56 protein-coding genes and 2 pseudogenes (1 of these 58 running past the window's edge) are annotated in these 57,671 nt (G+C 42.9%); 23 read left to right on the top strand and 35 right to left on the bottom strand.

Translation table 11 applies throughout. From position 1 onward, the window contains the following. Positions 1 to 494: 494 nt before the first annotated feature. From mioC to OCV11_RS00045, 9 genes are all read right to left on the bottom strand, one after another. Entirely contained in the window at positions 495 to 929 is a 435-nt protein-coding gene (mioC, locus tag OCV11_RS00005) for an FMN-binding protein MioC (protein WP_261894170.1), read from the bottom strand. Positions 930 to 1,223: 294 nt separating this feature from the next. Beyond that, positions 1,224 to 2,585 carry a tRNA uridine-5-carboxymethylaminomethyl(34) synthesis GTPase MnmE gene (mnmE, locus tag OCV11_RS00010; RefSeq protein WP_261894171.1) on the bottom strand — a complete coding sequence of 454 codons (1,362 nt, stop codon included), beginning with the start codon at positions 2,583 to 2,585 and terminating at the stop codon, positions 1,224 to 1,226. Positions 2,586 to 2,680: 95 nt separating this feature from the next. After that, a complete protein-coding gene (yidC, locus tag OCV11_RS00015) occupies positions 2,681 to 4,321 on the bottom strand; it encodes a membrane protein insertase YidC (protein WP_261894172.1) in 1,641 nt (546 codons plus the stop codon). A gap of 2 nt (positions 4,322 to 4,323) precedes the next feature. Beyond that, positions 4,324 to 4,581: a membrane protein insertion efficiency factor YidD gene (gene yidD, locus OCV11_RS00020; RefSeq protein ID WP_082712189.1), complete on the bottom strand. Its 258-nt coding sequence runs from the start codon at positions 4,579 to 4,581 to the stop codon at positions 4,324 to 4,326. Then, positions 4,548 to 4,871, bottom strand: coding sequence for a ribonuclease P protein component (gene rnpA, locus OCV11_RS00025; RefSeq protein WP_231894410.1), 324 nt, complete (start codon positions 4,869 to 4,871; stop codon positions 4,548 to 4,550). The genes yidD and rnpA overlap by 34 nt, the downstream gene beginning before the upstream one ends. 47 nt (positions 4,872 to 4,918) lie before the next feature. Next, positions 4,919 to 5,053 carry a 50S ribosomal protein L34 gene (gene rpmH, locus OCV11_RS00030; protein ID WP_068711266.1) on the bottom strand — a complete coding sequence of 45 codons (135 nt, stop codon included), beginning with the start codon at positions 5,051 to 5,053 and terminating at the stop codon, positions 4,919 to 4,921. A 248-nt stretch (positions 5,054 to 5,301) separates the two neighbouring features. Beyond that, on the bottom strand, positions 5,302 to 6,039 hold the full coding sequence (locus tag OCV11_RS00035; RefSeq protein ID WP_261894174.1) for an amino acid ABC transporter ATP-binding protein: 738 nt from the start codon (positions 6,037 to 6,039) through the stop codon (positions 5,302 to 5,304). Further along, positions 6,036 to 6,707, bottom strand: a complete 672-nt coding sequence (locus OCV11_RS00040) for an amino acid ABC transporter permease (protein ID WP_261894175.1) — start codon at positions 6,705 to 6,707, stop codon at positions 6,036 to 6,038. Before OCV11_RS00040 ends, OCV11_RS00035 begins: the two co-directional genes overlap by 4 nt. Before the next feature lie 75 nt (positions 6,708 to 6,782). Next, the gene (locus tag OCV11_RS00045) at positions 6,783 to 7,529 is read right to left on the bottom strand and encodes an amino acid ABC transporter substrate-binding protein (protein ID WP_261894177.1); all 747 of its coding nucleotides are present in this window, start codon (positions 7,527 to 7,529) and stop codon (positions 6,783 to 6,785) included. Positions 7,530 to 7,840: 311 nt separating this feature from the next. Between OCV11_RS00045 and dnaA the strand changes: the two genes are divergently transcribed. The 6 genes from dnaA (at position 7,841) to OCV11_RS00075 (ending at position 16,158) form a co-directional block, all read left to right on the top strand. Further along, positions 7,841 to 9,247 (top strand): chromosomal replication initiator protein DnaA, encoded by a 1,407-nt coding sequence (dnaA, locus tag OCV11_RS00050; RefSeq protein WP_261894178.1) that lies wholly within the window; start codon positions 7,841 to 7,843, stop codon positions 9,245 to 9,247. 49 nt (positions 9,248 to 9,296) lie between these two features. Beyond that, complete coding sequence (dnaN, locus tag OCV11_RS00055) at positions 9,297 to 10,397, top strand: DNA polymerase III subunit beta (protein WP_261894179.1); 1,101 nt, start codon at positions 9,297 to 9,299, stop codon at positions 10,395 to 10,397. A gap of 20 nt (positions 10,398 to 10,417) precedes the next feature. Beyond that, positions 10,418 to 11,497: a DNA replication/repair protein RecF gene (gene recF, locus OCV11_RS00060; RefSeq protein ID WP_261894180.1), complete on the top strand. Its 1,080-nt coding sequence runs from the start codon at positions 10,418 to 10,420 to the stop codon at positions 11,495 to 11,497. A gap of 19 nt (positions 11,498 to 11,516) precedes the next feature. Then, complete coding sequence (gyrB, locus tag OCV11_RS00065) at positions 11,517 to 13,934, top strand: DNA topoisomerase (ATP-hydrolyzing) subunit B (RefSeq protein ID WP_261894182.1); 2,418 nt, start codon at positions 11,517 to 11,519, stop codon at positions 13,932 to 13,934. Between the two features lie 225 nt (positions 13,935 to 14,159). Beyond that, a complete protein-coding gene (locus OCV11_RS00070; protein ID WP_261894184.1) occupies positions 14,160 to 14,936 on the top strand; it encodes a transporter substrate-binding domain-containing protein in 777 nt (258 codons plus the stop codon). Positions 14,937 to 15,045: 109 nt separating this feature from the next. Beyond that, on the top strand, positions 15,046 to 16,158 hold the full coding sequence (locus OCV11_RS00075) for a succinylglutamate desuccinylase/aspartoacylase family protein (protein WP_261894185.1): 1,113 nt from the start codon (positions 15,046 to 15,048) through the stop codon (positions 16,156 to 16,158). Here OCV11_RS00075 and OCV11_RS00080 read toward each other — a convergent pair whose 3' ends face one another. After that, entirely contained in the window at positions 16,159 to 17,007 is an 849-nt protein-coding gene (locus tag OCV11_RS00080) for a helix-turn-helix domain-containing protein (protein WP_261894187.1), read from the bottom strand. Positions 17,008 to 17,332: 325 nt separating this feature from the next. On the opposite strand from OCV11_RS00080, the gene OCV11_RS00085 reads away from it, so the two are divergent. Further along, positions 17,333 to 17,785 (top strand): Hsp20 family protein, encoded by a 453-nt coding sequence (locus OCV11_RS00085; RefSeq protein WP_261896328.1) that lies wholly within the window; start codon positions 17,333 to 17,335, stop codon positions 17,783 to 17,785. A 117-nt stretch (positions 17,786 to 17,902) separates the two neighbouring features. Here the strand turns inward: OCV11_RS00085 and OCV11_RS00090 are convergent, their stop codons facing one another. The 3 genes from OCV11_RS00090 to glyQ form a co-directional block, all read right to left on the bottom strand. Continuing rightward, entirely contained in the window at positions 17,903 to 19,150 is a 1,248-nt protein-coding gene (locus tag OCV11_RS00090) for a valine--pyruvate transaminase (RefSeq protein ID WP_261894188.1), read from the bottom strand. A gap of 186 nt (positions 19,151 to 19,336) precedes the next feature. Further along, positions 19,337 to 21,403, bottom strand: a complete 2,067-nt coding sequence (gene glyS, locus OCV11_RS00095) for a glycine--tRNA ligase subunit beta (RefSeq protein WP_261894189.1) — start codon at positions 21,401 to 21,403, stop codon at positions 19,337 to 19,339. Positions 21,404 to 21,414: 11 nt separating this feature from the next. Beyond that, positions 21,415 to 22,335 carry a glycine--tRNA ligase subunit alpha gene (gene glyQ, locus OCV11_RS00100; protein WP_261894190.1) on the bottom strand — a complete coding sequence of 307 codons (921 nt, stop codon included), beginning with the start codon at positions 22,333 to 22,335 and terminating at the stop codon, positions 21,415 to 21,417. A gap of 436 nt (positions 22,336 to 22,771) precedes the next feature. On the opposite strand from glyQ, the gene OCV11_RS00105 reads away from it, so the two are divergent. Beyond that, entirely contained in the window at positions 22,772 to 23,326 is a 555-nt protein-coding gene (locus OCV11_RS00105) for a TMEM165/GDT1 family protein (RefSeq protein WP_261894191.1), read from the top strand. A 122-nt stretch (positions 23,327 to 23,448) separates the two neighbouring features. Further along, complete coding sequence (locus OCV11_RS00110; protein ID WP_261894192.1) at positions 23,449 to 23,709, top strand: hypothetical protein; 261 nt, start codon at positions 23,449 to 23,451, stop codon at positions 23,707 to 23,709. 43 nt (positions 23,710 to 23,752) lie between these two features. Here the strand turns inward: OCV11_RS00110 and tusA are convergent, their stop codons facing one another. From tusA to ilvG, 5 genes are all read right to left on the bottom strand, one after another. Then, the gene (tusA, locus tag OCV11_RS00115; RefSeq protein ID WP_261894193.1) at positions 23,753 to 24,001 is read right to left on the bottom strand and encodes a sulfurtransferase TusA; all 249 of its coding nucleotides are present in this window, start codon (positions 23,999 to 24,001) and stop codon (positions 23,753 to 23,755) included. A gap of 464 nt (positions 24,002 to 24,465) precedes the next feature. Further along, on the bottom strand, positions 24,466 to 25,998 hold the full coding sequence (gene ilvA, locus OCV11_RS00125) for a threonine ammonia-lyase, biosynthetic (RefSeq protein ID WP_261894196.1): 1,533 nt from the start codon (positions 25,996 to 25,998) through the stop codon (positions 24,466 to 24,468). 4 nt (positions 25,999 to 26,002) lie between these two features. Further along, on the bottom strand, positions 26,003 to 27,844 hold the full coding sequence (gene ilvD / locus OCV11_RS00130; RefSeq protein WP_261894197.1) for a dihydroxy-acid dehydratase: 1,842 nt from the start codon (positions 27,842 to 27,844) through the stop codon (positions 26,003 to 26,005). Between the two features lie 224 nt (positions 27,845 to 28,068). Further along, positions 28,069 to 28,353, bottom strand: a complete 285-nt coding sequence (gene ilvM, locus OCV11_RS00135; protein WP_261894198.1) for an acetolactate synthase 2 small subunit — start codon at positions 28,351 to 28,353, stop codon at positions 28,069 to 28,071. A gap of 10 nt (positions 28,354 to 28,363) precedes the next feature. Then, a complete protein-coding gene (gene ilvG / locus OCV11_RS00140; protein WP_261894200.1) occupies positions 28,364 to 30,010 on the bottom strand; it encodes an acetolactate synthase 2 catalytic subunit in 1,647 nt (548 codons plus the stop codon). Positions 30,011 to 30,493: 483 nt separating this feature from the next. Between ilvG and OCV11_RS00145 the strand changes: the two are divergent. Both OCV11_RS00145 and OCV11_RS00150 read left to right on the top strand, forming a co-directional pair. Further along, positions 30,494 to 30,694, top strand: a pseudogene (locus tag OCV11_RS00145) (magnesium chelatase domain-containing protein); the annotation flags it as partial. 169 nt (positions 30,695 to 30,863) lie between these two features. Continuing rightward, the gene (locus OCV11_RS00150; protein WP_261894201.1) at positions 30,864 to 31,745 is read left to right on the top strand and encodes a HaeIII family restriction endonuclease; all 882 of its coding nucleotides are present in this window, start codon (positions 30,864 to 30,866) and stop codon (positions 31,743 to 31,745) included. Positions 31,746 to 31,794: 49 nt separating this feature from the next. Here OCV11_RS00150 and OCV11_RS00155 read toward each other — a convergent pair whose 3' ends face one another. Both OCV11_RS00155 and OCV11_RS00160 read right to left on the bottom strand, forming a co-directional pair. Beyond that, positions 31,795 to 32,799 carry a DNA cytosine methyltransferase gene (locus OCV11_RS00155; RefSeq protein ID WP_252935059.1) on the bottom strand — a complete coding sequence of 335 codons (1,005 nt, stop codon included), beginning with the start codon at positions 32,797 to 32,799 and terminating at the stop codon, positions 31,795 to 31,797. Between the two features lie 125 nt (positions 32,800 to 32,924). Beyond that, complete coding sequence (locus OCV11_RS00160) at positions 32,925 to 33,305, bottom strand: hypothetical protein (RefSeq protein ID WP_261894203.1); 381 nt, start codon at positions 33,303 to 33,305, stop codon at positions 32,925 to 32,927. A 263-nt stretch (positions 33,306 to 33,568) separates the two neighbouring features. On the opposite strand from OCV11_RS00160, the gene OCV11_RS00165 reads away from it, so the two are divergent. After that, complete coding sequence (locus tag OCV11_RS00165; protein ID WP_261894204.1) at positions 33,569 to 35,065, top strand: coiled-coil domain-containing protein; 1,497 nt, start codon at positions 33,569 to 33,571, stop codon at positions 35,063 to 35,065. A gap of 59 nt (positions 35,066 to 35,124) precedes the next feature. Here the strand turns inward: OCV11_RS00165 and OCV11_RS00170 are convergent, their stop codons facing one another. The 3 genes from OCV11_RS00170 to OCV11_RS00180 form a co-directional block, all read right to left on the bottom strand. Continuing rightward, positions 35,125 to 35,274, bottom strand: coding sequence for a hypothetical protein (locus tag OCV11_RS00170; RefSeq protein WP_261894205.1), 150 nt, complete (start codon positions 35,272 to 35,274; stop codon positions 35,125 to 35,127). A gap of 12 nt (positions 35,275 to 35,286) precedes the next feature. After that, positions 35,287 to 35,793, bottom strand: coding sequence for a helix-turn-helix domain-containing protein (locus OCV11_RS00175; protein WP_261894206.1), 507 nt, complete (start codon positions 35,791 to 35,793; stop codon positions 35,287 to 35,289). Positions 35,794 to 36,322: 529 nt separating this feature from the next. Then, complete coding sequence (locus tag OCV11_RS00180) at positions 36,323 to 38,014, bottom strand: recombinase family protein (protein ID WP_261894207.1); 1,692 nt, start codon at positions 38,012 to 38,014, stop codon at positions 36,323 to 36,325. Between the two features lie 65 nt (positions 38,015 to 38,079). Here OCV11_RS00180 and OCV11_RS00185 point away from each other — a divergent pair. After that, a pseudogene (locus OCV11_RS00185) lies at positions 38,080 to 39,408 on the top strand (YifB family Mg chelatase-like AAA ATPase); the annotation flags it as partial. Between the two features lie 89 nt (positions 39,409 to 39,497). Next, the gene (locus OCV11_RS00190; RefSeq protein WP_261894208.1) at positions 39,498 to 40,382 is read left to right on the top strand and encodes an acyltransferase; all 885 of its coding nucleotides are present in this window, start codon (positions 39,498 to 39,500) and stop codon (positions 40,380 to 40,382) included. A 58-nt stretch (positions 40,383 to 40,440) separates the two neighbouring features. On the opposite strand, the gene OCV11_RS00195 is transcribed toward OCV11_RS00190, so the two are convergent. From OCV11_RS00195 to OCV11_RS00210, 4 genes are all read right to left on the bottom strand, one after another. Beyond that, a complete protein-coding gene (locus tag OCV11_RS00195; protein WP_261894209.1) occupies positions 40,441 to 41,040 on the bottom strand; it encodes a thiol:disulfide interchange protein DsbA/DsbL in 600 nt (199 codons plus the stop codon). A 38-nt stretch (positions 41,041 to 41,078) separates the two neighbouring features. Continuing rightward, complete coding sequence (locus tag OCV11_RS00200; protein WP_261894210.1) at positions 41,079 to 42,065, bottom strand: serine/threonine protein kinase; 987 nt, start codon at positions 42,063 to 42,065, stop codon at positions 41,079 to 41,081. Positions 42,066 to 42,197: 132 nt separating this feature from the next. Further along, the gene (locus tag OCV11_RS00205) at positions 42,198 to 42,464 is read right to left on the bottom strand and encodes a YihD family protein (RefSeq protein WP_261894211.1); all 267 of its coding nucleotides are present in this window, start codon (positions 42,462 to 42,464) and stop codon (positions 42,198 to 42,200) included. A gap of 106 nt (positions 42,465 to 42,570) precedes the next feature. Further along, positions 42,571 to 42,738, bottom strand: coding sequence for a hypothetical protein (locus OCV11_RS00210; protein ID WP_261894212.1), 168 nt, complete (start codon positions 42,736 to 42,738; stop codon positions 42,571 to 42,573). 296 nt (positions 42,739 to 43,034) lie between these two features. Between OCV11_RS00210 and OCV11_RS00215 the strand changes: the two genes are divergently transcribed. Then, positions 43,035 to 43,832, top strand: coding sequence for a sporulation protein (locus OCV11_RS00215; protein WP_261894214.1), 798 nt, complete (start codon positions 43,035 to 43,037; stop codon positions 43,830 to 43,832). Between the two features lie 84 nt (positions 43,833 to 43,916). Further along, positions 43,917 to 44,561, top strand: a complete 645-nt coding sequence (gene trhA / locus OCV11_RS00220) for a PAQR family membrane homeostasis protein TrhA (protein ID WP_261894215.1) — start codon at positions 43,917 to 43,919, stop codon at positions 44,559 to 44,561. On the opposite strand, the gene OCV11_RS00225 is transcribed toward trhA, so the two are convergent. The 6 genes from OCV11_RS00225 to def are packed head-to-tail and all read right to left on the bottom strand — an operon-like array spanning position 44,558 to position 50,831. Continuing rightward, positions 44,558 to 45,121 carry a DUF3157 family protein gene (locus OCV11_RS00225; protein ID WP_261894217.1) on the bottom strand — a complete coding sequence of 188 codons (564 nt, stop codon included), beginning with the start codon at positions 45,119 to 45,121 and terminating at the stop codon, positions 44,558 to 44,560. The two genes, trhA and OCV11_RS00225, sit on opposite strands and share 4 nt — an antisense overlap. A gap of 9 nt (positions 45,122 to 45,130) precedes the next feature. Further along, on the bottom strand, positions 45,131 to 46,576 hold the full coding sequence (locus tag OCV11_RS00230) for a TrkH family potassium uptake protein (protein WP_261894218.1): 1,446 nt from the start codon (positions 46,574 to 46,576) through the stop codon (positions 45,131 to 45,133). 12 nt (positions 46,577 to 46,588) lie between these two features. Further along, entirely contained in the window at positions 46,589 to 47,965 is a 1,377-nt protein-coding gene (gene trkA / locus OCV11_RS00235) for a Trk system potassium transporter TrkA (RefSeq protein WP_261894219.1), read from the bottom strand. 58 nt (positions 47,966 to 48,023) lie between these two features. Beyond that, complete coding sequence (rsmB, locus tag OCV11_RS00240; protein ID WP_261894221.1) at positions 48,024 to 49,304, bottom strand: 16S rRNA (cytosine(967)-C(5))-methyltransferase RsmB; 1,281 nt, start codon at positions 49,302 to 49,304, stop codon at positions 48,024 to 48,026. Between the two features lie 51 nt (positions 49,305 to 49,355). Further along, complete coding sequence (gene fmt / locus OCV11_RS00245; protein WP_261894222.1) at positions 49,356 to 50,303, bottom strand: methionyl-tRNA formyltransferase; 948 nt, start codon at positions 50,301 to 50,303, stop codon at positions 49,356 to 49,358. A gap of 18 nt (positions 50,304 to 50,321) precedes the next feature. Continuing rightward, positions 50,322 to 50,831, bottom strand: a complete 510-nt coding sequence (gene def / locus OCV11_RS00250) for a peptide deformylase (protein ID WP_261894224.1) — start codon at positions 50,829 to 50,831, stop codon at positions 50,322 to 50,324. 257 nt (positions 50,832 to 51,088) lie between these two features. On the opposite strand from def, the gene dprA reads away from it, so the two are divergent. From dprA to OCV11_RS00265, 3 genes are read left to right on the top strand one after another with little or no spacing between them, the layout of a single operon-like run. Then, positions 51,089 to 52,204: a DNA-processing protein DprA gene (dprA, locus tag OCV11_RS00255; RefSeq protein WP_261896329.1), complete on the top strand. Its 1,116-nt coding sequence runs from the start codon at positions 51,089 to 51,091 to the stop codon at positions 52,202 to 52,204. 2 nt (positions 52,205 to 52,206) lie between these two features. Further along, the gene (locus OCV11_RS00260) at positions 52,207 to 52,683 is read left to right on the top strand and encodes a DUF494 family protein (protein ID WP_315972740.1); all 477 of its coding nucleotides are present in this window, start codon (positions 52,207 to 52,209) and stop codon (positions 52,681 to 52,683) included. 15 nt (positions 52,684 to 52,698) lie between these two features. Then, a complete protein-coding gene (locus tag OCV11_RS00265; protein WP_261894225.1) occupies positions 52,699 to 53,274 on the top strand; it encodes a DNA topoisomerase family protein in 576 nt (191 codons plus the stop codon). Between the two features lie 108 nt (positions 53,275 to 53,382). Here the strand turns inward: OCV11_RS00265 and OCV11_RS00270 are convergent, their stop codons facing one another. Beyond that, positions 53,383 to 54,516, bottom strand: a complete 1,134-nt coding sequence (locus tag OCV11_RS00270; protein WP_261894227.1) for a 5-(carboxyamino)imidazole ribonucleotide synthase — start codon at positions 54,514 to 54,516, stop codon at positions 53,383 to 53,385. A gap of 3 nt (positions 54,517 to 54,519) precedes the next feature. Next, complete coding sequence (purE, locus tag OCV11_RS00275; RefSeq protein ID WP_261894229.1) at positions 54,520 to 55,005, bottom strand: 5-(carboxyamino)imidazole ribonucleotide mutase; 486 nt, start codon at positions 55,003 to 55,005, stop codon at positions 54,520 to 54,522. 198 nt (positions 55,006 to 55,203) lie between these two features. Here purE and OCV11_RS00280 point away from each other — a divergent pair, with 198 nt between their 5' ends. The 4 genes from OCV11_RS00280 to OCV11_RS00295 form a co-directional block, all read left to right on the top strand. Then, the gene (locus OCV11_RS00280; protein WP_261894230.1) at positions 55,204 to 55,761 is read left to right on the top strand and encodes an L-threonylcarbamoyladenylate synthase; all 558 of its coding nucleotides are present in this window, start codon (positions 55,204 to 55,206) and stop codon (positions 55,759 to 55,761) included. A gap of 57 nt (positions 55,762 to 55,818) precedes the next feature. Beyond that, entirely contained in the window at positions 55,819 to 56,733 is a 915-nt protein-coding gene (hemF, locus tag OCV11_RS00285; protein WP_261894231.1) for an oxygen-dependent coproporphyrinogen oxidase, read from the top strand. A 64-nt stretch (positions 56,734 to 56,797) separates the two neighbouring features. Continuing rightward, a complete protein-coding gene (gene aroE, locus OCV11_RS00290; RefSeq protein ID WP_261894233.1) occupies positions 56,798 to 57,631 on the top strand; it encodes a shikimate dehydrogenase in 834 nt (277 codons plus the stop codon). After that, positions 57,631 to 57,671: the start of a DUF1488 family protein gene (locus OCV11_RS00295; RefSeq protein WP_261894234.1), read on the top strand. 235 nt of this gene lie beyond the right edge of the window; only the first 41 of its 276 coding nucleotides appear in the window; its start codon is at positions 57,631 to 57,633; its stop codon lies off the right edge, out of view. The genes aroE and OCV11_RS00295 overlap by 1 nt, the downstream gene beginning before the upstream one ends.

The raw sequence follows: 57,671 nt of genomic DNA on the forward strand, positions 1-57,671 counted from the left end.
GAACGACCTCAGGTAATCTGTTAAAGCTAAGGAAAATTGGGACGCGTATTCTACCTTCTTTCTGCTGGCTATTAAATCGCTTTTCACATTTTTTCATGGATCAAAAAAGCTCTTTAAGAATATTAGATCTTTATATAGATCTCTTTACTGGATCTATTATTAGGATCAACGATCTCTGTGGATAAGTAAAAAATGATCAACTAGATCATGGATCTTTAACGGATCAGAAGTTGTGATCATCCACTGATCTGATCGAGGATGACCTGGGATCAAAATGGCGAGTTATACACAGATAGGAAAAGTGATCAAAGTTATTATCTGGATAACTATAGGTTGATCACCGGATAAATGCTAACTTATCCACAGATGTTTTGATTAAATAAACACCACTTTTGGTAAAATGGTAATAACAGTTGATAGAATATGACAAAGAGATCTATCACTAGGCGAACGAAAAGCCGCCTAGTAAGTGAAAGATCGCAAAGAGGGAGGGATTAGAATTGCTCACTGATCGTGTTGAACCACTCTTCTGCGGCATCTTCTGGCACTGGATGTTCTTGGATATCGATCGTTAACAGCTCAGTTATTGGTGTTGCACCGATATCTTCAAGTAGAGCATAAGCATGTTTACCAGCGGCACAGAAGGTGTCGTAGCTCGAATCACCAATAGCAACAACAGCGAACTTCAGGTTTTGAGTATTTGGAGGAGTATTCTGAAGATAATTAATAAATGATTGAATATTATCAGGATACTCACCAGCACCATGGGTGGATGTAACGACAAGCCATGTACCTTCAGCAGGAATGTCATCGGGATCCGGTTGATTGTGGATCGTTGTTTCTAATCCTTGCCCTTGTAGCAGATCACTAAGATGATCACCTACGTATTCTGCACTGCCTAAAGTGCTGCCGGTAATTATATGGATCATATGGTTATCCTATTGAATATATCTAAGTACGGTTGTCACTATGGTAATAATGAGCGCTCTATTACTCGGTAAAAAGGTAAGGTAAAGCGCACCATTTCTCATAGTGTTACTGAATGCTATCACTGAATCTTTTGGCTAAGTTTTGTGGCGTTTAACCAGTATGAACACAGAGATAATGACTGACTATGTCTCAGTATCCTATTGTGACAACTAAAGGAATGCTAGTGTTCCATGCTGTTTTTACACAATAAAAAAGGGCTTCAGAGAAGCCCTTTAGATAGGTATGGAAATAAATTATTTACCAATACAGAACGATGAGAAGATACGACCAAGTAGATCATCGGAACTAAATTCACCAGTGATCTCATTGAGATGCTGCTGAGCGAGTCGTAATTCCTCAGCGAGGATTTCACCTGCCATGTAGCCTTCTAACTGTTCTTTACCCGTTAGCAGATGTTCTGCTGCGCGTTCTAGGGCATCTAAATGACGACGGCGAGCCATAAAGCCACCCTCTTGGTTACCGGAGAAGCCCATGCACTGTTTGAGATGTTCACGCAATTCATCAATACCAGCCCCTGTCTTAGCTGATAAGCGAATTAGCATGGCATTCTCGTTTTCGGTGATACCAAGAGTTTCACCGGTTTGATCCACTTTATTGCGGATCACTGTCATTCCGATATGGTTTGGTAGACGATCAACAAAGTCGGGCCAAATTTCTTTAGGATCGGTTGCATCAGTTGTGGTGCCATCAACCATGAACAAAACACGGTCTGCTTGGTTGATTTCATCCCAAGCACGTTCGATACCGATGCGTTCTACTTCATCAGAGGCTTCACGTAGGCCTGCAGTATCGATGATATGCAAAGGCATACCGTCGATATGGATGTGTTCTCTAAGCACGTCACGGGTCGTTCCAGCGATATCGGTGACGATAGCGGACTCTTTGCCTGATAACGCATTAAGCAAGCTTGATTTACCTGCATTAGGGCGACCAGCAATCACCACCTTCATTCCTTCACGCATAATCGCGCCTTGGTTGGCTTCTTTACGAACCGCAGCAAGATTATCGATGATAGCTTCGAGATCGCCTGCAACTTTACCATCAGCAAGAAAATCGATTTCTTCTTCGGGAAAGTCGATTGCAGCTTCGACGTAAATTCGAAGATGAATGACGGATTCCACCAGCGTGTTGATGCGTTTAGAAAATTGACCTTGTAGAGACTTCAGTGCTGATTTTGCTGCTTCTTCAGAGCTCGCATCAATTAAATCGGCAATCGCTTCTGCTTGAGTTAAGTCCATTTTGTCGTTCAAGAAAGCGCGTTCGGAAAACTCGCCTGGACGTGCTGGACGGATACCAGGAATCGTCAGAATACGTTTAATCAACATATCAATGACAACTGGTCCACCGTGTCCCTGAAGTTCGAGTACGTCTTCGCCTGTGAACGAATGTGGATTTGGAAAAAATAGCGCAATACCTTGGTCGAGTTCGATGCCTTCTTGGTTTTTGAATGGCAGGTATTCGGCGTAACGAGGACGCAGTTTTTTACCAGTGACTTCTAAAGCCACTTGTTCCGCTAATGGGCCGGAAACACGGATAATGCCGACACCGCCTCGCCCTGGAGCGGTAGCTTGCGCGACAATGGTATCTGTAGTCATAACTATACCTAAGCAGGTTTTTATTTTGCGTAATTGTAATCAGGCAATAACAAAAAGGCGACCTTTTGGCCGCCTTTCTCATGGATTATCTAAGCTTACGCGTTCTTGCTATGTAAGCCTTTCTTTTCCAGAGACTTGTAGATCATAGTCTGCTGAACAAGAGTTACGATGTTTGACATCAAGTAGTACAGAACCAATCCTGAAGGGAAGAACAGGAAGAATGCAGAGAAGATCACAGGCATAAAGGTCATGATTTTTTGCTGCATTGGATCAGTAACAGTTGATGGACTCATTTTTTGAATCATAAACATACTGATACCCATCAATACTGGCAGGATGAAGTATGGGTCTTGTGCAGACAAGTCCTGGATCCAACCAAAGAATGGTGAGTGACGTAGTTCAACTGATTCCATCAGCGCCCAGTACAATGAAATGAAGATAGGCATTTGTAGGAAGATTGGTAGACAGCCACCAAGTGGGTTTACTTTTTCTTCTTTGTATAGCGCCATCATTTCTTGGCTCATACGTTGACGGTCATCGCCAATACGTTCACGCATTGCTTGCAGTTTTGGTTGCAGCATGCGCATTTTCGCCATTGAAGTGTACTGTGCTTTAGTCAGTGGGTACATTGCACCACGAACAATCAGAGTCAAACAGATAATTGCGACACCCCAGTTGCCAACAAAGCTCTGAATGAATGACAGTAGCATGTGCAGAGGTTTAGCGATAAACCATAACCAGCCGTAGTCCACCACTAGGTCTAGGTTAGGAGCTGTCGCTGCCATTGCATCTTGAAGTTTTGGACCAACCCAAAGTGTTGCTTTGAATTCTCCATTTTGACCGTTCGCAATGGTTTTCTCTTCAGAACGAATACCGATGTCGCCAAAGTTTTTGATAACGCGAGTGTAAAGTTCTGCACCTGCTTTATCACGTGGAATCCACGCTGCTGCAAAGTAGTGCTGAATCATTGCTGCCCAACCTTCACCCTGTGGTAGAGAGATGTTTAGGTTACGCTCTTGCATGTCATCAAAGCTGTATTTTTTGTAACGAGTATCTTGCGTTGAGTATGCGCCACCATGGTAAGTTGGCATCGCTAGGCTACCACCAGAATCTTTTAGATTTTGACGTAGATGAGCATACATACGAACGTCGGCAGGCTTACCTGATTGGTTATTGATGTCGTAAACCATATCAAGTGCGTAGCTGCCGCGTTTTAGAATAAACGTTTTTGTATAAGTGATGCCGTTTGCTTGGTAAGTCAGTGGCACACGTAATTCATCTTGGCCATCAGCCAAGGTGTATTTGTTTTCACTTGTTTCGTAAATTGCGCGGTTATTGCTTTGGTCGATACCTTGTGGACCATATAGGCCACTTTGAGCAATAAATTGATGCGTTGGAGTACGATCAAGCAAAATGAAAGGGTTTGATGAGTGCAGCTCGTCTGAATATTTGTTCAGTTTTGCTTCCACTACGTCACCACCAACGGTATCGATAGACAGAGTCAGTACATCCGTTTTTACGGTAATGATTTTCGCGGTTGCTTGAGTCGTTGCACCTTCAGTTGCGGCTGGTGTATCTGAATTGCCTGCCTGAGACGGCGCAGTTGCATCACTGCTATTTTGAACCTGTTCAATCGCTGCTTGCGTTTGTGCGGTCTTAGATGCATTCCATTGATTGAAAAGCAAAAAAGACACTAACGCTAGAGCAATTAACAGGATATTACGTTGAGAATCCATCGTTATTTATCTCTGTCTTGTTTTTGGACTGGTGGAACGGGGTCAAAGCCCCCTTCGTTCAAAGGGTGGCATTTTAATAGACGTTTGCCTGATAACCAACACCCTTTTACAAAACCGTGAACTCTCAGTGCTTCTAGAGCGTAATTAGAGCAGGTTGGAGTAAACCGACACCGAGGACCGATGAGCGGACTAATTACCCACTGGTAAAGTTTTACTAAACCAATGGCTAACCACGTGAAGGGCGAGACAGGCGTTGCCATAACTTATCGAACAAATTAAACATTTCCTCATTTGACAAATCTTGCGCGCTCTTTTTGGCTATGACAACAAAATCTTTGTTAGGAAGTTTATGCTGTTGTAACCGGAAGCTTTCTCGGGCGAGACGTTTAAAACGATTACGGCCTACCGCGGTTTTGATTTGTTTTTTGGGAACTGCCAAACCTAAACGAGGATGAGAAAGGTTATTCGCACGGGCAATAATTGTGAAATGGGGAGAGCCAGCTCGATGAGCTTGCTGGAAGACTGTTTGATAATGCTCGGGAGTTAACAAACGTAACTCCCGATTAAACGCGTACGTGTTCAAAATAAACTTAGCGATTATTTTGAAAGGCGCTTACGGCCTTTAGCACGACGAGCGTTGATTACTTTACGACCGTTCGCAGTAGCCATGCGTGCACGGAAACCGTGAGTGCGCTTGCGCTTTAGAACTGAAGGTTGAAAAGTGCGTTTCATTGTTTTGTACCTTACTGATCAGTAGTTTTTAGGTTCATTAAACCCGGCGTGGGCAAATGTCTTCTCTTTATTGTTAAAGATAGGACTGTCCGACGCCTCTTAACAAAGAGGCGGAATTGTAATCACTGTCACTTTAGGTGTCAATGATTCGGTTGCCCTAAGCAAAGTTACAATTAAAAAATTTATAACAGTGCTTACCGATTCCGGTCGGCAGATTATACGGACAATCCATAAAATCACAAGGATCGTTAGTCGATCCCAACCTGATTTAAGAATCTTTTTAAGCGAGGATCCTGTGGATTAGTAAAAATATCCTGTGGAGAACCTTGCTCAACAATATTTCCTTCTGCCATGAAGATCACTTTATCAGCGACTTCTCTGGCAAACTGCATCTCGTGAGTAACCACTAACATTGTCTGGTGATCTTGCGCGAGTTTTTTCATTAAATTAAGAACTTCACCAACCCATTCAGGATCGAGTGCTGAAGTTGGCTCATCAAATAATAAAAGTTCCGGTTTGAGTGCCATGGCTCGGCCAATTCCAACTCGCTGCTGCTGTCCGCCGGAAAGTGCCGCTGGATAGTGATCGGCTTTATCACCAAGACCAATATCATCCAAAATGGTTTGCGCTGTTTTGTAAGCGTCGGCTTTGCTCCAGCCTTTTACGGTTATTAGGCCTTCTGCAATATTCTGTTTTGCAGTCATGTGGCTGAATAAAGCATAGTTTTGGAAAACAAAGCCGGTTTTGCGTCTAAGCGCGAGAATTTGCTTTTTCGTTGCCGTCTGAGCGTCAACCTTGAGATCACCAATTTCAATCACGCCATGGTGTGGTGTTTCTAACCAGTTCACACAGCGCAATAGTGTGGACTTTCCTGTGCCGCTAGAACCGATGATCACAATGATTTCTCCCTTGTTAATTGAGAGATCAATCCCTTTGAGAATGTCACTGTGACCGAAACTTTTATGAATATTTTTCAGTGTGATCATCGTTGATATGCCTTATTCAATTTATCTTCAGCCCAAATTTGCACACGAGTTAGCACCAAAACTACGATCCAATAGATGAGAGCGACAGCTAAGAAGGCTTCGAAGAAGCGAAAACTGGATGAAGCTTCCATCTGAGCTTTGGCCATGATTTCAGTTACCCCAAGAGTAAAGGCAAGCGACGTGGATTTGATCATATCGATGAAATAGTTCATTAGGGAAGGTAAAGCAACACGAGCAGCTTGAGGCAAAATGATCCTGCGCATCGCTTGTGATGAGTTCATACCAATAGAAAGTGCCGCTTCCATTTGGCTACGATCAATTCCTATGATGGCGGCGCGAATGCTCTCAGCCATGTAAGAAGCAAAATGCAGAGTTAAGCCAATAACTGACGCGGTGAAAGCATCTAGCCCCACTAGTGCAGGAATCACTTGGGGTAAACCGTAATACATCAAAAAAAGCTGAACGAGCAGTGGTGTACCGCGAAAGAAGCTTATATAGAGTTGGCTAAGTTGGTCTAGTACCGGAATTTTGAAAACTCGAATAATGGCAAGGGTGACGGAAAGCACTAAAGCAAAGAGTAGTCCCCACATTGCCATCGCCATCGTAGTACCCAAGTATTTGAGTAGGATCGGCATGAGATTAAGCATGTATTCAAAATCGAATCCCATGAATGAGTGCTCCATAAATAATTAAGGTGGAATACCGAGATTCCACCTTAAAGTTAATGAGGGTGATTTAAGACATTACTTCGTAATGTCGGTTTCAAACCATTTTTCCGAAATCTTGCCTAGAGTGCCGTCGGCTCTCATTGCCGCTAAGGTTTTATTCACTTGCTGTTGGAGCTTTTTACCTTTGGCATTGTTCACAAAAGGCCAAGCATTTTCGATTTTCTCAAAAGGAGAGCCTGCAAGTTGTAACGGTAAACCTGATTTCTTAATCAGTTCAAGTGCAGATAGTCTGTCCATCACGAAGGCATCGGAACGACCAAGTACCACGTCTTGCTCAATACCGGTGTCGTAAGTTTTGATGTCAATCTTGCCTTCAGTATCGTATTTGCGCAGTAGCTGTTCAAAGTTAGAACCTAAATTAACAGCCACTTTTTTACCGGCAAGATCCTCAATACCTTTGATGGAGTTGTTGCCTTTACGTACGGTAATTTGCGCACCGTCAATCACATAGGGTGCAGAGAACAGATATTTCGCTTTGCGTTCAGCCGTTACAGAAATTTGGTTGGAGATGGTATCGATACGGCCTGTTTCAAGCAAACCAAATAGACCAGAGAAGCTTGCTGTCACAAACTTGACGTCATAGTCGTTACGTTTACCAATTTCATTCCATAGGTCAACTTCAAAGCCTTGCAGCTTATCCTGTTTCACAAAAGTGAACGGGAAATAGCGACCAGACATGCCGACTTTTACTTCGGTTGCTGCTTGAGCGCTCGCTGCCACTATCGCAAAGCTTGCGATAAGAGCTTTTAACCAATTTTTCATTTTTTTCATCTCCACATTTGAATGGGGCAATTTTACTGTTTATCCACTCAATAATAAAAAGAATTAGAAGTTATGATACATAACTTAATCAAACTCAAAAAATGGGGATAACTTCACAGGATCATGGGATATGTGGATCATAATGTGAGTAAGCTTGGGTAACTTGTGGGGATCCCAAAAAATCGATACGAATAGATTGTGAATAACTAGGATCTTATTCACATCGAAAGTTGATCAATTGCTGGCGATCTTAGTTATCAACAGGTAGAATTGTCGGTCTTTATCGATCATTGACTTAGAGTGAGGGAAACGTGTCGTCTTCGCTTTGGTTGCAATGTTTGCAACAGCTTCAAGAAGAGCTATCAGCTACTGAATTCAGTATGTGGGTTCGTCCGCTTCAGGCGGAGCTTAATGACAATACTCTCACTTTGTTTGCACCTAACCGTTTTGTTCTTGACTGGGTACGAGATAAATATATCCATAACATCAATCGGTTACTGAAAGAATATTGTGGTAATGATGTCCCTAATTTGCGTTTTGAAGTGGGTAGCCGTCCTGTCGTGGCGCCAAAACCTGCTCCAGTACGTACTAAGGCCGATCTCGCGGCAGAATCGTCTGCGCCTGCTCAGTTGGTGCACCGTAAACCGGTTCACAAAACATGGGAAGACGATGAAGATGAATTAGCGGATATTCGTCACCGTTCTAATGTTAACCCTAAGCATAAGTTCAACAACTTTGTTGAGGGTAAGTCTAACCAGCTTGGTTTAGCAGCAGCTCGTCAAGTGTCTGATAATCCTGGTGGTGCCTATAACCCGCTATTTTTATATGGCGGCACAGGTTTAGGTAAAACGCACCTGTTGCACGCGGTGGGTAATGCCATTGTTGACAACAATCCTGATGCAAAAGTGGTGTACATGCACTCTGAACGTTTTGTTCAGGACATGGTAAAGGCACTGCAAAACAACGCGATTGAAGAATTTAAACGTTATTACCGTAGTGTTGATGCGTTGCTGATCGATGATATTCAATTTTTTGCGAACAAAGAGCGTTCACAAGAAGAGTTTTTCCACACCTTTAACGCATTGCTTGAAGGCAACCAACAGATCATTTTGACTTCAGACCGCTATCCAAAAGAGATCAGTGGTGTGGAAGATCGTCTAAAATCTCGTTTTGGTTGGGGTCTAACTGTGGCAATTGAGCCACCAGAGTTAGAAACTCGTGTCGCGATTTTGATGAAAAAAGCAGAAGATCATCAGATTCATCTACCTGACGAAGTTGCGTTTTTTATTGCTAAACGTCTGCGTTCTAACGTACGTGAATTGGAAGGGGCTTTAAACCGAGTGATCGCGAATGCGAACTTTACCGGTCGCCCAATTACTATTGATTTCGTCCGTGAAGCACTGCGTGATTTGCTTGCGCTGCAAGAAAAACTGGTCACCATTGATAACATTCAGAAAACCGTCGCAGAATACTACAAAATCAAAGTGGCGGACTTATTGTCAAAACGTCGCTCACGTTCTGTAGCTCGTCCTCGTCAGCTAGCCATGGCTTTGGCTAAAGAGTTGACTAACCATAGCTTGCCGGAGATCGGTGATGCATTTGGTGGGCGTGACCATACGACAGTATTGCATGCATGTCGTAAAATAGAACAGTTACGGGAAGAGAGTCATGACATTAAAGAAGACTACTCGAACCTGATTCGGACGCTTTCTTCTTAAATCACGTGTATGATTTGCGCTGATTTATTCCATCGTGTAAGAGTTAACTATGAAATTTACCATTGAACGTAGCCACTTTATTAAGTCTCTACAGCAAGTGTCAGGCACTTTAGGTGGTCGAGCAACTTTGCCTATTTTGAGTAACCTGTTACTGAAAGTGGAAGAAAACCAACTTTCCATGACGGCGACCGACTTGGAAGTGGAGTTGGTGAGTCGTGTTGCGCTTGAAGGTGAATTTGAAGCGGGAGCCGTTACTGTTCCTGCGCGTAAGTTTTTAGATATTTGCCGTGGTTTACCTGATTCTGCTGTGATCACCGTGGTTTTGGAAGGTGACCGAGTACAAGTGCACTCTGGTCGTAGTCGTTTTTCTCTTGCGACATTACCTGCGGCGGATTTCCCAAATATCGAAGATTGGCAGAGTGATGTAGAACTCACGATTACTCAAGGTGACTTGCGTAGTCTGATTGAAAAAACTCAGTTTTCAATGGCTAACCAAGATGTTCGTTACTATTTGAACGGTATGCTGTTTGAAATTGATGGCAACGTATTACGCTCTGTGGCAACTGACGGTCACCGCATGGCGGTTTCTAGTACTCAATTTGAGGCTAATCTTGCTCAAACCCAGTTGATTGTTCCTCGTAAAGGGGTTCTCGAGTTGGTGAAGTTGCTCGATGCACCAGAGCAAACTGTTACGCTGCAGATTGGTAGCTCTAATATTCGTGCAGAAGTGAATAACTTTATCTTCACTTCTAAACTAGTCGATGGCCGCTTTCCTGACTATCGTCGCGTATTACCACAAAATACCAATAAAACATTGCAGGCAAGCTGTGACGAATTGCGTCAAGCTTTCTCCCGTGCGGCGATTTTGTCGAACGAGAAATTCCGTGGTGTTCGTGTTAACTTGGCGAATAACGAAATGCGTATTACTGCCAATAACCCTGAACAGGAAGAAGCGGAAGAGATGCTGGATGTCTCTTTTAGCGGTGACCCGATCGAAATTGGCTTTAACGTGAGTTATATCCTAGATGTGCTCAACACATTGCGTTGTGAAAATGTGCGTTTTTCTATGTCCGATGCAAATGCTAGTGCGTTGGTTGAGAATGTAGAAGATGACAGCGCGATGTACGTTGTTATGCCAATTAGACTGTAGTTTCTGAGTTTATTTGCGCAATGCCGCTTACTCGTCTCGTTATTTCGCAATTTCGCAACATCAAAGCCTGTGATATGTCTCTATCATCAGGCTTTAACTTTCTTATCGGGCCGAATGGCAGCGGTAAAACCAGTGTCCTAGAAGCGATTTATTTATTAGGTCATGGTCGTTCTTTTAAGAGTTCCATCACCGGGCGAGTGATTCAGAATGAGTGCCAAGAGCTGTTTGTTCATGGGCGTTTTTTGAACCCGGATCAATTTGAGTTACCAATTGGCATTAATAAGCAGCGTGATGGCTCAACAGAGGTTAAAATAGGCGGTCAGTCTGGCCAAAAATTGGCTCAGTTGGCTCAAGTATTGCCACTGCAACTTATTCATCCGGAAGGGTTTGATTTACTGACGGATGGACCTAAGCAACGACGTGCATTTATCGATTGGGGTGTCTTTCATTCGGAACCCGCATTTTTTGATGCATGGGGTAGGTTTAAGCGTCTGAGTAAACAGCGTAATGCGTTACTTAAAACAGCAAAAAGCTATCGAGAGTTGAGTTATTGGGACCAAGAGTTGGCGCGTTTAGCTGAGCAAATCGATGCTTGGCGTTGGCTTTATGTGGAACAGATTAAATCTGTCGCGCAAACATTGTGTTCTTCTTTTTTGCCTGAGTTCGAAGTGGCGGTAAAATATTATCGCGGCTGGGATAAAGAGACTCCGTATCAAGAGATATTGGAGAAGAATTTCGAAAGAGATCAACTGTTGGGTTACACCTTCAGCGGCCCTAATAAAGCCGATTTAAAAATAAAAGTGAATGGAACACCAGTGGAAGATGTTCTTTCACGAGGTCAGCTAAAATTGATGGTGTGTGCGTTGCGTGTTGCGCAGGGGCAGCACCTCACCGAACTGACAGGAAAGCAATGCATCTATTTAATTGATGATTTTGCCTCCGAACTAGATAGCCAACGTCGTAAGCGTCTTGCTGATTGCTTAAAATCGACGGGGGCTCAAGTATTTGTAAGTTCTATTACTGAAAGCCAAGTTGCCGACATGATCGAGCCGAATAGCAAGATGTTTCATGTGGAACATGGCCAAATAGGGCAAGGATAAAATAGTGAGAGAGTAACTCATGTCGAATAATTACGATTCATCGAGTATTAAAGTACTGAAGGGTCTGGATGCGGTACGTAAGCGTCCTGGTATGTACATCGGGGACACAGATGATGGCACCGGTCTACACCACATGGTTTTTGAGGTAGTGGATAACTCAATTGATGAAGCGTTAGCGGGTTACTGTAAAGATATCGTAGTAACGATTCACGAAGATAATTCCGTTTCTGTCAGCGATGACGGCCGTGGTATTCCAACTGAGTTGCACCCGGAAGAAAAAGTCTCTGCTGCTGAAGTTATTATGACGGTCCTGCACGCTGGTGGTAAATTCGATGACAACTCATACAAGGTGTCTGGTGGTTTGCACGGCGTAGGTGTTTCTGTTGTAAACGCCCTATCAGAAAAAGTGGTACTGACCATTTATCGTAACGGTAAAATCCATACTCAAACTTATCACCATGGTGTACCTGATGCTCCATTGGCTGAAGTGGGTGAAACTGATCGTTCTGGTACAACAGTGCGTTTCTGGCCAAGTGCCGCTACGTTTACCAATATTGAATTCCAATATGAAATTTTGGCAAAACGTCTACGCGAACTGTCATTCCTAAACTCAGGTGTGTCAATTCATCTACGTGATGAGCGTGAAGATGACAAACAAAACCACTATATGTACGACGGTGGTATTAAAGCGTTTGTAACTCACTTAAACCGCAATAAAACGCCAATTCATGAGAAAGTATTCCACTTTGTTCAAGAGCGTGAAGACGGTATTACCGTTGAAGTGGCTCTACAGTGGAACGATGGTTTCCAAGAAAACATCTACTGTTTTACCAACAACATCCCTCAACGCGATGGTGGTACTCACTTAGCGGGCTTCCGTGCAGCACTTACTCGTACTCTGAATACCTATATGGATAAAGAAGGCTACAGTAAGAAAGCAAAAACTGCGACGTCAGGTGATGATGCTCGTGAAGGTTTGACTGCTGTTATTTCAGTTAAAGTGCCAGATCCTAAGTTCTCTAGCCAAACCAAAGATAAGCTTGTCTCTTCTGAGGTGAAATCGGCTGTGGAATCTACCATGGGCGAGAAGATGTCGGATTACTTGGTTGAGCATCCAAACGAAGCGAAAACCATTTGTTCGAAAATCATCGATGCTGCTCGTGCTCGTGAAGCGGCGCGTAAAGCTCGTGAAATGACTCGTCGTAAAGGCGCTCTTGATTTAGCAGGCCTGCCAGGCAAGCTAGCAGACTGCCAAGAAAAAGACCCTGCTCTTTCTGAACTCTACATAGTGGAAGGGGACTCAGCGGGCGGTTCGGCAAAACAAGGTCGTAACCGTAAGAATCAAGCGATTCTGCCGCTGAAAGGTAAAATTTTGAACGTTGAGAAAGCTCGTTTTGACAAGATGCTCTCTTCTCAAGAAGTAGCAACACTGATTACTGCACTTGGTTGTGGTATCGGTCGTGACGAGTACAACCCAGATAAACTTCGTTACCACAACATCATCATCATGACCGATGCGGACGTCGATGGTGCGCACATTCGTACGCTACTGTTGACCTTCTTCTATCGTCAAATGCCTGAATTGATCGAACGTGGTTACGTGTACATCGCTCAGCCACCTCTTTACAAAGTGAAGAAAGGTAAGCAAGAGCAGTACATCAAAGATGAAGAAGCAATGACCCAATACCAAATTTCTTTGGCCTTGGATGGTGCTTCTCTGCACGTTAATGCAAATGCGCCTGCGCTGGCTGGTGAACCACTTGAAAAATTGGTTCAAGAGTACAACGAAGTTGTGAAACTAACGAAACGTATGAGCCGTCGTTACCCACACGCTTTGGTGTACGAGTTCACCTATGTTCCTCGTTTGACTGAAGAGCTACGTAAGACTGAAGCGGATGTGGATGCATGGACTGCGAAACTAGTAGAACAGTTGAATGCGAAAGAAGTTGGTGCAAGCCAGTACAACTACGAAGTACAGTTTGACCAAGAAAACAACACTTACTTGCCTCGTATCATTGTTCGTACTAACGGTGTGACTCACGAATATTTGATCAGTACTGATCTACTGAACTCAAAAGAGTACGCAAAAATTGCCGATCTTTCTGAGTCTCTAGATAGCTTGATCGAAGAAGGTGCACACGTGAAACGTGGTGAGCGTATTCAACCGGTAAGCAGCTTCTCGCAAGCGATTGATTGGTTAGTGAAAGAGTCTCGTCGTGGTCTAGCGGTACAGCGATACAAAGGTTTGGGCGAAATGAACCCTGACCAACTTTGGGAAACCACAATGGACCCAGACACTCGTCGTATGCTGCGTGTTACTATTGAAGATGCAGTTGGAGCGGATGAGCTGTTCACTACATTGATGGGTGACCAAGTTGAACCTCGTCGTGCCTTCATTGAAAACAACGCACTGAAAGTAGCTAACCTAGACGTTTAGTTGCTATCACGAGTTTGAATATGAAAACCACTCTCCGGAGTGGTTTTTTTATATCTATGCAAAATATTACAACGTCATTCTTGGTTCTTTGATGCAAGTTGATGCTAGTTAGTTTCAGTCAGCATCAAGGTAAAAGAGAAAGCTTCGTGGACTTTGTTAAAGTAACCCGATAGAGTAAAAATATTATATAAAAGCATACTTATGCATTACTTAACGGATGTCATTATGAAGCGAGCAAGTTTACTTTTTTTAGTTTTATCTTCTCTTTGGTCAGTTGGAAGCTACGCAGCTAAAGACGATACTATTCGCATTGGTGTTGATGCGACCTTTGCCCCATTCGAATTTACGAAGCCAGATGGTTCTTTGTCCGGTTTTGAAATTGATCTTGGCAATGCCATCTGTAAAGAGATCCAGAAAAAGTGTGAATGGGTTCCTTCTAACTTTGATGGCCTGATCCCAAGCCTTAATGTGAATCGTATTGACGCGGTAATGTCGTCTCTTGGTGTGTCGGAAAAGCGCCGCAAGCAAGTGTTGTTTACTGATATTGTTTGGACGGGTTTTTCCTCTATGTTAAGCCGTGCTGATTTGCATCTACAACCCACCGTCGAATCTCTCAAAGGCAAAGTGATTGGTGTGCAGCAAGGTACGATGCAAGAGCACTATGTGCGTGAGCGTTTCGCTAACCATGGTGTGCAGGTACAAACCTACCAAGATCAAGACCAAGTGTATGCGGACTTAATCAATGGCCGAATTGATGTCTCTTTCCAGGATATGTTGCAAGCACAGTTTGATTTTATTGATGCGGGTAAACACAGTGATTTCACTAACCTAAGAGTGGAAGATAAATTGTTGCCTGCCGATTCAGCGATTGCGGTGAAAAAAGGTAATGAGAAATTGGTCGCGTTGTTCAACGATGGGCTGAAAAAAATCCATGCTGATGGTACTTATAACCGTATTCAACGTCAGTATTTTGGTGATTTGAACCTTTATCGCGGTCAATAACATGCAACGTCGATGGTATTTTTAGTGCCAGGACGATAATACAACTTGTTGAGTGAAAGGCAGCTAAAGAAAATAGCTGTCTTTGTTTTTAAAGAGTTAGACGTTTCCTATGCAACATAAACAACACCCTTTGATTTCTCCTGTACCAGGAACATCTCGCCACGTGGATAGTTTTCATTTTGGCTGTCGTGGTAATGGTAAAAAAGTCTATATCCAAGCTTCTTTGCATGCCGATGAGCTGCCAGGCATGCTGGTGGCATGGCAATTAAAGCAAATGCTAAAAACGCTTGAGCAAGAGGGGAAGCTTAACGGTGAAGTGGTACTCGTACCGGTAGCTAACCCAATTGGGCAAAACCAACATCTGATGGATGTTCATCTTGGCCGCTATGAATTGGAAACGGGGCAGAACTTTAATCGTGGTTACAAAGATACCTTCCCTGAAGTAAAACAGCAGGTTGCGGAACGCTTAACCAAGGATGTCGATGCGAATAAACAACTGATTCGTGAGTCGATGCTCAATGCACTTGCTAAATGGCAACCGCAAACTGAATTGCAATCACAGCAGAAAGTATTGCAAACACTAAGTTGTGATTCCGATGTGATGCTGGATCTGCACTGTGACTTTGAGGCTGCGTTGCACCTCTACAGTACCTATTATTCTTGGTCGGGCATTGAACCTTTAGCTCGCTGTTTGGGTTCTAAGGCGAATATGCTCGCGGATGATACGGGTGGAAACCCATTTGATTGCAGTACGGATATGGTATGGCAGCGATTGAATGCTGAGTTTGGGGATATGATTCCGCAAGGTTGTCTTGGTGCGACGGTGGAGCTCCGTGGTCAAGCGGATGTCACTGATGAATATGCTGAGCATGATGCTAAAGCGATTGTGGCTTATTTAGTATGGCTTGGTGTCGTGGCTGGCGATGCTGATGATATGCCAGAGACGCTAGCCCCAAGTAGCGATCTTGCAGCGGTTGAAACATTAAAAACGACGCAGGGTGGAGTGTTAGTCCTTAAAGTTCAACCTGGTGATTGGGTGGAAGCGGGGCAAATATTTGCTCAGGTGATAGATCCGATTACCGATTCTATTGAAGAAGTCCGCGTCACTCAGGCTGGCTATGTGTATTCGCGAACCATACGCAGAATGGCAACCGCTGGCATGTTGATTGGTAATGTTGCAGGCAGTGAGATCATCCGCAGTGGTTACTTGTTAGCTCCATAGTTAAAAGTTTTCTGCCGCTGTAAAAATGTGTGGATTATCTATAGAGCTGGAAGAGGTTAGTCTCGATAAAATAGCAGGGGAGATGTGTTCGCTCGCTATTTTGAGCAGTTTGACCCCTTTCAGTTTTTCTCGCAGAGAAAGTGTATCGCTGATTTTTTCAAATACCACGCGTGAGGTGAACGGAATCCGTGAATTTCTGCCTTGAATTCCCATGGTCAGCCCGGAAAGCAGATGTACATTACCTTTGGTCGCACCGTATAAAATCGTCTGCGATACCGCGCGCTGGCAATGTACGCTGTAATCCACAATTTGCAGTCTCTCACCTAATAGCATCACGACACCCACGAATTTGCCAATTTCATACCCATCTAACATGGCCTGCCCCGGCTCTGCACGTTCATAAAAATGGGAATAACCAATACCATTACGCTGACTTATGCGGGCAAACCCTTTACTGATACAGCCTGGATAAGATGGGGTCATGTAGTAGTAGTAATAGTCACCAAGGTATTTTTCTAACTCATTGCCCGAGCGTTGCAGCATTTGTTCGATATGTTGGGTATGGCGCTCTGAACTCGGAGAATCGCCCCAAATGTCTGGCGATTCCCAAGTCCGTTCTTGACTAGAAATCAGAGACTTAAAGATTTTTGGTTCAAATTGGATCTCATCAGTGTCGACGCCGAAGAAGTCACACAGTTTCCGCAAACTCTGAATGGTCGGTGTGGTATTACCATTTAGATATTTTGATAACTGCTGGCGATTGATCCCCATTTTGCGTGCGCATTCGGAGACGCTGCCTACATAGCTGCACAATAAACGAAGGTTAATCGCAAGGTAATCTGTCTGCATAAAAAGGGTCTTCAACCAGTGAATCTGCTCTCTTTGTAACATAGTTTAGCCATTATCTTAATCCCTTCAGCATTGGTCGCTTTTTCTCCGAACAAAAAATTTTTTTAAAAATTCCCTTGAAAGCGATTTGAGCGGCCTTATATCTATTGGTGAAGAGGATGCCGATAGGGCCTCTGGAATAGGAATCGATGTGGATCGCTCAATGAGGACCGCATCCCTAAACAATATGTACCTTGATGGGCTCATGTCATTGATGAATGAGATGCCATCACATAGCGACTTTCATATCGCTATGACTATTGCTTAAACAACGAGGATAGTAATGATGAGAACTTTAGATTTCACTCCTTTATACCGCAACGCAATTGGTTTTGATCGTCTACTGAACATGATGGAGTCTGGTGCTTCTAACAATACTCAGGGCGGTTACCCTCCATATAACATCGAACAAAAAGCGGAAAACCAATACCGCATTACCATGGCTGTTGCTGGATTTTCTGAAGACGAATTGGATATTACCCAGCAAGAAACCAGCCTAGTTGTTAGTGGTAAACGTAAAGGCGAAGACGATAAAAATTATATTTATCAAGGTATCGCTGAACGCGATTTTGAGCGCAAATTCCAATTGGCGGATTATGTAAAAGTCACTGGTGCTGCTATGGAAAATGGTTTGCTACACATTGATTTAGAACGCGAAATCCCAGAAGCAATGCAACCTCGCAAGATTGCGATCAATGGCAAAGCTCCGACTAATCTGTTGGAAGGCAAAAAAGAGTAATCTTGATAGAATGCTAGCAAGATTGTTGCAGAGATAAAGAAGTGAAAGAGCACCGAATGGTGCTCTTTTTATTTGGTGAGATGCTCTTTATGCTTTTGGATCATAGTAACCTAAAAGCTACTCAACGTAGGCTTTTGCCACTTCTTCAGCAATGATATTGATGCCTTTTTGCATCGCTTCATTGTCTTGAACATAGTTCATACGTAAGCATTGATGAGCGTGAGGCCACTCTTCTTTCTGACCAATAAAGAAATATTCCCCCGGAACTACTAGTACACCACGCGCTTTTAAACGTTGGTAAAGTTTCATTGTGGTGATTGGTAGCCCATCAAACCATAGCCATAAAAAGATAGCGCCTTCCGGTTTATGGATACGAAAACGAGAATCGGTAATCGCTTCTTGCAGCATAGCAACCGCTTGAGCAGCCTTTAGACGATAAAAAGGTTTGATTACCTCTTGGCTTAAACGCAGTAAGTCGCCTTTTTCTATCATCTTTTGGGCGATTGCAGGGCCAACACCACTCGGTGCTAGGCTGATAATGCCATTCATGTTCGCGAGTGCTTGGGTGATTTTCTCGTTGGCGATCACGATGCCACAACGCACACCTGGTAATCCCAGTTTCGACAAGCTCATACATAGAATGGTGTTGTCATTCCAGAACGGTTCAACGTCTTCAAAAATGATGTTAGGGAAAGGTACGCCGTAAGCATTATCGATGATCAGCGGAATGTTGTTCGCACGAGCTAGCTCATCGAGCTTATGGATTTCCTCTTCGGTTAATACGTTGCCAGTTGGGTTTGTTGGACGAGAGGCACAAATGGCAGCCACCGACTCATCAACATGTAGCTGTTCAAAATCGACATGATATTTAAATAAGCCGTTATCGAGTAATTCGATCTCTGGACGGTAGGAGACAAAGATATCTTCATCAATACCTGAATCACCATAACCAATGTATTCCGGAGCAAGAGGTAGCAAGATTTTTTTGTGTGAACCGTCGGGTTGTTTGCCCGCCAACAGATTAAACAAATAGAAAAAGCCACTTTGACTACCATTGGTTAAGCTGATGTTTTTTTCGCTGATGTTCCAACCATAGGTGTCTTTAATTAGAGTCGCTAACAACTTGATGAATTGGTCTTTTCCTTGCGGGCCATCGTAGTTTGTCATGGCCGAAATCAGCGAGCCGTCCTTGAGCATTTCTTCACTGGTTTGCTTAAAGTAATCGAGCATCTCTGGAATCGCTGCGGGGTTGCCGCCACCGAGCATAATTGCGCCCGGTGTTCTAAGACCATCATTGAGATCGTCCATTAATTGGGTGATGCCGGAATACCGATTAAACTTCTCGCCAAATGTTGAAAACTGCATTACTCGAATACCTGATATGTGTGTTTGTTTTTATTAGTAAAGTGTGGCGCAAAAAGCACCGTGTTGAGTCTTTATTGAACATACCGCATCAAACAAGTCTATCAAAGTAATATTTTGTTTTAGTGGAAAAAAGAAAGCCCGACTCTTTCGAGTCGAGCTTTGAATGCCATAATCAGAATATTATGCTTATTTCTGTAGTAGAGAAATATCAGCAATCTGTAGGAACAGGTTACGCAGATTATTCAATAGCGTTAGACGGTTAAGTTTCAACGCTTCATCATCCGCCATTACCATAACGTTATCGAAGAATGCATCCACTGGCTCACGTAGGTCAGCAAGTTTAGTTAATGCTTCTTGATAGTTACCGGTAGCGAATGCTGGTTCAAGCGCTTCAGCCATCACGGTTACTGCTTCTGCTAGAGATTTCTCTTGGTCTTCTTGAAGAAGAGCAAGATCGATTTCTTCTGCTAGCGCACCGTCGAATTTCGCAAGGATGTTACCTACACGTTTGTTCGCTGCTGCTAGTGCTTCTGCTGCATCTAAACCACGGAAGTGAGATACCGCTTTAACACGTTGGTCAAAGTCCGCAGGTTTAGTTGGGTGACGCGCTAGAACTGCTTGGATGATATCCACGCTGAAGCCTTCGTCTTGGTACCATGCGCGGAAACGACCTAGCATGAATTCCAATACGTCTTCTTCTACGTTTGCGTTAGTTAGTTTGTCACCAAATAGCGATTTCGCTTTAGCAATCAGGTCAACTAGGTCTAAGTTGTAACCGTATTCAACGATGATACGCAGCACACCTAGAGACGCGCGACGCAGTGCAAATGGGTCAGAACCTTTTGGTGCTTGGCCAATACCGAAGATACCCACGATAGTGTCTAGCTTGTCTGCCATGGCAACTGCTGCAGATACGCCGTTGCTTGGTAGTTGGTCACCCGCGAAACGAGGCATGTATTGCTCGTTTAGAGCAACAGCAACCTGCTCATCTTCACCGTCGTGGCGAGCGTAGTGCATACCCATAACGCCTTGAGTATCGGTAAATTCGAATACCATTGAGGTCATTAGGTCACATTTTGCGAGTAGGCCAGCACGTTTTGCTTTTTCTACGTCAGTACCGATTTGCTCAGCGATGTAGCCAGCAAGTTCAGTAATACGATCGGTTTTGTCTTTGATTGTGCCAAGTTTGATCTGGAAAATTGCTTTTTCTAGAAGAGGTAGGCGATCAACCAATTTTTGTTTACGGTCAGTATTGAAGAAGAATTCTGCATCCGCTAGACGTGGACGAACGACTTTCTCGTTACCTTCGATAACGTGACGTGGCTCTTTAGATTCGATGTTAGATACGAAAATAAAGTTAGGCAGCAGGTTTTTGTTCTCGTCGTACACTGGGAAGTATTTTTGGTCACCTTTCATGGTGTAAACCAATGCTTCTGCAGGAACAGCCAAGAATTTTTCTTCGAATTTCGCAGTTAGAACCACTGGCCATTCAACTAGGCCGGTCACTTCTTCTACTAGGTCATCTTCAAGGTCAGCTACACCGCCAACTTTGGCAGCAGCAGCTTGAGAGTCTTTGATGATGATCGCTTTACGAGTTTCGTAGTCAGCAATGACTTTACCGCGCTCTTCAAGAATCGCTGGGTATTGAGATGCTGAATCGATGGTGAACTCAGGTTCGCCCATGAAACGGTGGCCACGAAGAGTACGTGCCGATTTCACGCCTAGGATTTCGCCTTCGATAAGATCTGAGTCCATAAGGATAGTCAGAGTCTTAACTGGACGGATAAATTGAGTTTCTTTGTCGCCCCAACGCATTGGTTTTGCGATTGGCAGGTTCGCTAGTGCTTTTGCTGCGAGTTCAACAATGATGTCTTGGGTCGGTTGACCTTTTACTTCTTGTTTGAACAGTAGCCATTCGCCTTTATCTGTCGCAATACGATCAGCTTGTTCAACAGTAATGCCGTTACCGCGAGCCCAACCTTGAGCTGCTTTGGTTGGATTACCGTCTGCATCGAACGCTACGTTGACCGCTGGACCACGTTTTTCAACGACTTTGTCAGCTTGTGCTTCAGCAAGAGCAGTGACTTTAAGAGCAAGACGACGAGGAGTCGCATACCATTTCACGCCTTGGTGAGACAGTTCTGCATCTTTCAGTTCTTTTTCGAAGTTTGCTGCAAACGCTTCTGCTAGGGTGCGCAGTTGAGTTGGTGGAAGTTCTTCGGTACCAAGCTCAATCAGAAATTCTTTAGCCATTATTCTTCCCCTTATGCTTTGTCGTCTGATTTATTACACATAGGGAAACCTAGAGCTTCACGAGATGCGTAATACGCTTCTGCTACTGACTTAGTTAAGTCACGAATACGCAGAATGTAGCGTTGACGTTCAGTTACGGAGATCGCTTTACGCGCATCCAGTAGGTTGAACGAATGCGCTGCTTTCAGAATGCGTTCGTAAGCAGGAAGAGGAAGTGGTTTTTCTAGTGAAAGAAGGTGTTTACATTCTTTCTCACACTGATTGAAGTAAGTGAAAAGGAAATCCACATCAGCGTGTTCAAAGTTGTAAGTTGATTGTTCAACTTCGTTTTGGTGGTAGATGTCACCATAAGTCACTTTACCTAGAGGACCATCAGTCCAAACTAGGTCATACACAGAATCTACGCCCTGAATGTACATAGCAAGACGTTCGACACCGTAAGTGATTTCACCTGTAACCGGTTTACATTCCAGGCCGCCAACTTGTTGGAAGTAAGTAAACTGTGTCACTTCCATACCGTTTAGCCAAACTTCCCAGCCTAGACCCCAAGCACCCAGAGTTGGGTTTTCCCAGTTGTCTTCCACGAAACGAATATCGTGAACTTGTGGATCAATACCTAATACTTTTAGTGAGCCTAGGTAAAGTTCTTGAATGTTGTCTGGAGAAGGTTTGATAACTACTTGAAATTGGTAGTAGTGCTGTAGGCGGTTTGGGTTTTCGCCATAACGACCGTCGGTAGGACGACGAGATGGTTGAACGTAAGCCGTTGCCATTGGCTCAGGACCAAGAGCACGCAAGCATGTCATTGGGTGAGAAGTACCAGCACCCACTTCCATATCTAGTGGTTGAACAATGGTGCAGCCTTGTTGGGCCCAATAATCCTGCAGCGCGAGGATCATACCCTGAAAGGTTTTGATATCGTATTTTTGCATAGTCAGGTTCGCGCGATTCTTTCTGTCTGAAGTGATAAAAAATTGCCCCCAAGTATACCTAGTTCTGCTGCGACAAAGTAGAGGAAATCTTGTTTAATTATTGGGCATAAATTTCGTTTAATGGATTTTTCCCTTGATAATGTAGGGTTTTGGCCGGAAATGCCGCGCCAGAATGGATTTAGACTTGTGCTTTATATTCTTGGTCGCTATGATTCGGGCCGTCTTTGGGGAGTAGCTTATCGAACACAGCCTGTGTTTGGTTCGTTCGTCAACATAATCTCTGTTTCTGCTTAATGATTGTAAGCACATGGAGTGGCGCTCGAGACTTGGCACCCAGCCGAGTTTAGCAAGACCTTAGACAAACATCACAAACCGGGGTGGGGAGTGACGTTTGTCTATGGTTTATATAATAAATCCCTGCCCCATTGAGTATGTCGTGAGCGTTTTAGCTGTTTCTATTAGTACTGTTGCGTTAGCCGAAATCGGTGATCGAACGCAGCTTCTATCCCTTTTGTTGGTCAGTCGTTACCGTAAGCCAGTGCCGATCATTTTGGCGATTTTGGCTGCAACCATTACTAACCATGCTTTAGCTGCATGGTTGGGTGTCGTGGTGGCTGACTACATCACTCCTGAAATCCTAAAATGGGTTATTGCTGCGAGCTTCTTAGCAATGGCCGGTTGGATTTTGATTCCTGATAAAATCGATGACGATGAGTCTATTTCTAACCGTGGTCCTTTTATCGCAAGTTTTATCGCGTTCTTTGTGGCTGAAATTGGTGACAAAACCCAAATCGCAACCTCTATTCTTGGTGCGCATTATGCGACTCAACTTGAATGGGTGGTCATGGGGAGCACCATCGGTATGTTGCTGGCAAACGTACCTGTGGTATTGATTGGTAAACTCTCTGCCGACAAGATGCCTTTGGCATTGATCCGTAAAGTGACTGCGGTGCTATTTATCGGTTTGGCTGTGGCATCGGCGTTTTATTAACCAGAAGTCGTAGATCACACTCTGTCACAGAAATTGATTGAGAGTGAGGGCTGTCATACCTAACTGATAACTCCCATGCTACTGTTTAAGTAGTTGAGGCGGTTATCGAAAGAGGGCTGACTATGCTGACACGTTATACGGGTATGAGTACTAAAAGCCAAAGTTATCTCTTTAGCTTTGGTCTTTTGCTGACTTTCTTAGGTATGGCGTTAACGGATATGTGGTTACCTATGGTGGTGGGGGCGTTTGTCCTAACCATTTTGACACTCGAATCTTGGATTCGATTGCTTTATATCATGCCGTTACGAGAGGAGCTTCGAGCTGTGCATCGCGAACTGCACAAGCTGCAATCTGAATTTCACTCAATAAAAAACGATCAATAGTAAAAGAGGCTGCCAATAGGCAGCCTCTTTTTTTCACTAGCGATTACGCTAAACCTTTTCTAATCACATACAGATAAGGCACTGCATCCGTTTGTGCTTCTATAAGTTGGTGATCCATAAAACGACAAAAGCTCGGAATATCACGAGTGGTTGATGGGTCATCCGCTTTAATCAGCAAAACATCTCCGTCTTGCATGTTACGGATGGTTTTTCGCACCATCATCACTGGCTCAGGACAACGAAGTCCTTCTGCTTCTAATGTCACAGTGGCTTCTTCAGGATTAAAATTCATGGTCAAACTCAAATTAGCAGTAGCGTTTGGGGCTAGATGATACTAGTGAAGAAAAAATATTCAACACAACCTTGGCAAAGTAACTTTTTTGTTATAATTTAATTAACAAGTTTGTAACAAAGTGTAGCCGCGAAATGACCTCACTCGACAGAATTACCATATACGCCGTGTTGTGCTTTATTTCCATCTGTTCTTTTTTCATGGGATCGCCCAACAACGAATCATTGATGCCATTAGTCGGGCTTTTCGCCACGGTGGCAGCGTTGTGGGCAGAATTTAACTTGAAGAAAAAGAAACCACTTGTGTCACCAACAGAAGATAACCAGTCACAGTAAGCATTACTTCCATAACTACTCTACTAATAATTACTATCCCGATTTTTCTTGGGCTTCCCCGTCGAAAGGCGGGATTTTTTTATAAAAAAACCACCGATAAACGGTGGTTTTAACATCAGAAAGTGCGAGTTATTTGGCGAGGAAGAAACGATAAGAAGGGTTATCGGTTTCGTCTTTGTATTGGTAGCTCAACTCAACAAGATGCTCTGAAAAACGAGCAAGGTCATCGTTGGATAACTCAAAGCCACACAGAACACGACCATAGTCAGCTCCGTGGTTGCGATAGTTAAACAGGCTGATATTCCAATGTGTTCCTAACGTACTTAAGAACTTCAATAATGCGCCAGGGTATTCAGGAAACTCGAAGCTATAAAGGCGTTCTTGCAGCGGTTTAGAGGGTTTACCACCGATCATATAACGAATGTGCAGCTTCGCCATTTCATCATCAGAAAGGTCTTGGACTGGATAACCTGCTTTGTGCAAATCCGCAATGATGCTTTTTAGTTCTTCTTGGCCACCTTGGAGGCGAACCCCAACGAAGATATTTGCCAACTGGTCATCACCGTAACGGTAGTTGAATTCCGTTACCGCACGTTCACCAATAATTTGGCAAAACTCGAAGAAGGCACCTTTACGTTCAGGAATGGTGACGGCCAAGAGACCTTCACGTTTTTCACCTAATTCACAGCGTTCAGAAACGTAACGTAGACCATGGAAGTTGGTGTTAGCACCAGATAGAACGGTAGCGAGTTTCTTATCGGATAGCTCGTTTTGTTCTGCGTATTTTTTCAAACCAGCAAGAGCCAGCGCACCGGATGGTTCAGCAATCGCACGAGTGTCTTCAAAGATATCTTTGACCGCTGCGCAAATCTCATCGCTAGAAACACACACATGACCATCGAGGTATTTTTGGCAAAGACGGAAGGTTTCGTTACCAATGCGTTTGACCGCAACCCCATCGGCGAACATGCTCACTTGATCCAGTACCACAGGTTCACCTGCATCAAGAGCCGCTTTTAAACAGGCAGAGTCTTCTGGCTCAACGGCAATCACTTTGACTTCTGGCATCAACTGTTTGACCAATACGGCGATACCTGCCGCCAAACCGCCGCCGCCAACAGGAACGAAGATGTAATCCAAGCTACTGTTTTGTTGCAGCATTTCTAAGCCGATAGTGCCTTGTCCTGCAATCACTAATGGGTGATCGAAAGGTGGAACAAACGTATAACCATTTTCAGCAGCAAGGCGTTCAGCTTCACCTTTGGCTTCATCAAAGTTATTACCAAACAGCACGACATTACCGCCAAAGCCTTTTACCGCTGAAACTTTAATGTCTGGTGTGGTTTTTGGCATGACGATAGTGGTACGAATCCCCAATTTGGCACCAGAAAGCGCCATGCCTTGGGCATGGTTACCTGCAGAAGCCGCAATGACTCCCGCTGCTTTTTGGTCTTCGGTTAGGCTCGAAACCATATTGTAAGCACCGCGCAATTTAAATGAGTGAACCGGTTGGCGGTCTTCTCGTTTAATTTGTACTTGGTTGCCAATGCGTTCGGAAAGGCGAGTCATCTCTTGCAGAGGAGACACATGGGCAACATCGTAAACAGGTGCTTTGATGATTTGGCGCAGATACTCTGCGCCAGTTGGTTTGGATTCTGTCATGCACTTAGCCCTCTAGTTTGGATTTATCGCGCACGGCTCCTTTGTCAGCACTGGTTGCCATGCTGGCGTACGCTTTTAGTGCGAATGAAACTTCACGTTGGCGAGAAACAGGTTTCCAACCAAGTTTGTCTTGTTCTGTGCGGCGTTGAGCAAGTTCATCTTCAGAGACTTGAAGATCAATCGTACGGTTTGGAATGTCGATAGCGATGGTATCGCCTGTTTTCACTAGACCGATGATGCCGCCATTAGCTGCTTCAGGTGATGCGTGACCGATAGAAAGGCCAGAAGTACCACCAGAGAAACGACCATCAGTAAGAAGTGCACACTCTTTACCTAGACCCATCGATTTTAGATAAGTGGTTGGGTAAAGCATTTCTTGCATGCCTGGACCACCTTTAGGACCTTCGTAGCGAATAACCACAACGTGACCTGCTTTCACTTTGCCACCAAGGATGCCGTCAACAGCGTCTTCTTGGCTTTCAAATACGATAGCAGGGCCTGTGAATTTCAGAATGCTCTCGTCAACACCAGCGGTTTTAACAATACAGCCATCCAATGCGATATTACCTTTAAGAACCGCAAGACCACCGTCTTGGCTAAAGGCTTTCTCTTTGGTACGAATACAACCGTCGACACGGTCATCGTCTAAGGTATCCCAACGGCAATCTTGCGAAAATGCTTCAGTAGTACGGATCCCCGCAGGACCTGCACGGTAGAAGTCTTTCACTGCTTGAGTAGTGGTTTGCATTACATCGTATTGAGCTAGCTGTTCTTTCATTGAGATGCCAAGAACTGTGCGAGTCTCGTCATGAAGAAGGCCTGCGCGTTGTAGCTCACCCAAAATACCCATTACGCCACCAGCACGGTGTACGTCTTCCATGTGATATTTCTGAGTCGATGGTGCCACTTTACATAGGTGCGGCACTTGGCGAGATAGGCGGTCGATGTCCACCATATCAAAATCCACTTCACCTTCTTGAGCTGCTGCCAGCAAGTGAAGAACGGTGTTAGTTGAACCACCCATCGCGATATCCAACGCCATCGCATTTTCAAACGCATCTTTAGAAGCGATGTTGCGTGGTAGAACAGAGGCATCATCTTGTTCGTAGTAGCGTTTGGTTAATTCAACAATGCGACGACCAGCACTTAGGAACAGTTCTTTACGATCTGCGTGTGTTGCAACTAATGAGCCGTTACCCGGTTGAGATAGGCCAAGCGCTTCTGTTAGGCAGTTCATTGAGTTTGCAGTGAACATACCAGAACATGAACCACAGGTAGGACAAGCAGAGCGTTCTACCTGTTCAACTTGCTCGTCAGTTACGGTTGGATCGGCGCCTTGTTTCATCGCGTCGATAAGGTCAAGTTTGATGATCTGATCAGAAAGCTTGGTTTTACCAGCCTCCATTGGACCACCAGAAACAAAAACAACAGGGATATTAAGGCGCATTGATGCCATTAGCATTCCCGGGGTGATTTTGTCACAGTTAGAGATACAGACCATGGCGTCAGCACAGTGAGCGTTCACCATGTATTCCACTGAGTCGGCAATCAATTCACGAGAAGGTAGGGAATACAGCATACCGCCGTGACCCATTGCGATACCGTCATCTACAGCGATAGTGTTGAATTCTTTAGCGATACCACCAGCAGCTTCGATTTCGCGAGCGACCATTTGACCAAGGTCTTTTAGATGAACGTGGCCTGGTACGAATTGAGTGAAAGAGTTCACAACAGCGATGATCGGTTTACCAAAATCACCTTCTTTTACGCCCGTTGCACGCCAAAGCGCGCGAGCACCTGCCATGTTTCTTCCGTGAGTTGTTGTTGCCGAACGATATTTAGGCATTGCTTTGTTCCTTGTTAATTTTATGTGGTTCAACCAAGGCAGTTCTCTATTGTCATTGGCTTGTCGTTGGTTGAACTTTAGTGTTTGCCTGTGCTTTGTAAGTGCTTGCTCTTAAGATAGTGAGCTGAGTTCCTGCGATATTGCGGATGAACGATAATCCTCAATACGAGTTCACGCCTGATGGGGTCTTTACCCAAAATCAGGCGTGAATAATAGGCACTCCATTATGCACAAATTTTTTGCTGTAAGTTGTTATTTGGCAGTTCGTCGTTGTTGATTTTGGTGACTTCGACTGTGCGCACATCCCAAAGCTTTTCAATTTGGTTGGTTAGTGTGGTGATTGGTCGGTCACTGTCAACGATGATCTCTACACTCGCAATTTTACTTTCGTGGTTCTGGGTGCCAGCGACTTGACGAATAATGAAACCGCGGTGGCGCACAACACGAAGAACACGTTCTAACAATACGGGTTTGTCATCCGCTTTGATGTCGATAAGATATCTTTGCATTTCCTTTCTCCTACGTGTTTTCCAGCATGTCGCTATTGGATGCACCTGGTGGAACCAATGGCCATACGTTTTCTTCTTCGTCAATTTCTACATGCAATAGATAAGCAGTTTTACTTGCTAGCATCTCCTGCAGAGCCGGTTCTACTTCTTCTTTCTTGGTAATGGTTTTACCAGGAATGTTGAAGGCTTTCGCTAACAATACGAAATCTGGGTTGTCGTCTAGAATAGTTTCGCTATGGCGACCATCAAAGAACAGCGATTGCCATTGTCTTACCATGCCCAAACGTTGGTTGTTCAGCAGCACGATTTTAACTGGGATCTGACGACGTTTTAGGGTGCCTAGCTCTTGTACGTTCATCATAAAAGAGCCGTCACCTGAAATAAGAATAGATTGATCTTCAGGACGTGCTACAGCCGCACCCATAGCCGCTGGCAAACCAAAGCCCATCGTGCCAAGGCCAGCAGAAGAGATGAAGTTTTGTGGCTCACGAGGCTGGATGTGTTGAGCAGACCACATTTGGTGTTGACCTACATCGGTCGATACCATGGCAGAGTCCGGCATCATGTCTGAGAGCTGTTTCAATAACAGTGGTGCGTAAATCGCTTCACCCGGATGGTCATAACGCCATTTGTTCTCGGTGCGCAGTTCAGCGCTGTATTGAATCCAAGGCGAGATGTCATGGGTTAATTCCAACTGTGGCAAAATCAAATTGATGTCACCACGTAAAGCTGCGTTGGCTTGGCGTAGTTTATTAAATTCTGCAGCATCAATATCCAAATGGATGACTTTGGCTTCGGGGGCGAAGGTGTCCAATTTACCCGTCACGCGGTCATCAAAACGTGCGCCTACAACGATCAATAGGTCACTTTCTTGCACCACCAAGTTGGCTGCTTTGGTGCCGTGCATGCCCAGCATACCTAAATAGTTAGGATTGTGGCGTTCAATGGTACCAAGCCCTTTTAAGGTGCTTACCGATGGCATTGGGTTGGCAGTTAAAAACTGACGAACGGTGTCAGTTGCACGCGCTAACTGTACGCCCCCACCGACATACAGCACAGGACGTTGGCTTTTCGCCAGCATCTCTTGAGCTTGAGCAAGTTGCATGTCATCAACCACTGGGATGGCTGGTGGAGTAAAGGTTGGAAGATAGTCGACAGGTGATTTGGCTAATTGCACATCTTTAGCGATATCAACGATAACAGGGCCAGGGCGACCTGTTTGAGCAACTTCGAAAGCTTCTGCGAGAGTGGGAGCAAGTTCATTAATATCGGTAACGAGGTAACTGTGTTTGGTACAAGAAAGAGACATACCGATAACATCCATTTCTTGAAACGCGTCAGTACCAATGTGGGAGCTGGCGACTTGGCCGGTGATGGCAACGAGAGGAACGGAATCAAGAAAGGCATCGGCTAAACCTGTGACTAAGTTGGTCGCGCCTGGTCCGGATGTTGCCATGCAAACCGCCACTTTCTGTGTGGCCCTTGCCATACCTATAGCCGCCATTGCAGCTCCCTGCTCATGACGACATAGAACGTGTTCTACACCGCCATCATATAGCGCATCATAGATTGGCATGATTGCGCCACCGGGGTAACCAAAAACGGTTTGGATCCCCTGTTGCTTAAGGGCTGCAACGACTAATTGTGCTCCGGTCATCGTGCCTCCCCTTGACTACACTGCTGTGTATCGTGTTGTGTTGTGTTGTGTTTGCACTTCATGTGCCACTCCCATTCTTCCGATTCTCTCTGACCACGGATTGGTCAGATTGGCTATTTTATGTCTGTATTTAGTTGTAAAAAAACCCCCGGACTTTTCAGTGCGGGGGTTTTTAAATTTGGTGGTTTATCTAGCGCCCACAAGCCCCCGCGCGGTGCCAATAATGACCACGAGAATAAGGCTAATAATTGAGAGGTTGTGTGCGTTAAAAATCATTCTGTTTTTTTCTTAATTTGCTGTGATGTTGTTAAGAAATATCCTGTGCTCATAGTGGTATCACATTGTTCTGTTATCTGACAAGCAAAACCTCATTCTTTTTTCATATTAATTTTCCAACTCCCTTGGGTATATAAGCATAAGCGGCGATATGAATAATGATGTATCCAATCGCTGAATGCTTTTTAATCAACGGGTAAGGTGTTTATGGGACTGGCAATCATTCATAGTCGAGCAAGTGTTGGGGTTGAAGCGCCTTCAGTAACCGTAGAGGTACATATTAGTAATGGTATGCCTGGGTTTACCTTAGTAGGGCTTCCGGAGACAACAGTGAAAGAGTCGCGCGATCGCGTACGCAGTGCGATTGTTAATTCTCAGTTTGAGTTTCCATCAAAACGGATCACAGTGTTATGCAATATTTACAGGAATAAAAATGTATTTTCTACTATATAGTGAATCTCTGGGATTCAACTAACTTTGTTTTCGTTCCTATTTTTTGTATTAGAAATAATAACTTGGTCCTAGTCTATTAACTGTGGCAATATTATTCCTATTGTTTTATAAGGAATATTGCATTATGGCTAATAGCACATCTAATGATAATGGAAGGGCGCTGGAGTATGCATTAACACAGGCACTGATCAGGTACTATCCAACTGCTCGTATTGATGAACAAACAAAACACGATCAAATCAGAGATTTTGGGAAACTCAAGTCATTACCTGATAATGTTCAAGCGTATTTTATTAAAAATACTGATTATTTTGTAAGTGAAATATTACCTAGTCGTATCGGTTATGATAATGAAATAATAAAATTAAGTAGATTAACCGATACTCAAGGAACAAGAGGTGATGTTACAGATATAAGGTTATGGTTGGTTGATGGATATGTTTATAATATTTCGCTTAAGCATAACCATGAAGCTGTTAAACACCCTAGACCAGGTTCACTAATAGACCAACTTGGTATTAATAATGATTTAATTAATAAAGAATATAGAAATAAAGTTAAAGCAATAGAAAAAGATTTTTATGATAACCTTTTAGAAGGTGAAACAACCTTTAATGTTGTTAAACAAAGAAATCCTGATATTATTTTAAATCTTTATAGAAATATTTGTAATAATTATATTAATTATTTAAATAAATATAGAAGCTATGCTGAAGAGTATTTTTCATTTATTGTAGGTATCTATGAATTTGAAAAAGTAATTATTACAAGAAATAAAATTGACATATTAAACTTTTACAATATACCTAGACCTACAGACATGCGTGCAGAAATATATAATAATAGTTATGTAGATGTTCACTTCAATAACGGTATTTCGTTTAGGTCAAGATTACACACTGCTAGTAGTAGAATTAATCTTGGTCGTTCTATTAGTCTAAAGTTTGACACAAATATACTTTATGATGAAGAAAATTATATTAATAGATGTAGCATTGATCTTTAATCGATATAGAGGAGGTATAACCTCCTCTATGTAATCTATGTAATTAGAGTTATGCTACTAATTCTAATTTAAGAACATTTTCTAGTGATTTCTTTATACTATTTGCTATAGCATAAGCAAAATTTACAGCAACAGCATTTCCAATCATCTTATAACCAGCAGAAACATCATTATATATAAATCTAAAACTATCTGGAAATCCTTGAATTCTAGCACATTCACGAACACTTAGCCGTCTATATTCAAAGCCATCAACAAATAGGAATTTGTTTTGTTCTAGTTTTTCCATTTTTGGTGCTGATGGGTGTATTGGTGCATGTCTCCCACCAGCCTGAATAGTAAATGATGGCTCATTCCAAGCTCTTACTCTATTTCTACTCATATACATACTAGAAAACGATCCTGTCATATATTCGTGGTTAGGAATTACTGTGTCAGGATTTGGCTTAGATTTAGAAATTGCAGGAACGGCTAGCCCATCTAAATCCATTATACAATCTTTTAGTTTAGGTTTGTTATCCAATGCTTCAGGAAAAGAATAAGAAACACCTAAGTCCTTTCTAAATCCGATGAATATAACTCGTTTTCTATCTTGTGCTACGCCGTAATCATTAGCATTTAGAAGTTTAAAAAAAAGATCATACCCAGCATCTTGGAATGTTTTTTTTATATTATCTAAAGCTTCTTTATGTCTTGGTGCTAACATACCACTAACATTTTCAGCTAGGAAGAATTTAGGCTGTTTATCTTTTAAAATACGAATAAAATCGAAAAATAGCTGACCTCTCTGATCATTTATTCCTCTTCTTGAGCCTGCTTCACTCCAACTTTGACACGGTGGACCACCGATAATTCCGTCGCAATCAGGTACCTCTATACTAGGAATATCTACGATACTACGTCTATCTAACTTGGTATTTGGGTGATTAAGCTCATAAGTCGCCCATATGTCTTTATCATATTCGTTGGCGAATGGTATTGAAAATCCAGCTTTTTCAAAACCCAAGTCGAGTCCACCAGCTCCTGAAAAGAAAGAGTTTACTTTTAGTTGCATATACATTTTCTCTAGTAAGAAGAATTACCATATTGAAGCAAATAACTGGATATAAGGCCAGTGCTTTTTTGTCTGTTTATTAAAAATTCGTGATTTATATCACACATTTTCGGCGTAGCAAATTGTTAAAGTCGATTTCTTCGAGCGTTATGAGTTTTTAGAGATTGACTATACTCCATTTCATGCGCTTTCTCAGGATCTAACTTTCTAAGTTTAGATAGTGCGATGTTAGTTAAATCAATAGATTGAAGAAAACATGTCGTTAAGTTTTCTATTTCAGCTTCTAAATCACCAATTATCAATTGGTGATTTTCTATTTTATCTTTTAATCTTTGACTTGGTTCTTGTCTTTTCTTTTCTAGTTGATTTTTTGTTTTTAATCTTTCCTTCAATTTATATTTTTCATTCTCGCAAATATTTTTTTTCAAGATTATTTCATTATTTAAACTTTTAGATAAAACGTTTTTGTTTTTTGATTCTAGAAATGTTTTTATATTGTCATCCATATTTTATACCTCACTAAATATAAAGTATCATTAATTATTTATTTATCAATAGATAATATTGACTTTGTTTAGGATTATGTAATTAATATAATTGTAGTGAAAGTTATATTTTACACTTTGGATATACTAAGAATAGACTACCAACGATTCTAAAACATAAGTTTTCCATTGCTGCGCTCGGATAAACTTTAATTTTAGGTTGGTAAACTTTAAAAAGTTTAATCAAATAAAAAGAGGGCATAAAAATATAGGAGAAAAGACAAATGACAAAACAAAGGTTATACCACTCAAATTTCAATCACCACGGACATCGTAGAGGTAAAGCAAATCGGTCTCGTGCTCATAATTTAAGAGCCAAAGCAGTTCTTGAAAGTTTATATACAGACAAATTAGAAATGAACGATATCTGTGATTTCGGTTTGACAAAAAATAATGTTTTATATATTCCTGACGAAAACGGGAAATTAAAACTATCTAATCCGGAGAAAGGAGAAAACCTCTATAATCAAATAACATTTAAACTGGATAAAGAAAAAAAGGAATACTTGGCTAATCTAGAAAGTGCTTTTAGCGACTCAAACAAAGCAGAACTATCTGATAAAAGGGCAAAAGCAAAAGCTGCATTAAAACGTTATAAGGATGGTTCTGATGGTTCAGAAAGTGAGTTCTGGCAAGACTTAACGGATAGGTTAGGCTCTGACGAAATAGATCCAGAAACAGAAATTTATAATTTAAAAAATTGTGCTGCAAAGATAAAAAGATTTAATCAAAAAGTTCAAAGACTAAAAGAATTATCAGATTATAATCAATTGATAGGAGTGAAAAGTAGAAATACAGAATATACAGTTTTCAGCAAGGAGTTGGTTTATAAGTTCCCTGATGATACAGGGTTAAATGTTAAACCTACGGATTTGGCTAATTTTGTAAATGGCATTAGTAAAATATTATATCCTGATTTTTCTGTTAATTATTTAGTTGTTCATTTAGATGAAAACCCAGACAATCCCCATGCTCATATTGAATATTCTGGTAAAAATAATCAAACTGGTGAAATGGACATTCAACAGCAAGTTTTTTTAAATTTGAAAAGAGTATATAAAAAAGAAAGTAAAATTTTTCCTTTTGAAAATATTAATCATTATAATGATTTAACATTTACAGAAGTTAAAAAATTTGGTGAAGTGTATCAAGATTATATTTTCGAAAAGATGAATGCTTTTTTAAAAGAAAGGAAATATGAAGTAAACCTTGAAAAAAGAACAGCAGTAGAAAAGTTAAATGACTTTGAAAAATTCAAAGATAAATTTAGACCATCACAGAAAAGAGAATGGACTAGAGCTGGTAAATTGAAAGAACAAAATAAGGTGGCTGAAGAAAAATTAGTAGAAACAAATGAAAATTTAGCTAAAAATAAAACAAAAATAGCAACTCAAAATATGGTTATAAAATCAAAAAAAGAAGAGGTTGAAAAAATAGATATTGAAATAATAGACAAGGTAAATATTTTACTTAAACTTAATGAAAAAATTAATGATCTTAATAAAAAATATGAAGAATTAAAAGAGGCGGTAAAAGATGCCCTGACAAGCGCTTATGAATATGCAGTAAATGATTTAAAACCAAGTTTATTTAACTATTTTAAAAGGCAAAAGCAAATTAAAGAAATTGATTCTGAATTAGGGGAAAGGTTAAAAAATGATGCTATTGATCTACAACCAAATGAAGAAAAGAAAAATGCCATTAAATATAACAGAAATTAAATGAACTAATTATAGTTCATTTAATAATATTTATTATAATATGATAGTATAGTAAATAATTAATAACGACCCCAATCATTAGGATCATCGCAATTATCTATGGCTTCTTGCTCTTGGCAGTTTCTGCATATATCTTCACCGTGATTAGTATCTTCATTGCATATTTTGCAGTTTCCAACATCTTCATAGTCATAATTACTTTCGTTCATTTTCTTCTCCTGTTATTTTGTTGTTATTTGTTTTGAATATTCTCTTTTTATTTTCTTTGTCTGCTCATTATAGTCTAAATAAATAGTTGCTTTAAATTTTGCTTTCCACAAATTAGCATCACCTTTTGTCCATACAATAAAGGCATTTATTGCATAAATGTTCATGTTTCCATTTTTAAATATTTCAATGAATTTTCTTTCAACAAGAACTCTAATGTGTCTTGATAAAGTTCGTCTACTAAGTTTAAATAATTTTTCTAACGTAGCCATTGAAATACATATTGCATTAGTTCCGTCCATCTCAGATATAAAAAACTCAAAAATAGAATTAGCAATAGGTTCCTCTCTTGCTAACAAAACTTTGGATTTGTAATTTTCTTTATTAAATGCAAAAAAAGGTGCGCTCAATTGTTTTGCTTCTATCTCTCCTGTTTCTTTGTCTCTATTTAGAATTACTGGACATTCTTGGCTATCTTCTCTATATGTTTTATATTTATTATTTTCAATAATATTATTCATTTTAATTTCTCCTATATTTATAAATTGAATATAATTAATGAAACATATATTTTTTATTTGTCAATAGTTGGGAAATAAAAATCTCGATTAAAGACGTATTATTCACATTAATGTGAAGTGAAATACTTCATCTTTTTAGAAAATATTAAACCAATAAAAATAAAGAAAAATCAAATAAAATAACAAGGTTTACCCATTAAATTTGGGCTTCATTAAGCGGAAAATTAGCTGATTTTTCGAAAAGTGTGCCCATTAATGGGATCTCTAAGGATCTCATTGGTCGGAAAAAAATCCTTATTTTAAGCTATTTTTTAAGTTGCTCTCTTGTATCTGCTTTTAATAGGTAATTACGAGTAAGTTTCTTACGTGTGTTTGAGCGTATGCGAGTAGAAATTTTCCTTGTTCGATTGGTCGAAAAATGAAAGGACGGATCATTTTGAAAATTTGGGTAGGAAATGTGGGGGGCAAGTCTCCCCCACACCCCCCGATACCCTATGGGGTTGCTCTGATTTTGACTAGTGAGGGATTATTATTCGAAAGTGTAATATTTTTCTGGAGTTTCAATTCCCCAGAAATTTGTTGCTTTTAATATCTCAGAAAAACGTCCGTCCATAGTGCCATTTTTATATGCTTGAACTACTTCCTCTTTAAGATCGAAAAATTCTTTGAAACCATCAGCTTTTTCAATAATATTCTTTGTTTTTTCTATCTTGCTATTTTTCACTTTAAAGTAAATGATTTGACCATTGTTATATAAAGCAGTGCAGTTTCTGGAATCGCTTGATATTATAAATCCTGCAAAATTTTCATTTATAAATTTTTTTGCTTTTTTTATTGAAATAGGATCGTTTTTGTCAAAATAATCTAATTTATTATCACTTGATAATCTTGATATGCTAACTTTGAAACTGGCTATACGTGCATCATTCTCTCTTATTTGCTTTTGTAGTTTTGAACTTTCTTTAAGATATATTGTAAAATCTAGTTCGTCATTATTGTTAAGTTCTTCAAGTAATAATAATTTTTCATTAATACTTTTTGAATAACTTGATATCTCGGCTATTTTTTCTTTTATTTTTTTGATTTTATCACTATTGTCTTGTGGTTTTGTATCTATTAAACCGAACATGTTAGGCATTGATATTAGAAAATCATCATATTTAATAGATGCACTTTTGCATTGTAGCCCACGTCTACCAGAGCATTTAAGCATATGATAATATTTTTTACCTGACTTTAAAATTTTATCATCAGTTTCAAAATAGTATTTTTGGCCACAGCCAGAACAAAATATTTTTCCTGTAAAGATGTTTATTGAATTTCGTCCTGATGTTTTTATTGTTTTTTTTGTTTTAGTCATAGATTGAACTATATCCCAATCATCGTTTGAAATGATTTGAGGATAGTAGTTTTTAAATGTATCACCAGTTTTTCGAATGTACAATTCACCTAATACACAGCGATTTTTTAAAATGTGATTTACTTTTGCTGAACTCCAAAGGTTAGTAAAGTTTTTTTGTCTTTTTTTTGCCACTTGTGGAGTTTTTTCATAATTTAAAGTCCTTGCTATTTCGTTAAAAGAGATTCCATTTATATACATTTTGAATATTCTTTTTACGATCTCAGCTTTTTTATTTAAAACAAAATTTGTTTCTTTCTTAGTACCTTTATTGTCGATCCAACCGGGAAAAATCCCAACATATTGTATTTGTTTACCGTCATGTAATGCGTCTAGTCTAGCGTCAAAACTCTTTAGAATCCGTTCTGATTTCTTTGCACTTTCTTCATTCGCCTGAGCCATGAGCATAGATGAATACATAACGCTCATTAAGTCATTGAGACTTTCTTTTGTGTAGACCCTCTTATCCATCAGCGTTATGACGTTGATATTCGATCTAAGTATCTTTCTCAATACATCAGAGGCATCGTCTAAACTTTGTCGTGAGAGCCTGTCAAATTGTTCAACACACAGATAAGCAGTTCCGTCTGTTTCAATAATTCCCGTATCTATAGCGTCAAAGAAATCGCCTAGTGAGCCCTTTTTGATATGATCGGCTTTATACGCTGATAAGCCTAAATCTCTCAATTCAAGACTATCATTTACGGTATAGCCGTTCTCTTTCGCATACTTTAAAATATCGCCAAGCTGTCGCTTGTAAGAACTACCGCCAGATTGTTGTTCACTGCTAAACCGAACGTATGGGTATATAATTTTTTGCATCACTAGGCTCCTTAGATTATGCAAATCTTAACATAAATTCTTTCCTGTAAATTATATTAAAAAGCACAGTGAATTTGGCACCAGCGGATCTGCCCAAAGAGGGCGGACGCTTTGATCTCCCAATTGCGTTAGGGATCTTGGCGGCTGCAGAGCAAATTCCAGCCACTCATTTAGATCACTATGAGTTTTTAGGTGAGCTGGCATTGTCGGGTGATTTACGTCCGGTCAAAGGCGTTTTACCTGCGGCATTGGCTGCTAACCGTGAGAACCGCTGCTTAATTGTGCCGGATGAAAATGGCGATCAAGCCGCGTTAGTTGGCAAGGATACCCATAAGTCGGCTCGAACTCTTTTAGATGTGTGCGCTCAGTTGTGTGGGCAAAAAACTTTATCTCTGTTTCAAACCAATACGCCAGTTGCAACATCCAACTCAACACGCGATCTGCAAGACATCATTGGTCAGCAGCAGGGCAAGCGAGCGTTAGAAATAGCAGCGGCTGGCAACCATAACTTACTTTTTCTAGGGCCTCCAGGCACTGGGAAAACCATGTTGGCATCTCGCCTGTGCGACCTTTTGCCGGAGATGAGTGATGAGGAGGCGATGGAAACCGCATCGGTTGCGTCACTCACTCAACAAGAAATTAATCAACATAACTGGAAGCTCAGACCATTTCGTGCACCTCATCACTCTAGTTCCATGGCGGCATTGGTTGGCGGAGGTACGATTCCAAGACCAGGCGAAATCTCTCTGGCGCACAACGGTTTATTATTTTTGGACGAGATGCCAGAGTTTGAACGTAAGGTGCTGGATTCACTGCGTGAGCCGCTTGAGTCGGGAGAAATCATTATTTCACGTGCACAGGGCAAAACACGGTTTCCGGCCCGTTTTCAGCTGGTGGGAGCGCTCAATCCGAGCCCAACAGGCTATTATGAGGGGAATCAGGCTCGAGCCAATCCGCAGGTGATTCTGCGCTACCTTAGCCGTTTATCTGGTCCGTTGTTGGATAGATTTGATATGTCGATAGAGATCCCTGCGCTGCCTCAAGGTATGCTGGCAAATGGCGGCGATCGCGGTGAATCGACCCAAGAAGTTCGCTTACGAGTTTTGCAAGCAAGAGAGGTCATGTTGGCGCGGTCAGGTAAAGTGAATGCGCTGCTGCAGAGTCGAGAGATTGAACGCTATTGCCAGTTGGAAAAAGCCGATGCGGAATTTTTAGAAAGTGCCTTACATCGATTGGGGTTGTCGATTCGGGCTTACCACCGGATTATCAAGGTGGCGCGCACAATTGCAGATTTGCAGGGCGAGGAGCGAATTCAACGAGTACATTTAGCTGAGGCCTTAGGTTACCGGGCGATGGATAGACTATTGAAACAGTTAACGGCCCAGTCGGTCTAGTTGTCTGACCATCGAAAGAAACATTTCATAAAAGGATTAAGCTAGTATAATTACACGCTGTTTTTTTGTTCGCTCTTTGTAGTTGTATTATGCTGGCTTACCCTCTCTTAGTTATCAATGTGTTATTGGTGTTGTTCAACACGGCAGTTAACTCGTTAATCATCTGCCTGATTGCCATCATCAAGTTATTCTTGCCAACCGCAAAAATGAAAATCTGGGCAACTCGAGCTGCAGATAAATCAATGTGGCTGTGGGCAACCGTCAATACAGGCATACTTGCGCTTTCTAACCGTGTCGAGTGGAACATTGAGGGTTTAGACGAGTTGAAAAAAGATGGCTGGTATTTGATGATCAGTAACCACCTGAGCTGGACAGATATCGTCGTACTTTGCAGTGTGTTTAAAGATCGCATTCCCATGCCGAAGTTTTTTCTCAAGCAACAACTGCTTTATGTGCCATTTGTAGGCATGGCTTGTTGGGCTTTGGATATGCCATTTATGCGTCGTTACACACGCGAGTATCTATTGCGTCACCCAGAAAAACGTGGCCAAGATTTAGAAACAACGCGTCGCTCGTGCAGTAAGTTCAAATACAACCCAACGACCGTAGTTAACTACGTTGAAGGTACGCGTTTTACCCCAGAGAAGTGTCGCCAAACCCGTTCTCCATACCAACATTTGCTACAGCCGAAAACTGGCGGTATCGCTTATACCTTGGCGGCGATGGGAGAACAGTTTGAAAACATTATTGATGTGACGTTGGCGTATCCGGATAACTTGGAAAAGCCTTTTCGTGACATGTTGATGGGACGAATGAAGCGCATTGTGGTGAAAGTGAATATCTTACCGATGAATGAACAAGTGACCGGTGATTACTTTAACGATAAGCAATACAAGCGGCAGTTTAACCAGTGGTTGAACACCGTTTGGGAAGAAAAAGACGCCACACTAAAAACCATTCATAAAGCACAGTAGAATCAAAAGGAAAGGGAGCCAATGGCTCCCTTTTTTAATCGATTAACTTGATAACGACTTATTTTTTAAGCAAGTAGTTTACAAGGTCGTAGAATTCATCGATGGATTTTAAGCTGCCCATTTCTACTAAATATTGGTTGTTCACAACGATAGAAGGAACACCTTGTAGGCCTTTTGCTTGGAAATCTTTGTCTCCACGACGTGCCATTGAATCAACAGCGAAGCCGTTAAAAGCATCATCAAACTTTTTACCATCTACGCCATGATCAACGAAAATTTGACGAAGTTCTTCAACATTTTGTGGTGCTTTACGTTGGTTATGAATGCGGTCAAACATCACTGGAATCATTTTGTCTTTAACATTCAAAGCAACCATAGTGGCGAAAGCTTTGCTCATGTTAAAGCCCATATTGCCACCCATAAAAGAGACATGGTTTTTCTCTAGTTTTACGCCATCAGGGAGGTGGCTATCTAGTTGCGAAATAATAGGTTCAAAGGCATTACAGTGTGGGCAATAGAAAGAGAAAAATTCTACAACACTAGGTTGAGTTGAGTGTGGTTGATCGAGAACCTTGTAGTTCACATCTTCCTTATACTGCGCAGCGTATGCAGATACGCTCAACATGAGAGTTGCAACGAGGGCAAACAGCTTTTTCATGGGGTTCTCCATTGTTGTTCTTTATCGGCTGAAATTAGTTACCACTGTGGTGTAAGTGACAATGGTGGTTCGGCTAAAGCAGCAATTTGTTCCTTAAATGCCAATACTTGGCTTTCCCAATATTTTGGATCGTTGAACCAAGGGAAAGCGAGAGGAAAAGCAGGATCATTCCAACGTTTCGCCAACCAAGCCATGTAATGCACCATTCGTAGACCACGTAATGGTTCGATTAGTTTCAATTCGTGTTCATTAAAATCGCAAAACTCTTGATAACCTTCAAGTAGAATATCCAGTTGTACCAATTTATCAGCACGTTCGCCATTGAGCAGCATCCATAGATCTTGGACTGCTGGACCATTGCGCGCATCGTCTAAATCGACAAACATAGGGCCATCGCGCCACAAAATATTCCCTGGATGGCAATCGCCATGCAGACGAATGAGCTGTTGTTTAGCTGGCCATAAAGGTTCAATGGTGCGAATAAGCAGATCTAAATCGCTGAAAAAAGCATTTTGTAGATGCAGAGGGACAAAGTCGGCATGCTCTAACACCTTTTTAGGTTGATAGAGATATTCGTCTAGCGAAATGGTTGGACGATGTTGAAAAGAACGCGCGGCACCCACTTTGTGAATTCGACCGAGAAAGCGACCCACCCACTCCAGTTGTTCGTCATTATCTACTTCAAATTGACGCCCTCCGACACTATGAAATAGCGCGAAACGGTAACCTTGATAGTGATGTATGGTTTGACCGTTAATCTCAATCGGTGCAGCGAGTGGGATCTCATGGTCAACGAGCTCTTGGGCAAAGTCGTGTTCTTCTTGAATCTGCTCCACACTCCAGCGTTCAGGTCGATAAAACTTCACCACATAGCGATGTCGTTCTTCATCGGTGAATTGATAAACACGGTTTTCATAACTGTTTAAAGGTAGTAGGCCTGATTCAGCACGAATGCCGATGCTTTCTAAGGCATACCACATGAAATCGGGAGTCAGCGCATCAAAATTAAAATTGGCTTGTGTCATAGAGACCGTCATGACCAGTGAATAATACAGTTATTGTAACCATGACAGACGAGGAATGGGGAATTAGTTTTACTGAGGTGCTAAATAAGCAAAAGAAAAAACAGTAGCCTAGTTCAGCTACTGTTTTTAACGTTAGTCGATAAGACCGCGAGCTCTAAGGATAGCGGTTTTAAAATCTTCTTCGTAATCTTTCTTCAGACCCGGAATCGCTTCGGTTTTATCACTGTTACGCATTTTTAGATGGTAGATCAAAACGTCGTCTGTCAGTTCTGCGAGCGGTTGTTTGAAACCAGCTTCACCAGCAAGTTTGATTAAAAATTGAATTAGGCTCATTTCAGAGTCTTTATCCCACTCAGCTTCTAGAAGTTCGAGCAGTTCTTCTACGCGATGGCATGTCATGGCTTTCTCCACAATTATTGTAATGATTTGGTTTAAAGGTACCAAATTGTGGGCAGAATACCAATTGAGAGATAAGAAAAAAGCGCAGTGATTCTGCGCTTTTTAATTAAGCTGCCTTAACAACGTTTGCTTCCGGTAATGTGGTATGCACATTTCGTTCTACAAGTGATGCTGCTGGCGCGGTTTTTTTAGCAACAGTAGCGTAAGCAAAGCCATTACGGCGGCGCATTGCGCTACGGTTGGTTTGTGAAAACCTGACGGTTGTTGGTCGCATTGTTCTACCTAACTGTCAGGCACATCCATTGCCGATGAAAAACCTAAGCAACTATGAGTTGATCTTCATACTGCGAAGTGGTGAAGGGTGGCTCTTTTTGGCAAGTGCCGATCCTAAATACTTGCTCAGGACTTGATATGACGTCATATCGGCGCAAGGTTAACATTTTGGTTAACATTGGTCGATAGTTAACCAGCGTATATTAGACTAAAGAAATAGGTTATTTGTTAACCACTGTTGAGTTTTGCACCAGTTTCTCGTTAGTATGAACGTTAACTCAGTGATAGGAGGTGTGTATGTCATTACTTAAAAAGACCCTCTCAAGCTTTGGAATAGGGGCTGCTAAAGTCGAAGCCGTTTTGCAGCAAGATGTGTTGTATCCGGGGCAAAAAGTACAAGTTCATCTTCATATTTACGGTGGTGCACAAGAGCAGGTGATTGAGCATCTTGATGTAAAACTGCGCTGTCGCTATATCGCAGAAGCCGCAGTGGATACGGAATCGGATTTTGTACCATTACGACAACGAGTCGATGAAACCTACACGTTAGCTCACTGGTCATTAGCTGACGCGCTCGTTATTAAGCCAGGGGAAACCCAATTGGTGGAAGCCACATTGGAAGTGCCTTGGAATACGCCTGTGACCATCGGCGATAACAAGGTTTGGCTTGATACTGAGCTAGGCAATGAGCAGCCGCTCGTTAAAGAACAACATAGTGTTACGGTACGTCCTGATCATCTGCTCGACAGTATTTTTGCTGCTCTTGAGTCTTACGGTTTAAGGTTGCGCCAAGTTGAGTGTGAAGCGCTTGATGGGTTTGCTCTACCATTTGGCCAAGAGTTTGAACTCGTACCTATCTATGGTCCCTATCAGGGGGCTCTTCGTGAATTGGATCTTTTTGCGTATCGCGACAAAGAAGCGATTCAGATTTGGTTTGATGTGGACCGGCCGCAACGAGGACATTTAACCCTCCTTGGTGATGAGGTCAGTCAGGGAGCCGTGAAGAGTCATCTCACATTGCATAATGGTTGTGCAGATAAGGATGCACAGCAAGTGATCGTTGCTGCTCTCGAACGTTATGAAATGGAAAATTAATTTAGCATGAGTACATTCAGCTTACATGTGTAAGTTGAATGTGCCATACTGCAGCTCGAAGACACGTCAACAATGTAGGTGCCTATGTCGAGTCATGAATACAGCCTAAAAGAAGAAATTGCCAATTCGATCAGTCATGGATTGGGGTTGATTCTCGGCATTGTCGGTCTAGTGTTGTTACTGCTTAAAGCGGTACAACATAGTGCTGACGCTCTCACCATCACCAGCATGAGCATTTACAGCGGCAGTATGATTGCGCTGTTTCTCGCGTCTACGCTCTATCACGCCATTCCTCATCAAAAAGCCAAACGTTGGCTCAAGACCTTTGATCATTGTGCAATTTATTTATTGATCGCCGGAAGCTATACCCCTTTCTTACTGGTTGGGTTACGAACCCCCTTAGCGATTGGATTGATGATTGTTATCTGGGCAATTGCTCTGATTGGTATCATTATGAAAGTGGCATTTGTGTATCGTTTTAAACGCGCTTCACTGATTACTTATTTGGTGATGGGCTGGTTGTCGCTTGCGGTGATTTATCAATTGGCGCTGCACATCGATGTCGGAGGATTGACACTACTTGCTTTAGGCGGAGTGGTTTACTCGTTAGGTGTGATTTTTTACGTGGCTAAACGAATTCCGTTTAACCACGCAATTTGGCATGGCTTTGTGTTGGCAGGGTGTGCCTGCCATTTTCTAGCGATTTACTTTTATATTCAGCCGGTTTAGCGCGTTTCTACTGCTGAGATTGTCGCTTTCAGCTGATAGCGGTTATGGGAAGGTACTGCGATGTGCAGTGCTTTACCGTCCGCTGCGGTTTGTGGGCGCAAGTAAGTATCACCCATGCGCTTAATGGATTGCCACACCGCATTATTCCCTTCTTGGAGCCGGTTACCTTGCTCATCATACAATGACCATTGAATCTGAACTTGAATCACCGACTGGCGGCTTTGGTTGGTGATAGCGGTTGGAATGACTAATTCACCATAACTGTAGTTGGCTGCATTCAATACCACATCGACACCAGAGTCACTTAATTGCAACAGTGGCTTATTGCTACTTAAATCAACCGTTGTACCTTGTATCTTGGGCTGAACGATTGGTGCCGCTACCACTGCTGGCGTTGATTTTGTTACGGCTTCAATGGCTTCCTTCTTCTGTGGTTGAGCATACTGCCATGTAAAATCATTGTTGATTTGAATTTGGCGACCATCTTTCAAGGTGACCAATTCGGATGCTTGGCTCATGCTGGCCCAAACCAACAAAAGAGCAGAAATCATGGTTTTCATTTTATTACCTTAACGACGCCAGAAGGCGGGGAAGAACACAACCAAAATGGTCAAAATTTCCAGACGGCCCATCAGCATACCAAAGCTTAGAACCCATTTGGCTGCATCGGGTAAGGTGGCAAAGTTGCCTGTTGGACCAATGATTTTGCCCATACCAGGACCCACGTTAGATACCGCTGTAATTGAGCCTGAGATACTGGTGATAGGATCGAGTCCCATCGCAGACAGAATTCCAGCAATGACAATGATGGTAAGACCAAACGTAATACCAAATGCGACCACTGAGCGAACGATATCTTCATTAACTGGACGTTGGTTATAGCGTTGTACAAATACACCATTAGGGTGAATCAGATTCAGCATTTGCTTTTTCAGCAAAGCCATCGCGATTTGAAAGCGGAATATTTTAATCCCACCTGCTGTTGAGCCTGAACATGCACCAGTCATCATCAAGAAGATGAACATGGTGCTTGGTAGTGCACCCCATGCGGTAAAGTCATCCAAGCCAAATCCGGTCGTAGTGACCACGGAAACGATGTTAAACATCGATACTCGCAGCGCATCAATAAACGGATAGTGGTTATGCAAGGTCAACCAAATAGCCACCGTCAGGCTAGTAATCATGAATAACCAGAAAAAACCACGCACCTGAGCATCATGGAAAATATCTTGTGGGCGACGTTTCCGTACTGATGTCACCAAGAGTAAAAATGGCAAACCACCCAAGAACATAAACACAATCGCTACCCAATGCGCTCCTTTTGAAAAGTGATTCATTGAGCCATCGGAAGTAGAGTATCCACCGGTGGAAAGAGTGGTGAACGCATGGTTAATCGCTTCAAACAGTGTCATGCCAGTGAGCATATAACCGATGATACAAAGACCAGTCAAAATCAGATACACCGACACGATGTTTTTCGCGACAGTTTTGGCGCGAGGACTACTTTTATCAGACCAGTCGGATGATTCGGTTTGGAACAGTTTCATCCCACCTACGTTGAGCATGGGCAAAATGGCTACTGCCATTACGATAAACCCAACCCCGCCTAACCATTGTAGAATCGAACGCCACAGCAAAATGGCTGGAGCCATATGATCCAATCCGCTCAGTACCGTAGAACCTGTCGTCGTAATTCCGGACATGGTTTCAAAGTAGGCGTCGGTAAAGCTGATATGGTTGATAAACACGAACGGCAACGCAGCAAAGACACTGGCAATCGTCCATACCAAACTGGTGATAAGGAACATATCACGCACATTGAGGCGAAAGTCTTTGGTTCGCCCCATGGTCAGGCAAATAAAAGAGCCGATGTGAGTGATAATGACAGCTTCGGCAAAGCTAATAAAGCCGCCAGTCCCGGTGACAAAAGCCACGAGAGTTGGCACGTACATAAAAAGGGCTAGCTTAGATAACACTAACCCTAGTACGAATAAAATGGGGCGTAGATTTAGCATAACGCCAATAACCTATAGGAAGAATGGGCTTGGTTGGAAAAGGGCTTCGACGTCAGAAACGTATTTCTTGTTCACGAGGAACATGACGACGTGGTCTTCAGATTCAATCACAATGTTGTCGTGAGCAATTAACACTTCATCGCCACGCACGATCGCGCCAATGGTGGTGCCCGGTGGCAACTTGATTTCCCCAATCGCTTTACCCACGACTTTGGATGTGCTTTCGTCACCGTGTGCAACGGCTTCAATTGCTTCAGCAGCACCGCGGCGTAATGATGAAACGTTAACGATATCAGCACGACGTACGTGAGTTAACAGTGCAGAGATGGTTGCCTGTTGTGGCGAGATGGCGACATCAATTGCACCGCCCTGAACCAGATCAACATACGCACCACGCTGAATGAGCACCATCACTTTTTTCGCTCCCATGCGTTTTGCAAGCATGGCCGACATGATGTTGGTTTCATCTTCGTTAGTAAGCGCAATGAACACGTCGACTTGGTCGATGTTTTCTTCGGTCAGTAGCTCTTGGTCTGCAGCATCACCACAAAATACGATGGTGTTTTCCAGCTCTTCAGAAAGCTGTTCTGCACGTTGATAACTGCGTTCAATCAGTTTAACGCTGTAGTTATGTTCTAGCTTTCTTGCCAAACTAGCACCAATGTTACCCCCACCAACAATCATGATACGGCGATACGGTTTTTCGAGTCGCTGTAGTTCACTCATGATCGAACGGATGTGGTTGCTTGCCGCAACAAAGAACACTTCATCATCGGCTTCAATGATGGTGGTGCCCTGAGGGCGAATTGGTCGACCTTGACGGAAAATTGCAGCTACACGGGTATCGATATGTGGCATGTGTTCGCGCAGTGCTGAGAGAGCGTTACCCACCAGTGGGCCACCATAATAGGCTTTCACCGCAACTAAGCTGACTTTTTCTTCTGCAAAGCTCACCACTTGTAGCGCACCCGGATATTGAACTAAGCGTTCAATATAGCTAGTGACGAGTTCTTCTGGGGCGATCAGGTGGTCGACTGGAATCGCACCCGATTGAAAAAGAGCTTCTTTTTCTGCTAAGTATTGTGGAGAACGAATACGTGCGACTCGGTTTGGGGTGTTAAACAGAGAAAATGCGACCTGACACGCGGCCATATTGGTTTCATCGGTATTGGTTACCGCAACCAACATGTCGGCATCTTGCGCACCAGCTTCACGTAACACATCGGGGTGACTGGCGTGGCCAGTAACGACTCGCAAATCATATTTATCTTGTAGTTCTCGCAGGCGATCGCTGCTTTTATCAACGATAGTTATGTCGTTGTTTTCTCCGACTAAGTTTTCAGCCAGGGTTCCACCGACTTGCCCTGCTCCAAGAATGATGATTTTCATACCTTGTTCTCTTTCATTTGCAGTAAAGGCAGCGAATGCTGCCTCTGCTTGCTGTTTGTTACGCTTGTTTGGTCAGAACGGCATAATAGAAACCGTCCATATCCTCTTCACCAGGGAGGATTTGACGTCCTGGTTGCTCGCGATCTGAGCCGATAAGCTCAGCATCTGCGGTTCGCTCTAAAAACGCCTTCACCTGCAGGGTGTTTTCCTGAGGTGTGATCGAACAGGTAGCATAAACTAAAGTGCCACCAGGTTTTAACTGCTGCCACATCGCATCCAAAATTTCACTTTGCAGATCGGCAAGTGCTTGGATGTCTTCAGCACGACGTAGCCACTTAATGTCAGGGTGGCGACGAATAACGCCAGTCGCTGAACAAGGTGCATCGAGCAGAATACGGTCAAATTGCCCGCCTTTCCACCATTGTTGTGGGTAGCGAGCATCGCCACAAAGAACAGTTGCGCGTAGATTGAGGCGATCTAAGTTCTCATAGACACGTTTTAGACGAGTCTCATCATTATCGATCGCGACCACTTCTTTTGCTGCGGTACGCTCCAAAATATGGGCAGTTTTACCGCCAGGAGCTGCACAGCAGTCAAGAATCGTTTCCCCGTCTTGAGGTGTTAGGTAGTGGTAAGACAATTGCGCCGCTGCATCTTGTACCGATACCCAACCTTGTTCAAATCCAGGCAGTTTAGTCACGTCACAAGGACTGGCTAATTTCAATGCGTCTTCTGCTTGGCTATGAATAGTGGTTTCAATACCTTGTTCGTCCAATAGCGCTTGGTATTCATCGCGATCATGGTGTGAACTATTCACACGCAGCCACATTGGTGCTTTCACATTGTTCGCTTCAACAATGCTTTCCCATTGTTCTGGGTAGCTTGTTTTAAGCAGTTTTAGTAACCAGCTTGGGTGGCCATATTTACCGGCATCGTGGCTAATGGATTGTTCATCCAACTCTTCTTGTTGACGCTGATAACTACGCAGTACTGCGTTGATCAAGCCACGCAGACGAGGGCCACGTAAATCTTGAGTTGCTTCAACAGTTTCACCAACAGCTGCATGAGCAGGAATACGCATTGAACTCAGTTGGTAAATACCAATCAGAATCAGGTGATGGAAAATGCGTTGTTTACCTTTTAATGGATTCTCCATCAATGCATTAGCAATCGACTCTAAACGAGGTAAAAAGCGAAGAGCTCCGTAACACATCTCCTGCAATAGAGCGTGATCTCGTGGTTTTATTTTCTGTTGAGCAGCAGGTAAAGCCGCTGAAAGTGAATACCCTTGATCAACTACTTGAAACAGAACTTGGGCAGCCGCAGCGCGAACATTCATGGAGAAACCTATTTAAAAAGACATCGACCCTATAAATATAGGGTCGCGAGATTAATTCAATTGTGTACCAACTTCAAACCAAGCGGCACGGGAGTTTAAGATATCTTGTACTGGCATAGCACGCTTTCCTGGAATCTGGAGTTGCTCCAGAACCAGGACATCTTTACCTGTTGCAACGTAAATGCCGGTTTTATCGGCCTTTACAATGGTGCCAGCAGGTTTGGATGTTGCCATGTTTTCTACACGGGCTTGCCATACCTTGATCGAGTTATCGTCAACGGAGAAGTGGCTCATTGGCCATGGATTAAAGGCGCGTACGCAACGTTCAATAGCTGCAGCATCCATGGTCCAATCGATTTGGGCTTCTTCTTTGCTGAGTTTTTTCGCGTAGTTAGCCTGTTCATCATCTTGCTTAATGGCAACTGCACTTCCTGCTGCGATGTCTGCTAAGCAGTCTAGGAGTGCTTGTGGTCCTAGCTCAGCGAGTTTTTCATACATTGCACCGCTGGTGTCGGTCGCTTCGATAGGTAATTTTGCCACTTTGAGCATATCACCCGTATCCAAGCCTACGTCCATTTGCATGATAGTGACGCCAGTTTCAGCATCGCCTGCCCAAATTGAACGTTGAATCGGTGCAGCACCACGCCAACGTGGAAGTAGCGAACCATGAACGTTGATACAACCAAGTTTTGGTGTCTCAAGTACATCTTTTGGTAGCAAAAGACCGTAAGCAACCACCACCATGATATCGGCGTTGAGATCGGCTAATTCTTGTTTTGCTTCATCAGATTTAAAATTCTCTGGCTGATAAACCGGAATATCATGTTCTAAGGCGAGCATTTTTACTGGGCTAGCAGTGAGTTTTTTACCGCGACCTGCTGGTCGGTCTGGCTGGCTATACACTGCAATAACGTCATGCTCCGAAGACAATAACGCCGCCAAATGACGGGCGGCGAAATCCGGAGTCCCTGCAAAGACAATACGTAATGATTGACTCAAGGTTACCTCTCTATAATTCTAGTTTTTGTCGTTGAAGCGTTTAATCTTTTCCAACTTTTCTTTGATACGTTTGCGTTTTAAAGGCGATAGATAATCGACAAACAGCTTACCTTCTAAGTGGTCAAGCTCATGTTGTACGCAAATCGCGAGCAAATCATCCGCTTCAAACTGATATTCATTACCGTCACGGTCGAGTGCTTTGACCGTCACTTCTGCTGCACGAGGTACAAGAGCACGTGCTCCTGGAACTGACAAGCAGCCTTCTTCAATGCCATCTTCACCACGTTTATCCAAAATTTCAGGGTTAATGAGCACCATTGGGTCATTACGTTCCTCTGAAATGTCGATAACTACGATGCGTTGATGAATGTCTACCTGAGTTGCGGCAAGGCCGATACCTTCTTCGTCATACATGGTGTCAATCATGTCATCGACGATTTTCTGAATTTCAGGTGTGACTTTTTCAACCGGTTTCGCAACGGTACGAAGACGATCATCTGGAAATGTTAATACTTGCAATACAGACATATACACTCAAAATGTTGAACTGTGCCGAAACAGGCAAAAGCTTATTGGCTCAATTCTAGACATTTTAAGCGCCAAATGACAGCATCTCTGCATCAAATCTACGTATTTTACGTGTTTCTTTTTAACAAATTGTGTCGCTATCTTACCCTATATTTTGTGCGGTTTTTGGTTTTTTTTATCCAATAACAACCCATATAAATGACGTTTGCTGGCACATGGTTTGAGCAAAATGACAGCTGAGTCAGAGGTAGGCGATGGTGCAAGATGAATCATTACGAGCGTGGATGGCGCTAAGTTTTACGCCTCGCTTGGGGATGAAAAACTTATCGCGACTATTAAGTCATGATGCGCCTGAAAAGCTGTTGTCCTACTCAAGTATTCAGTGGCAGGCGTTAGGTCTTAAAGATGATCAAATCCGCTATTTGCAATCACAAGCGATACGTGAAGCTGAGCTCTGTCTAGAGTGGCAGCAAGCGAATGCGCTGAGAACGATTTTGATACCGCAACACCCTTTATATCCTCCTTTATTAAAAGAAATTGCCGCTGCACCGCCAGTACTGTTTGTTGAAGGTGATGTTCAATGCTTATCTCTGCCTCAAATTGCCATTGTTGGCAGTCGTAATGCGACTATTGATGGTCAGCGTGCGGCGCACCAGTTCGCTCGCGAGTTGGTCGAGCAAGGGATGGTGATTACCAGTGGGTTAGCTTTAGGTATTGATGGCTATGCCCATGATGGTGCTCTCACGGTACAAGGGAAGACAATCGCAGTACTCGGCTCGGGCTTTGATCATCTCTATCCTGCTCGTCATCGCCAATTAGCGGAGCGTATTCGACACTCAGGAGCTTTAGTCTCTGAGTTTCGCCCTGATACCAAACCAAGAGCAGAACACTTTCCGCGGCGCAATCGTATTGTTAGCGGTTTGTCGTTAGGGGTGCTGGTGGTAGAAGCGGCATTAAAGAGTGGCTCTTTGATTACTGCTCGATATGCCACGGAGCAAGACCGAGAAGTGTTTGTGCTGCCAGGGACGATTTATCAGTCCAATTATGCAGGCAGTAACGAGCTAATTCGCCAAGGTGCATGTTTAGTGCAAAACGTGGCTCAGATCCTTGAAGAGTTAGGTGCAATGCTGGATTGGTCGATTAATCAGCAGAACTTGGCTCAGCCAACACTTTTTTCTCCCCTAAATGACGAAGAACAATTGCCATTTCCCCTGCTGTTAGCTAACGTAGGAGTAGAAGCCACACCAGTTGATATTCTTGCAAGCCGGACCAATATACCCGTGCAAGATGTCATGACACAGCTTTTAGAGCTAGAGCTCTCAGGGCATGTGGTTGCAGTTTCCGGTGGCTATATTCGTAAGGGGAGGGGCTAGCTATGATGATGGATATTTTAATGTATCTGTTTGAAACGTATATCCATAGTGACGCAGAGTTACAAGTGGATCAAGATGAGCTAGAAGATGAACTTCTTCGAGCAGGGTTTCACCAAAAAGATATCTACAAAGCCCTTAATTGGTTAGAAGAGCTGGCTGCGTTGCAGCAAACGGATGAACATTCCGCTATTGCAACCAGTTCAATGACTTCGATGCGAATTTTCTCTCCTAAAGAGATGGAACGCTTAGATCTTGAATCTCGTGGTTTTCTACTGTTCTTAGAGCAGATCAAAGTGTTGACTCCCGATATTCGTGAAATGGTTATCGACCGTGTCATGGGCTTAGAAACCAATGAGTTTGAATTGGATGATCTGAAATGGATAATCCTAATGGTACTGTTTAACGTACCCGGTAATGAAAATGCTTATACGCTAATGGAAGAGCTGCTTTATACCAAAGAACAGGGCATTCTCCATTAACCTAAGATAGGCAACATGAGCGGTAAATCAGACCAACCTTTATTTTCCTCTGCAGGACAAGCTCAAGAAGCTTGTCCTCTATGTGGCAACCCACTTGTTATTCGTCATGGTAAGCATGGCCCTTTTTTAGGATGTAGCCATTACCCGTCTTGTGAATACATCAAACCACTGCATCAAAATGATGGACACATTATTAAAGAGCTTGGTGTACCTTGCCCTGAGTGTGGTAGTGAGTTGGTATTACGCCAAGGACGCTTCGGTATGTTTATCGGGTGTAGTTCATACCCTGAATGTCACCATATTGAATCGTTAGATGGACCAGAAGAAGAAACACCAGCGAGCACTGTGTTGTGTCCTGAGTGTGGTAAAGGACATCTTATCGAACGTAAAAACCGGTTTGGCAAAATGTTTTATGCCTGTGATGCTTACCCTAAGTGTAAGTTTGCGGTGAATCAGCCTCCTGTTGAAGGCGTGTGCGAAGAGTGCGGTTTCCCATTACTGGTAGAAAAAAAAGTGGCTGGTAAAGTGCGTTTGCAATGTGCAAACCGTAAATGTGGTCATCTACAAACGGAAGTGGATGCAGAAGAGTAATCCACTATCGCGAGTCAGTTGCGATAGTGGAGGTATCTTTGAGTGAAGAATTAAAAACGGCGCCTAGTAGCGCCGTTTTTTTATTGGTAATCAGTGATTAGTCGTTCATTAAGAGCGAATCTTTTGCGCGACTTCGTGTACTGCAGGAAATGCTTTTGCATCTAAGTAGCCAGCAATTTCACACAGTTTACGTTGCAGCTCACCACTGTAATCAGCAGTCACGTTGATGTGACCCATTTTACGACCTGGGCGTTTGCCTTTGCCATACCAATGGATGTGACAGCCTTCCATTGCTAGTAACTCGGTTGGCAGCGTGTCTTCACCAAGGATATTGATCATGGCCGTTTCACGAACCAGTTTAGTGCTGCCAAGAGGCAGGCCGCATACGGCGCGAACGTGGTTTTCAAACTGACAAACTTCAGCACCTTGTTGGGTCCAGTGGCCAGAGTTATGTACGCGAGGAGCGATTTCGTTGACGAGTAGCTCACCGTTGACATCAAAGAACTCAATCGCTAACACACCAACATAATCTAGGCTATTGGCCACCGCAGTAAACATTTGTTTCGCTTGTTCTTGCAGCTCGGGAGCATCAATGGCAGTTGATAGGCTCAAAACACCATTTACATGAATGTTTTCTGCAAGAGGATAAACAGCGACTTCACCAGAAGCGCTACGAGCGCCCACGAGTGAAACTTCACGATCAAATGCTACAAACTGTTCTGCAACAATGGCTTGTTGAGCTGAGCCATTGAGACACTCTTGCATCTCTTGCCAAATGGTATCCACTTGCGTGGAATCTTTAAGACGCCATTGTCCTTTACCATCATAGCCACCAAGAGCGCTCTTCAATACCATTGGAATGCCAACGTGTTGAATTGCAGCATCAAAATCGGCACGATTATTAATGACGTAATAGGTAGCGTTTTTCACGCCAGAGTTATCTAGCAGAGCTTTTTCAAGACGGCGGTCGCCACCGGCTTTGATCGCATCAGTACTTGGGAGGAACTTGCCACTCTTGTCGCAGATAGCGAGAATGTCGTGTGGAATGTGCTCAAATTCAGCGGTAATCACGTCAGCCGCTGCAATAGCTTGATCAAGAGTTTGGTCAATCACCGCTTGCGTGAGCGGATGAACAACTCGATCGGTTGTCACATCATACGCAGACATAGTGATATTCAATGGTGCTCCTGCAAGAGACATCATTCGTGCTAATTGACCTGAACCTAGTACCAATACGTGCATTGCTTATTCCTCTTCAGGATTTGGGTTGGCTAAGACAGTTTCTGTTTGTTCTGCGCGAAACGCTTCCACTTTAGCCATGACTTCTTCATCGTGAGTACCAATGATTTGTGCCGCTAGAATACCAGCATTCGCTGCACCTGCTTCACCGATCGCTAGTGTGCCAACAGCAATACCTTTTGGCATCTGTACGATAGAAAGAAGTGAATCGATTCCTTTCAGTGCACGCGATTGAACTGGAACACCAAGAACAGGAAGACTGGTGAATGCTGCGGTCATCCCTGGTAGATGCGCAGCACCGCCAGCACCAGCGATGATGACTTTCAAACCGCGTTCTTTTGCGCTGGTGGCATAGTCTGCAAGAAGTTGAGGAGTTCGGTGTGCTGAAACAACTTTGGTTTCATAGGCAATACCAAACTTATCTAACATGTCAGCGGCTAATTTCATTGTTGGCCAGTCTGATTTAGACCCCATGATAATTCCAACTTTCATCTCCAACTCCTTCAAGCATTAAATTATTTAGTGAGCATTCGGGGCGCATTATACGGGGTTTTTTATTGCAAGCAAACGTTTGCGCTAGCTGTTGTGTTCCACTGGTATTTTTCGCAATGGCAATTTGGTTTAGGTGATTAAACGGATAATTTGTACACTAGGGAAATTACAGAATATTGATCAGCGTAGGACGTTGTGGTGAATAACTTTGAATTAGCAGTACAAGCACTTCAAGCAGGAGAAGTGCTGGCTTATCCAACGGAAGGTGTGTTTGGTGTTGGGTGTGATCCTGACAATGTGGCGGCAGTGGAAAAATTGCTCGCACTAAAGCAGCGTCCCGTGGAGAAAGGGCTAATTTTAATCGCTGCTACTTATGAACAGTTGCTTCCTTATATAGATGAGAAACAATTGACTGCTGAACAATTAGCCCATGTTAAAGCGAGCTGGCCGGGGCCAGTCACGTGGATCATGCCAGCAAGCTCTCGAGTATCTCATTGGGTCAGTGGTCAATTTGATACCATTGCTGTGCGTGTTACCGATCATCCGTTAGTACAAAAATTGTGTTTGGCTTATGGCAAACCGATTACTTCGACCAGTGCCAATCTTTCTGGTCAGCCACCTTGCATGACTACTGCTGAAGTGATGGAACAGCTAGGTGACAAATTAGTCGCAGTATTGATTGGTGAGACGGGTGGGCGTAACAAGCCAAGCGAAATTCGTGACGCGAAAACATTAAAAGTTATTAGACAGGGCTAAATCCGCACTCAACCGGATACAGTAAAAATAGAAAGTCGCCCTAACGAGGAGAAAGTCATGTCAGTCGTAGACAAAGCAGCCGTAAAACAATTTTTGATGTCATTGCAAGATGATATCTGCCAACAACTGGCTAAGGCAGACGGTGTCGGAGAATTTATTGAAGATGCTTGGCATCGCGAGCCTGGCGAACGTCTTGGTGGTGGCGGTCGTTCGCGGGTACTGCGTGATGGTGAAGTGATTGAGCAAGGTGGCGTGAACTTCTCTCATGTGACTGGGAATGCGATGCCCGCCTCTGCGACGGCTCATCGTCCTGAATTGGCAGGGCGTCGTTTTGAAGCCATGGGGGTGTCATTGGTCATTCATCCCAAAAACCCATATGTTCCCACATCGCATGCCAACGTCCGCTTCTTTATTGCTGAAAAAGAGGGAGAAGACCCAATTTGGTGGTTTGGTGGTGGTTTCGATCTCACGCCCTTTTATCCTTTTGATGAAGATTGTCATTTTTGGCATGACCAAGCTAAAGCGTTATGCCAACCATTTGGTGATGATGTTTATGCCGAACATAAAGCATGGTGTGATCGCTATTTCTTCTTGCCGCACCGAGAAGAGACGCGAGGTATTGGTGGATTGTTTTTTGATGATTTAAACCAATGGGATTTTGCTACCTGCTTTGATTACATTAAAGCGGTGGGCGAAGGTTATGCGAAGGCTTATGTGCCAATTATTGAAAAACGCAAAGCGACGCCTTATGGTGAACGCGAACGCCAATTCCAGTTGTATCGCCGTGGTCGTTATGTGGAATTCAACTTGGTGTTTGACCGCGGTACGTTATTTGGTTTGCAAACTGGCGGTCGAACCGAGTCGATTTTGATGTCGATGCCTCCTTTAGCTCGATGGGAATACGGCTATCAACCTGCACCGGAAAGTGCTGAGGCAAAATTGAGTGACTATCTCGTTCCTCGAGAGTGGTGACAGCTGTCGGCGCTAGTGATAGGGTCAGATAAGAATTCTGTTTAATTGTAGTAAGGCAAAGGATATGGCGATGCATCATGATCTTTACGCAGTGTTTGGTAATCCAATAGGACACAGTAAGTCTCCTTTTATTCATTCACTGTTCGCACGACAAACCAATCAGGATATGGAATACACTGCGCAGCTTGCACCTATTGATGGTTTTGAATCGGCAGTCACGGAGTTTTTTGCTCACGGTGGCCGAGGTTGTAACGTGACGGTTCCATTCAAAGAGGCCGCCTTTCAGTTTGCCGATCGCCTGACCCAGCGTGCTCAATTAGCGGGTGCGGTGAATACGCTGAAAAAGCTTGATGATGGCGAAATCATTGGTGATAACACCGATGGTGAAGGTTTAGTCCAAGATCTTTTGGTGCATCAAGTGCCTCTTAAAGGTAGCCATATTCTACTGATAGGTTCAGGTGGTGCAGCAAGAGGCGTGATTAAGCCTTTGCTGGATCAAAATCCAGAAAGCATTACCATTGTGAACCGTACTTTTAGTAAAGCTTTGCAGCTGGCTGATCAGTTTAAAGAGTTTGGTGCCGTGCGCGCTGTTGAGATGGAATCGGTCAATACTGGGTACGACGTAGTGATTAACTCAACTTCAGCTAGTCTGGAAGGTAAGTTACCCCAAATTTCTCCAGCGATTTTTCAAGCTAATACCGTTGCGTATGACATGATGTATGGCAAAGGACATACTATTTTTAACCAATGGGCGGTTGAGCATGGGTGCGCCAGTGCTTACGATGGTCTTGGCATGCTGGTGGGTCAAGCAGCAGAAAGCTTTATGTTGTGGCGTGGCCTTCGTCCAGGAACTCGCCAAATTTTATTTGAATTAAGACGTAACTTAGAAGGTTTGTAATGAATCAGTCCATCTTATTTCCAGACATTCAGTATTGGGA

The sequence above is a fragment of the Vibrio porteresiae DSM 19223 genome, assembly GCF_024347055.1.
Lineage (GTDB): Bacteria > Pseudomonadota > Gammaproteobacteria > Enterobacterales > Vibrionaceae > Vibrio > Vibrio porteresiae.

Excerpts from the sequence above, each read along its gene's own strand:
- glyS (WP_261894189.1), bottom strand. The coding sequence starts at position 21,403 with ATGGCTAAAGAATTTCTGATTGAGCTTGGTACCGAAGAACTTCCACCA.
- recF (WP_261894180.1), top strand. The coding sequence starts at position 10,418 with ATGCCGCTTACTCGTCTCGTTATTTCGCAATTTCGCAACATCAAAGCC.
- dnaN (WP_261894179.1), top strand. The coding sequence starts at position 9,297 with ATGAAATTTACCATTGAACGTAGCCACTTTATTAAGTCTCTACAGCAA.
- OCV11_RS00150 (WP_261894201.1), top strand. The coding sequence starts at position 30,864 with ATGGCTAATAGCACATCTAATGATAATGGAAGGGCGCTGGAGTATGCA.
- tusA (WP_261894193.1), bottom strand. The coding sequence starts at position 24,001 with ATGAATTTTAATCCTGAAGAAGCCACTGTGACATTAGAAGCAGAAGGA.
- OCV11_RS00070 (WP_261894184.1), top strand. The coding sequence starts at position 14,160 with ATGAAGCGAGCAAGTTTACTTTTTTTAGTTTTATCTTCTCTTTGGTCA.
- def (WP_261894224.1), bottom strand. The coding sequence starts at position 50,831 with ATGTCTGTATTGCAAGTATTAACATTTCCAGATGATCGTCTTCGTACC.
- OCV11_RS00270 (WP_261894227.1), bottom strand. The coding sequence starts at position 54,516 with ATGCACGTATTGGTACTAGGTTCAGGTCAATTAGCACGAATGATGTCT.
- hemF (WP_261894231.1), top strand. The coding sequence starts at position 55,819 with ATGTCAGTCGTAGACAAAGCAGCCGTAAAACAATTTTTGATGTCATTG.
- yidD (WP_082712189.1), bottom strand. The coding sequence starts at position 4,581 with ATGGCAACGCCTGTCTCGCCCTTCACGTGGTTAGCCATTGGTTTAGTA.
- purE (WP_261894229.1), bottom strand. The coding sequence starts at position 55,005 with ATGAAAGTTGGAATTATCATGGGGTCTAAATCAGACTGGCCAACAATG.
- OCV11_RS00090 (WP_261894188.1), bottom strand. The coding sequence starts at position 19,150 with ATGCAGTTTTCAACATTTGGCGAGAAGTTTAATCGGTATTCCGGCATC.
- gyrB (WP_261894182.1), top strand. The coding sequence starts at position 11,517 with ATGTCGAATAATTACGATTCATCGAGTATTAAAGTACTGAAGGGTCTG.
- ilvM (WP_261894198.1), bottom strand. The coding sequence starts at position 28,353 with ATGCAAAGATATCTTATCGACATCAAAGCGGATGACAAACCCGTATTG.
- OCV11_RS00190 (WP_261894208.1), top strand. The coding sequence starts at position 39,498 with ATGCTGGCTTACCCTCTCTTAGTTATCAATGTGTTATTGGTGTTGTTC.
- OCV11_RS00155 (WP_252935059.1), bottom strand. The coding sequence starts at position 32,799 with ATGCAACTAAAAGTAAACTCTTTCTTTTCAGGAGCTGGTGGACTCGAC.
- OCV11_RS00200 (WP_261894210.1), bottom strand. The coding sequence starts at position 42,065 with ATGACACAAGCCAATTTTAATTTTGATGCGCTGACTCCCGATTTCATG.
- ilvG (WP_261894200.1), bottom strand. The coding sequence starts at position 30,010 with ATGACCGGAGCACAATTAGTCGTTGCAGCCCTTAAGCAACAGGGGATC.
- OCV11_RS00085 (WP_261896328.1), top strand. The coding sequence starts at position 17,333 with ATGAGAACTTTAGATTTCACTCCTTTATACCGCAACGCAATTGGTTTT.
- OCV11_RS00210 (WP_261894212.1), bottom strand. The coding sequence starts at position 42,738 with ATGCGACCAACAACCGTCAGGTTTTCACAAACCAACCGTAGCGCAATG.
- rsmB (WP_261894221.1), bottom strand. The coding sequence starts at position 49,304 with ATGAATGTTCGCGCTGCGGCTGCCCAAGTTCTGTTTCAAGTAGTTGAT.
- OCV11_RS00110 (WP_261894192.1), top strand. The coding sequence starts at position 23,449 with ATGCTGACACGTTATACGGGTATGAGTACTAAAAGCCAAAGTTATCTC.
- OCV11_RS00080 (WP_261894187.1), bottom strand. The coding sequence starts at position 17,007 with ATGCAGACAGATTACCTTGCGATTAACCTTCGTTTATTGTGCAGCTAT.
- OCV11_RS00215 (WP_261894214.1), top strand. The coding sequence starts at position 43,035 with ATGTCATTACTTAAAAAGACCCTCTCAAGCTTTGGAATAGGGGCTGCT.
- OCV11_RS00165 (WP_261894204.1), top strand. The coding sequence starts at position 33,569 with ATGACAAAACAAAGGTTATACCACTCAAATTTCAATCACCACGGACAT.
- yidC (WP_261894172.1), bottom strand. The coding sequence starts at position 4,321 with ATGGATTCTCAACGTAATATCCTGTTAATTGCTCTAGCGTTAGTGTCT.
- OCV11_RS00225 (WP_261894217.1), bottom strand. The coding sequence starts at position 45,121 with ATGAAAACCATGATTTCTGCTCTTTTGTTGGTTTGGGCCAGCATGAGC.
- glyQ (WP_261894190.1), bottom strand. The coding sequence starts at position 22,335 with ATGCAAAAATACGATATCAAAACCTTTCAGGGTATGATCCTCGCGCTG.
- rpmH (WP_068711266.1), bottom strand. The coding sequence starts at position 5,053 with ATGAAACGCACTTTTCAACCTTCAGTTCTAAAGCGCAAGCGCACTCAC.
- OCV11_RS00175 (WP_261894206.1), bottom strand. The coding sequence starts at position 35,793 with ATGAATAATATTATTGAAAATAATAAATATAAAACATATAGAGAAGAT.
- aroE (WP_261894233.1), top strand. The coding sequence starts at position 56,798 with ATGGCGATGCATCATGATCTTTACGCAGTGTTTGGTAATCCAATAGGA.
- OCV11_RS00195 (WP_261894209.1), bottom strand. The coding sequence starts at position 41,040 with ATGAAAAAGCTGTTTGCCCTCGTTGCAACTCTCATGTTGAGCGTATCT.
- OCV11_RS00260 (WP_315972740.1), top strand. The coding sequence starts at position 52,207 with ATGATGATGGATATTTTAATGTATCTGTTTGAAACGTATATCCATAGT.
- OCV11_RS00180 (WP_261894207.1), bottom strand. The coding sequence starts at position 38,014 with ATGCAAAAAATTATATACCCATACGTTCGGTTTAGCAGTGAACAACAA.
- OCV11_RS00170 (WP_261894205.1), bottom strand. The coding sequence starts at position 35,274 with ATGAACGAAAGTAATTATGACTATGAAGATGTTGGAAACTGCAAAATA.
- OCV11_RS00205 (WP_261894211.1), bottom strand. The coding sequence starts at position 42,464 with ATGACATGCCATCGCGTAGAAGAACTGCTCGAACTTCTAGAAGCTGAG.
- mnmE (WP_261894171.1), bottom strand. The coding sequence starts at position 2,585 with ATGACTACAGATACCATTGTCGCGCAAGCTACCGCTCCAGGGCGAGGC.
- mioC (WP_261894170.1), bottom strand. The coding sequence starts at position 929 with ATGATCCATATAATTACCGGCAGCACTTTAGGCAGTGCAGAATACGTA.
- OCV11_RS00160 (WP_261894203.1), bottom strand. The coding sequence starts at position 33,305 with ATGGATGACAATATAAAAACATTTCTAGAATCAAAAAACAAAAACGTT.
- OCV11_RS00035 (WP_261894174.1), bottom strand. The coding sequence starts at position 6,039 with ATGATCACACTGAAAAATATTCATAAAAGTTTCGGTCACAGTGACATT.
- OCV11_RS00265 (WP_261894225.1), top strand. The coding sequence starts at position 52,699 with ATGAGCGGTAAATCAGACCAACCTTTATTTTCCTCTGCAGGACAAGCT.
- trhA (WP_261894215.1), top strand. The coding sequence starts at position 43,917 with ATGTCGAGTCATGAATACAGCCTAAAAGAAGAAATTGCCAATTCGATC.
- OCV11_RS00230 (WP_261894218.1), bottom strand. The coding sequence starts at position 46,576 with ATGCTAAATCTACGCCCCATTTTATTCGTACTAGGGTTAGTGTTATCT.
- OCV11_RS00045 (WP_261894177.1), bottom strand. The coding sequence starts at position 7,529 with ATGAAAAATTGGTTAAAAGCTCTTATCGCAAGCTTTGCGATAGTGGCA.
- ilvD (WP_261894197.1), bottom strand. The coding sequence starts at position 27,844 with ATGCCTAAATATCGTTCGGCAACAACAACTCACGGAAGAAACATGGCA.
- OCV11_RS00075 (WP_261894185.1), top strand. The coding sequence starts at position 15,046 with ATGCAACATAAACAACACCCTTTGATTTCTCCTGTACCAGGAACATCT.
- OCV11_RS00040 (WP_261894175.1), bottom strand. The coding sequence starts at position 6,707 with ATGGGATTCGATTTTGAATACATGCTTAATCTCATGCCGATCCTACTC.
- trkA (WP_261894219.1), bottom strand. The coding sequence starts at position 47,965 with ATGAAAATCATCATTCTTGGAGCAGGGCAAGTCGGTGGAACCCTGGCT.
- ilvA (WP_261894196.1), bottom strand. The coding sequence starts at position 25,998 with ATGACAGAATCCAAACCAACTGGCGCAGAGTATCTGCGCCAAATCATC.